Consider the following 57,671-nt stretch of genomic DNA (forward strand, 5'->3'; position numbering starts at 1 on the left):
TTGGACAGATCCAGTCTGTAACCATTAAGGAACGGGTATCCGTTAATACAGCTGTTGTTTCTTTAAAAGGGAAAGAGATGAGCATGGCGTTTGAAAATGGAGTGCCGGCACAGAACAAGGCTCAAGTTGAGATTACAGCAATTAACAATGACCAATTAACGGTTAAAACTCTTTCAACAAGTCAGCCCGCAGCAGAAGGCCAGGCTCCTACCAAGGTTGAAGAGATTCTGAAAGCGGCCGGTGTTGATGCATCTAATAAAGACTTCCGTCAGGCTGTGCAAATTTTGCAGGAAAAAGGTTATCCGCTTTCTAAAGATAGTTTACAGACGATTCAGCGCTTTATGAACACAGAGGCGGGGACAGTGGAGCAAAAATTAGCTACCATTACGGCTTTGGCGGAGCGTCAGTTAGAGGTACGCATGCCACATTTGAAAGCAATTCACTCTGCCTTACATGGTGAATCAATTGGGAAGATGGTCAGTGAAATTGGCAAAGAGCTTCCGGAGATTTCGAGGGTTTCTACACCACCTATTCATGTGCCGATAACTACAATCCGCGATTTAAAATCAGCCATCATACACCAGCAGGATTCTGCCAAAATCACTGAACAGGTGATGAAATTTATAAAGGATTCACCGGACCTTTCTCAAGCCGAAAAGAGTGCCATCTTAAAATCGCTGCTGGCTGGTAAAGAAGCTTTAATTCAAACTCTTTCCATCATTGATAAAAGCAAGGGAGCAGTCACTCCAGTGAATATGGAGGTTTCTGTTCATGGCAAGGAAGTAATGGATTTGATGAAAAGTGTTCAAAAGGATTCTTCCATGGCGGTGGTCTTAGCAAAAGCAACGGAATTTCTGAGTGGTGAATCTGCCAAACTATTCGAAGGTATTGAACGTCTGACAGGAGTGGTTGAAAAGGCAACAGAGCTTGTGTCCAAGGGTAGAGAATTGTCAGCGCGCAAAGAACTGATGACGGCATTATCAATCATGCAGGAGGAAAACCCAAAAGTAATGGATGTAAAACCGGCCAACTCATTAACCGAATCTGAGCAGAATGCAATCAATCAGATCATCCAGGGGCTAAATCTCTCATCAAAAGATGTGATCGTTACTGAAATTAGTAAAAAGCTATCCCAGCTTACGATCGATTTTATACATATAAAAAGAGAGATTACGAGAAATTTGGATCAGTCTATCAAAATGATGGAGCAAAAACAGCCCCAGGTTAAGCAGGTCTTGGAATCTACGATTAAGCAGCTGGACCAAGCTATTTTAAAGGGTGAATTCATGCTTTATACCGATATGTCGACGGAGAAGAAACTCCTGCAGGCTAGCAGCAGATTGCAGGAAGCAAAGAATTTGCTTATGAGTGGAAAGCTACCTGAGGCGAACCAAATCGTGAAGGAAGTTAAAGCATCCGTAGAAGGTCTTTTGTTTAAACCGTCTGATGTTAAAGTTAAGCATTTTGTGGCAGGCATGACGAGTAATGTCGGTGAAGATGTATTTACGCAAACTGCAAAGCCTGAGCAGTCTGGACGGAATGTGTTGGAGCTGATTCGAAAACTCGGGATGATGAATGAACACGAGGTGGCGAAATCCGTTTTGAATGGAAAACAGCCGGAAATGCCGCGAACTGTAAAATCCTCTCTGCTTTCGATCTTGCAATCTGACCAGCTTAATCCGAAACTGGCTCAGCAGGTGGAACAGGCTGTTCAAAATCTAACTGGTCAGCAGCTTCTAGCTAAGCCTGACTCATCCGGTATGCAGAATCTGGCCATGCAGCTTCCGCTTTTACTTCATAAGGAAGTTGAAAATGTGAAAGTATTTGTAAACTCTCAATCTGATAAGGATCAAATTGATTGGGAGAACTGCAGTCTTTACTTTGTGATGGAGATCAAGCGGCTTGGTGAGATTGGGATTTCACTGACGGCGACCAATCGACATTTGTTTCTAACCTTTAAAAGTGATAAGGATGATTTGCAGCAATCCATGACTCGAATATCGGATTCATCGCTTGATCGGTTCAAGGAAATTGGTTATTCGATTGGCTCGGTTCAATTTAAACCGATGACCGTGGAAACGAAGAACTCAGAACGAGAGGCAAGTCCAACAGCCCAAACAGCCTTTACGAAAAAGGGGTATGACATAACGATATGAGACAGCAATATTTCAATCAAATGAACCGTAAAAAGATGAATGGACCGACCGCAGCTGTCATCAGGTACGATGAACAAAATGGAGAGGCCCCGCAGCTAGTCGCTCAGGGAACTGGGGAAGTAGCTAGAAGGATTATTGAAACGGCTAAGAAAAATGATATTCACCTGCAGGAGGATGAGTCATTGGTCAGCCATCTTTTGGACATTGACCTTGGAGATTCGATTCCTCCGCAGCTATATGCAGTGATTGCTGAAATCCTCCTTTTATTAGAAGAGCTCGATAAACAATATAACTAGCCCGTCGATATATAAAATAAGAGGACATGGAGGTTTTTGTGAATGGAATTTTTAACAGAGGAACTTATTGTGCAAAAATCATCTCAGGAATTAACGGCATTGCTGTATGAAGGACTATTAACCAATTTATATGAAGCAATTGATCAAATAGACGAGCCTAATTTATTCCAGGCTAATAAAAGCCTGCAAAGGGCCAGTGATTTCGTTCATCGACTTGGTGTGGGACTTCGGTATGAAGCAGGCCCAATTACGGAGAATTTGGACACCCTCTATAATTTCCTGGCTGATGAGCTGATCCGGGTAAATCTAACTAAGAATACGGATAGCATTTCATTTCTGATCAAAATCGTTGAGACCCTATCCACTGCCTGGAATGATGCCATGCAACTGAAAAATAATGCAAAGGCTGATTCGTTAATTAAGATGGTATCGGCCTATGAAAATAACGTGATGAGGAAAAAATTCTAATAGAATGAGGGAGCATTTCCATGAAAATTAATCATAATATATCTGCCTTGAATGCCTATCGTAATCTATCAACTAATACAACCAATACAAATAAAAGCTTAGAAAAGCTATCATCTGGGCTTCGTATTAATAAAGCTTCGGATGATGCAGCGGGACTAGCTATTTCAGAGAAAATGCGTTCACAAATTCGCGGTCTAAATATGGCGGAACGAAATGCCCTTGATGGAGTTTCTCTCATTCAAACAGCAGAAGGCTCCTTGTCATCTGTCCATGAAATGCTGCAGCGTATGAGAGAGTTAACGGTTCAAAGCGCGAATGGGACGTATACGAATGAAGATCGTGAAGCCATCCAGGAAGAGTATAATCAGCTTACAGCAGAAATTGATCGTGTTAGTGAAACGACTGAGTTTAATAGTGCGAAGCTATTAGATGGAAGCCAATCTGAATTTAGTTTTCAAATAGGCGCTAATGCAGGCCAAACGATTGAGTTAACGATAAATAAAATGAATGCTGAAGAACTCGGATTAGGAACCGCAGCTGCACCATTAAATGTGAAAACAGCGGTGGCTGCCAATGCTGCTCTTTCAAAAATTGATGCAGCGATCGCGGCCGTTTCTGCAGAGCGCTCCAACTTAGGTGCGATGCAGAATCGTCTGGAGCATACGATTACGAATTTACAAACAATGAGTGAAAACGTAACCTCTGCAGAATCACGGATTCGTGATGTAGATATGGCTCTTGAGATGACCGAGTTCACAAAGAATACTATTTTAAATCAGGCAGCACAGGCCATGTTAGCACAAGCCAACCAACTACCACAGGGTGTGCTACAATTATTGAAGTAACAAAGTTGAGGTGATCTCATGGAGGTACAACGAGTAGGCAGGACTGGTTTGCAAAAGGTCAGTTCTAAGGAAGAGATAGCAAAGGATTCTGTTGCCTTTAAAGAGGTTATGGGAACACGGCGCAATGATCTGACTCTTGATCGATTGACACGGAAAATGCAGGAGATTGAGGAGCAGGGCAAGAGGCTCGGTGGAACTCAGTCGGTTGATCATTTGCGAAAATATAAGAAGCTTGTGAAAGAATTTTTAGATGATGCCGTAAAAAATGGGCTGCAATTAGAGGAGCATCGCGGTTTTAATCATCGTGGATCAGCAAAGGTGTATAAGCTTGTAAAAGAAGTGGATAAAAAGCTGGTTGACCTCACAAATGCTGTCCTTGATAAGGAAGATAAACGTATACATTTATTAGGCATGATTGGCGAAATCCAAGGAATGCTCATTAATATTTATACGTAATGGGGGTTTGGCCTTGGCTTTTACAGAAGTCAGGGCTTTTTTAAATGAGAGACAGAGGAGCTCGGTTTATGATGAGTGCACTGCGGGAATATTTTCAGGTAACAAGGGAAGCGATAGAGGTATTAAGTGATTTGAGCTGGGAAAAAAACCGCGAGATCGCTATTTCTAGGCTGGATGAAATCATTCGTATTCGGGAAAGTCTACAAAAAGACATACAGCCTCCTTTTACTGACGAGGAAAAAAAGCTTGGCGAGTTATGTGTGAAGTTGAATGAAGAACTGGCGAAAGCAATGGCCAAACGGAGAATGGAAGTGGCTCGGAACCTTAAAATGGTACGGGAGCAAAAGCAGCATAATCAAAAATATGCCAACCCCTATGAGGCGATTTTGACAGATGGAGTTTATTACGATAAGAGGAAATGATTACCTCAAATGAATTATCATGAGAAGTAGTGCTTTTTTGTTGTTGAATAGGGTATACTATATATGAATTCCTTGAAAATCCTGAATATTTAAACTTAAACAAATTGTCGATATAGGCAGGATTTTTAAAAGGGATTAGAGAATATTATAGTTATAGAGTAGAAAAGGAGGACTCACTTATGAATTATAACATTCGTGGTGAAAACATTGAGGTAACTCCAGCAATCAGAGAATATGTAGAGAAAAAAATCGGAAAATTGGAAAGATACTTTACAGAAACACCTGATGCAAACGTACATGTCAATCTGAAGGTGTACAATGATAAAACAACAAAAGTTGAAATCACTATTCCGCTACCTAACCTAGTGCTACGTGCAGAGGAAACAAATACAGATATGTATGCAGGTATCGATTTAATTAACGATAAATTGGAAAGACAAATTCGTAAATATAAAACAAAAGTTAACCGTCGTTCTCGTGAAAGCGGTAAAGAGTTATTCACTTTTCCAGCTGGAGAAGTCGGTGTTGAGCAAGAAGAGGATGATAAATTAGAAGTAGTGCGTGTGAAACGCTTTGATCTTAAACCAATGGACAGCGAAGAAGCAATTCTTCAAATGGACATGCTAGGACACAATTTCTTCATCTATACTGATGCAGAAACTGACGGCACTCACATCGTTTACAAACGTAAAGATGGCAAATACGGCTTAATTGAAGCACAAAGCTAATTTTATACTTGATAATGGGCAGCTCCTGTAAGGGGGCTGCTTTTTCATTGAATGATCGTGATCAGAAAATGGGCATAAATCCATCTCGTTCAATCAAAACTTGAACTTATTGAAACCTCATCTATGGAGGCACTTAGTCTACTATGTTTGTGTATCAATTCTATTATAATTAGAAATCAGCCTAACCATTTATGAGGAAACCTCTCTTCAATATTTAAGCCCTTCATGCAATTTCTCTATCAAAATTTCAAAGCTCAGTTATGAACTTAAGTATATTTTGAGGTAAAATAACCCAAAAATATCATGTGTGTACACACTCCTTCTGTTGTTTTGTCCATTTGTAAGTGTTACTATTAATGTGAAATTTAAAAATATGAACGATTATTAATCTATATCATTCTAGGGCTAATGAACCCTGTACAGATAAGAGGAGAGACTGCTTAATGGGGATTTTGAATAAATTGTTTGACCCTAATAAATCTGAGCTTAAACGCCTGAATAAGGCTGCAAATAAAATAGAAGCTTTGGCATCTGCCATGGAAGCTTTGTCTGATGAAGAACTGTCTGCTAAAACAACAGAATTTCAAGAACGTTACGCGGGTGGAGAGAAACTCGATGATATACTGCCTGAGGCATTTGCAGTAGTCAGAGAAGCATCACGCCGTGTCCTTGGCATGTATCCTTTCCAGGTTCAATTAATGGGGGGTATCGCCCTTCATGAAGGTAATATTTCTGAGATGAAAACAGGGGAAGGTAAAACATTGACCTCCACTATGCCTGTTTACTTAAATGCGATTACTGGTAAAGGTGTTCATGTCATTACAGTCAATGAATACTTAGCAAGCCGTGACGCCACTGAAATGGGGCAATTATTTAACTTCCTTGGGCTTTCAGTCGGCTTGAATCTTACTGGAATGAGCCGTGAAGAGAAACAGGAAGCGTATAATGCCGATATTACCTATGGTACAAATAACGAGTTTGGGTTTGATTATTTACGTGACAATATGGTGCTGTATAAGGAACAGATGGTACAGCGTCCGCTTCATTATGCTGTAATAGATGAGGTTGACTCCATCCTGATTGATGAAGCACGTACGCCATTGATTATCTCTGGTTCCGCTCAAAAATCAACTCAGCTTTATATACAGGCAAATGCTTTTGTCCGTACTTTATCAAAAGAAAGAGATTACACATACGACGAAAAGACAAAAGGTGTTCAGCTAACTGAAGAAGGAATGAGCCGTGCTGAAAAAGCATTTGGCATTGATAATTTATTCGATATTAGCCATGTTGCCTTGAACCATCATATTAACCAGGCGTTAAAAGCGCATGTTTCCATGCATTTGGATGTGGATTATGTGGTTCAGGATGGCGAGATTGTCATCGTTGACCAATTTACCGGCCGTCTAATGAAAGGACGCCGTTATAGTGATGGCTTGCATCAGGCGATCGAAGCGAAAGAAAACCTCGATATCCAGAATGAAAGCATGACGCTTGCGACGATTACGTTCCAAAACTACTTCCGTATGTATGAAAAGCTTGCCGGTATGACTGGTACAGCGAAAACAGAGGAAGAGGAATTCCGTAATATTTATAATATGAATGTTATTGCGATTCCAACGAACCGCGACATCGTGCGTGATGACCGTGCAGATTTGATTTTTGCCTCTATGGAAGGGAAATTCAAAGCGGTCGTTGAGGATATCGCTGAACGCCATGCGAAGGGTCAGCCAGTATTGGTTGGTACAGTAGCGATTGAAACGAGTGAATATGTATCTGAATTATTGAAGAAAAAAGGAATTCCGCATAGTGTCCTGAATGCGAAGCAGCATGAACGCGAAGGAAATATCATCCTTGATGCCGGTCAGCCAGGTGCCGTAACAATTGCTACGAATATGGCGGGCCGTGGTACAGATATCAAGCTTGGTGAAGGTGTGAAGGAAGTGGGCGGTCTTGCGGTTATCGGTACGGAGCGTCATGAAAGCCGCCGTATTGATAATCAGCTGCGTGGACGTTCCGGTCGTCAGGGAGATCCTGGTGTTACACAATTCTATCTTTCATTAGAGGATGAATTGATGCGCCGTTTTGGATCTGACAATATTAAGAGCATGATGTCCCGTCTCGGTATGGAGGATGACCAACCGATTCAAAGTAAAATGGTATCTAAAGCCGTTGAATCTGCGCAAAAACGAGTTGAAGGTAATAACTATGATGCCCGTAAACAATTGCTTGAATATGATGATGTACTTCGTCAACAACGTGAGATTATTTATAAGCAGCGTTTTGATGTACTATCAAGTGAGAATCTGCGTGAAATCGTAGAGACTATGATTCGTTCCTCTCTGCAGCGCAATGTCTATGCCTTTGCGCCTGATGTGGAAAGCGAAGAGTGGAATATTGAAGGATTGCTTGATTATGTCTATGCCAACCTTCTGCCTGAAGGTACTTTTAATGCTGAGGAATTAAAAGAGCTTGATGGGGAAGAATTAATTGAATTAATTTATGGCAAAATCATTGAAAAATACAATGAGAAGGAAGAAGAGCTCTCTTCTGAGCAAATGCGTGAGTTTGAAAAGGTAATTGTATTGCGTGCGGTTGATAGCAAGTGGATGGATCACATTGATACAATGGAACAATTGAGACAAGGTATTCATTTACGTGCCTATGCTCAAATCAATCCGCTCAATGAATATCAGCAAGAAGGCTTTGCGATGTTCGAGGCCATGGTTTCTGCGATTGAGGATGATGTGGCTAAATACATCATGAAAGCTGAGATCCGCAATAATCTAGAGCGTGAAGAGGTTGTGAAAGGACAGGCTGTTAATCCGAAGAGTGATGAAGGAGAGACAGTTAAGAAAAAACCGAAACGCAATGAAGAATCCGTTGGGCGAAATGCTCCATGTCCATGCGGTAGCGGTAAGAAATATAAGAATTGCCATGGAAGATAAATAAGACATGTCAGTATCTTTAGATGACGTTGACGCGTATAATAAGATATGTTAAATAAAGAGGGACGGCTTCAGATAGGCCGGCTCTCTTTTTCCTGAAAAGGAGATTTCAATTGTGAGTAACAAGCTTTGTAAAAATAGATGAGGTGAACGTAAATGGAAATAGCAGAAATTCGTAACGAGTTAGAAAAAACAGCCACACGTTTGGCGGACTTTAGGGGGTCTCTTTGACTTAGAAGAAAAAGAAGCCCGTATTATGGAATTGGACGAGATCATGTCCGAACCATCATTTTGGAATGACCAAGCGAAAGCGCAGGGAATTATTAACGAAGCAAATGGCTTGAAGGATCAAGTGGGCGAATTTAATGCATTAAATGAGTCATACGAGAATTTGGATTTGACCTTTGAATTAATTAAGGAAGAGCCAGATGTAGATCTCCAGGAAGAACTGGAGAGCGAGCTTATGGAACTATCCGAGAGATTGAATGCGTTTGAGCTTCAATTGTTATTGAGTGAAGAATATGACAAGAATAATGCCATTTTAGAGCTTCATCCAGGTGCAGGCGGAACGGAATCTCAGGATTGGGCATCCTTACTGCTGCGTATGTATACAAGATGGGCTGAAAAGAAAGGCTTCAAGGTAGAAACACTTGATTATCTTCCTGGTGATGAAGCTGGAGTTAAAAGCGTAACGCTTGGCATTCGAGGTCACAATGCGTATGGCTATTTGAAAGCAGAAAAAGGCGTACACCGCCTAGTACGTATCTCGCCGTTTGACTCTTCAGGACGTCGCCATACCTCTTTCGTTTCCTGTGAGGTTATGCCTGAATTCAATGATGAGATTAACATCGAAATTCGTACAGAGGATTTGAAAATTGATACGTATCGTGCGAGCGGTGCCGGTGGTCAGCATATCAATACAACAGATTCCGCTGTTCGGATCACTCACTTACCAACCAATACAGTGGTCAGCTGCCAAACGGAGCGCTCCCAAATCAAGAACCGTGAAACAGCTATGAAAATGCTGAAATCCAAACTTTACCAGTTGGAAATCGAGCAACAGGAAGCTGAATTGGCAGAAATTCGCGGAGAACAAAAGGAAATTGGCTGGGGAAGTCAAATCCGTTCCTATGTATTTCATCCATATTCCATGGTTAAGGACCATCGTACAAATGCCGAAACTGGGAATATTCAGGCTGTCATGGATGGAGATTTAGATATGTTCATTGATGCTTATTTACGTTCAAAATTATCCTAATTCATATAGAACTTTTAAAGGATCAGCTAAAATTTAGCTGGTCTTTTTTATTAATTTTTTAATTATTTTGTAATTTCTGTAACTTTTATCCGTTTTATACGGTATTATTAATAGGTGTAATTTTTGAAAGGAAGTGATGGCATGAATGATACGGCTCTTGAAGTAAAGTCATTAACGAAAAAGATTGGCAGCACTGTTATTGTCAATGATGTTAGTTTCAGTGTTAAAAAGGGTGAAATTTTTGGACTGCTTGGTCCGAATGGTGCTGGTAAGACAACGATTATCAGAATGATTGCCAGTCTGATCAATCGTACGAACGGCCAGGTTTTTATTAATGGCCATGATCTGGATAGGGATTTTGAAGGGGCAATGCATGATTTAGGGGCAATTGTAGAGAACCCGGAGTTTTACAAATATATGACCGGCCGGAAGAATATGATCCATTATGCCCGAATGGCCAAAGAAAAGATTAAAAAAGAGCGGATTGATGAAGTTGCTCGCTTGGTAAAGCTTGACCATGCGATGGACAAGAAGGTAAAGACCTATTCGCTGGGAATGCGACAGCGTCTTGGGGTTGCGCAGGCTGTGCTGCATCGTCCTCAGTTATTAATCCTCGATGAACCAACAAACGGATTGGACCCACAAGGAATACGAGAATTCCGTGATTATTTACATCAATTAGCCAATGAGGGAATAGGTGTGCTAATTTCCTCTCATTTATTATCCGAGATGCAATTAATGTGTGATCGTTTTGCCGTTATTGAGAAAGGAAAGCTCATACATATAGAAAACAATATTATAGAAGAAAAAGAGGAAGATTTAAGAGAAGTGGTTTTCTCCATCAATAATGTATTGGCAGCAGCCAATGTAATTAAAGAGCAATTTTCAAGTCTGAATATTGTAAAGCAGGATAAAAAGATGATTACCCTCCAGGCAACACGCGAAGATATTGCCAAAGTAAATCGACAGTTAAATGAAGCAGAAGTAGATGTTTATGAAATTAATGTTGTGAAGAAAACGCTTGAAGATCGATTCTTCGAGATTACAGAGCAAGAGGAGGTGCGAGTATGATTTCATTGATTAAAAATGAATGGATGAAAATTTTCTCTAAAATGTCTTCGTATATATTTATCGGCTTTTTGCTAGTTGCTCTAGTAGGGAGTGCTATTCTAGTAAAGACCATGAATAATGCAGATGATTGGAAAGCGAAGGAAGAGAATAACATACAGTCCCAGCAAGCTATTTTGGATGATCCGAAGACGTCTGAGGAAGAAAAAGAGTGGATTCAAGAAGATATTGCCCGAAGTCAGAAATTATTGGATACGGGTATCAATCCTAACCAAGAAACAAGTTGGACCTTTATGGTCAATTGGGTTACGTCAATCGCATCTTTTGTGACCTTATTTGCTGTTATTATCTGCAGCGCCTCAGTGTCCGCGGAGTTCTCTGATGGAACAATTAAGCAATTATTAATTCGTCCGCATCGGCGCTGGAAAGTTCTTCTCTCGAAGTATATAACAACTTTATTATATGCAGCTACAATGGTGGTTGTATTAAGTGTTGCAGGATACCTTGTCGGGTTAATTTTCTTTGGTTCAGCATCATTCACAGATAAGATGATCGACCCTACAAGTTTTGACGAAGTGATAACATTAGAAGCAGGCCCATACTTTTTTGAGCTTATGCAATATTGGGTTCCAGGCTTCCTCATCATTATTACGATGGCTTTTATGTTGAGCACTTTGTTTAAAAGCCAGGCAATCGCAGTCGGTATTTCTGTTTTCATCTTGTTTGCTTCTTCAACCTTAAATATGTTAATCACCTCCCTTGTTGAACGATATGAATGGTTAAAATTTGTTTTGTTCCCTCACATAGATTTGAGAAGATATATTATGGAAAGTGCGCCTATGTTTGAGGGAGCGACGGTAGGTCTCTCACTCGGTGTGTTGGCTGCTTACTATGTACTGTTTATCGCGATAACCTTTATTGTTTTCAATAAGAAAGATATTTCGATTTAATCTACAATAGGTGCCCTTTATAGGGTGCCTTTTTCTTTGCCATTTGGCGCGGTTATTGTCTGACTTTTTCATCTTTTATTGCCTTTCATTGTTTCATGTCGGAATTTCGTATAGAATGAATATACTTTATTAAATGTTTAGACGGAGGCTTTTGCAATTGTGAAGAAAAAAAGAAACGCACAGAAGGAATCGCATCCTTACTTCAATCTAATTAAGGATTATTTATATGTTCTGATCGGCTCTGCCATTGTGGCCATCTCCTTTAATATGTTTTTATTACCGACAAAAGTTGCATCCGGTGGGGTCAGCGGAATCAGTACGATTACGTATAATGTATTCGGATGGGAGCCGGCCTTTGTACAATGGGCCTTTAATATTCCGCTATTTATAGCTGGGGTTATTCTGCTTGGTACGCATTTTGGAATTAAAACAGCTGTAGGAACGATCTTTTTCCCATTCGTTGTTTTCCTGACGAGTAACTGGTCTCCATGGACTCAGGATCCCTTATTGGGAGCTTTATTTGGTGGGATTGGTGTTGGATTGGGACTTGGGATAGTATTCCTTGGAAAAGCTTCAACTGGCGGTACCGATTTAGCAGCGCAAATTGTTAATAAATACACCGGGCTTTCTTTAGGAACCTGTGTTGCCGCCATTGATGGTTTAATCGTACTGGCTGCTTGTCTCGTATTTGATATTGAGCAAGGTCTATATGCATTGATTGGGCTATATGTAACGAGCAAAACTATTGATTTAGTCCAAGTCGGCATTAATCGCTCTAAAACGGTTATGATCATTACCAATCATGAAACAGAAGTAAGACGAGCTATTTTGGAAGAAGTGGATCGCGGGGTTACAAGAATATCTGCCCATGGCGGATATACAGAGAGTGAACGTCCGGTATTAATGTGTGTAATCGATCAAACTGATTTCACAAAACTTAAACAAGTGGTTCAACGTATTGATGACCAGGCATTTGTCGTCGTGATGGATGCTGCCGAGGTACTTGGAGAGGGTTTTAAAAAAGCCTAGATACAGCTAAAATAAGGGCATACAAATGTTTTCCTAATATTGGGAGGGGACTTCCTTGAAGAACTATTTGCATTTTGGCATAGCAGTTGTTATCATTGCCCTTGTTGGTTGTGCAACTCATTCGGGTACTGAGAAAAATGAAACAGCCTCATCCACTCCGATTTCGATTGCTAATGATGGAAGTGAAGCGGCAAAGATTTATGAACAAAAATGTTCAAATTGCCATGGAGACACACTTGAAGGCCGAATTGGTCCTGGGTTGGTTTCTGTAGGTGAAAAATTATCCGTGCAAGAAATTGAAGCAATCATTAATGATGGGGCACCTGCCATGCCAGGCGATTTGATTGCAGAGGATGATGCTAAAAAAGTGGCTGAATGGCTTAGCAATAAGCAGTGAAGTATTTTAATAGAATTTACCAAACCGGAGGAGATTATCTTACCGGTTTCTGTTTGTCCTTTAATTAATTGAATAGGTTAAATGACCTCTTCTTTAAGATTGCAACTTGAGTACAATGAACCACAGGCATAGTTAATACTATATTTACGGTATCTGACAAAAAAGGTAATAGAGTTGAAATATAAATGTAATATAAACGTGGTTTTTCTGACATTTTATGATGTTATAATAAAATCGTGACAAAAGATGGATTTTTCCATCATAAAACAAGAAATAACGACACCTGTCGATAAAGCATAGAGGTACTATACACAACATGAAGGTAGAAAAAGGTGAAAACGACATGATAGAAATGATTAATGTTCAAAAGACATATCCTAATGGCGTTTCAGCAGTCAAGGGCCTAAATGTAAAAATCAAATCAGGAGAATTTGTTTACGTTGTTGGGCCAAGTGGCGCAGGGAAGTCTACATTTATTAAGATGATGTACCGCGAAGAAAAACCGACAAGTGGTACGATCATGATCAATGGCAGGAATATTGCCAATATCAAAAACTCGAAGGTGCCTCTTTTAAGAAGAGATATCGGGGTAATTTTCCAGGATTATAAACTGTTGAATAATCTTACAGTCTATGAAAATGTAGCCTTTGCTCTGGAAGTAACAGAGGAAAGACCACAGGTCATTAAGCAAAAGGTTATGGACGTGCTTGATTTAGTTGGTTTAAAGCATAAGGTTCGTATGATTCCAACTGAATTGTCCGGTGGAGAACAACAAAGGGTAGCGATTGCCCGATCCATCGTTCGCTCGCCTAAGCTGGTAATTGCAGATGAGCCGACTGGTAACCTGGATCCAGAAACATCATGGGAAATCATGAAGATTTTCGAAGAAATCAATAGTCTCGGTACAACAGTTGTGATGGCAACGCATAATAAAGAGATTGTTAATACACTACAACATAGAGTTATTGCGATAGAGAATGGATACATCGTGCGTGATGAACAGAAGGGGGAATATGGCTATGAACTTTAGAACCTTCCTCCGACATATAAAAGAAAGCTTCAAAAATATTGGCAGAAACGGCTGGATGACATTTGCTTCTGTCAGCGCCGTAACAGTTACACTATCTTTAGTTGGTGTATTTGTTGTTATTATGATGAACTTAAATAACTTTGCCAGCAGCATTGAGAGTGATGTTGAAGTACGTGTCCATGTGGATCGCACTGCTACTGAAGAACAAAGGATTCAACTTGAGAGTAATCTAGAAAAATTAGGGGAAGTAGATTCTATTACTTTTTCCCCGAAAGAAGATGAATTAAACAACCTGATTGAAAATATGGGTGATCAGGGAAGTGCCTTTGAACTCTTTGAGCAGGACAATCCTCTGAACGATGTATATATCATCAAAACATATCGCCCTGACGATGTCGCAAAGGTTGCGGAAGAAGCAGGAAAAATGGATTATGTTGAAACTGTCAAATACGGACAAGGCTTCGTTGAAAAAATGTTTAAAATAGTCGATACATCACGGAATGTAGGGATTGTTTTAATCGCAGCCTTGTTATTTACGGCGATGTTCTTGATATCCAATACGATTAAAATTACCATCTTCGCAAGAAGACGTGAAATTGAAATTATGAGATTAGTAGGTGCCACAAATGGATTTATCCGTTGGCCGTTTTTCCTTGAAGGATTATGGCTTGGCATCATGGGATCTATTATTCCAATAGCGATTATTGCTGTAGGGTATAAGTTCCTTTACGATAATTTTGCATTAGGTTTAACCATTGATTACATGAGCCTACTTCCATACAATCCATTTATCATTCAGGTCTCCCTATTGATTGTCCTGTTTGGAGCTTTGATTGGTATTTGGGGAAGTTTAATGTCGGTTCGTAAGTTTTTGAAAATATAACCATCTAAATTTCAAACATTATCAATTGTGCCCCTTGTAACAAAGGGGCCTACATAGAATAGACAGATTGTGTTACCTAGTATGAAAGGGGAAAGTCACGTGAAGAAGACCATTGTTGCATTAAACACAGCGCTAGTGCTGGGTTTTGCTGGCCTCTTTGGAGGCAGTGTTCAAGCAGCATCCATTGATTCTTTACAACAAAAGAAGAATAACATCCAAGAAAAGAAATCAGCTGTTGAAACAGATATCTCAGAAGCAAACGGTAAAATCAATCAGATTGAATCTCAAAAAGCTGAAGTAAAAGCAGAACTTAATAAATTACAAAAATCAATAACTGAAACACAAGAGAAAATTAAAGAGAAAAATAGCCAAATTACTTCAACACAAGAGAAAGTTACAAGTTTAAAAGAAAGCATTAAAGAAATTGAGGCCAGAATTGAAACTCGCAATGAGATTTTAAAAGAACGGGCTCGCTCCTACCAGCAAAATGGTGGAGGAGTGAATTATTTAGAGGTTGTTTTTGGAGCCAGCAGTTTTGGTGAATTTGTTGAACGTGTAGGTGCTGTATCCACTATTATGCAAGCGGATAAGGATATCTTAACGGAACAAGAAAATGATAAAGCTGACTTGGTTGCAAAAAAAGAAGAAGTTGAAGATAAGCTCAATAAATTAAATGCAATGAAACAAGAGCTGGTAACTATAAATGAAAAGCTTGATGGCCAGAAGGTCGAAAAAAATAAATTAATGGCTATTCTAAAATCCGAACAGGCTGAACTTGAAGAAGAAAAACTAAGCCTGGAGGAGGAAAAGCAATTATTGGCGAGTCAAGCAGAAGCTGTGAAAAAAGCCATTCAACAAGAAAAGAACCGTCAGGCAGAAGAAGCTAAAAAGGTTTCTGCAAGCACAGGCGGGGGAAATGGTAATACAGTATCTGCGCCGGCCATTACGTCCGGTAAATTTATGCGCCCTGCAGCAGGATATGTATCCTCAGGATTTGGCGGAAGATGGGGAAGAAACCATAATGGGATTGATATTGCCAAGTCAGGTACAGTTCCAGTCGTAGCTTCGGCAGCCGGTGTCGTAACAAGGTCAAATTTTTCAAGTTCCTATGGGAATGTTATCTACCTGTCGCACTATATAGATGGACAAGTTTATACAACAGTCTATGCCCATTTGAGATCAAGAAATGTTTCTGAGGGTCAAACAGTAAGTAAGGGCCAACAAATCGGAATCATGGGAAATACGGGTCGCTCATTTGGACAGCATTTACATTTTGAATTATACGTAGGTGAATGGACTGCTTCTAAAAAGAATGCTGTAGATCCATTGAAATATTTAAGTGGTATGTAAGTTGAAAGATGCACGTAACGCAGTTCTATATTGAACTGCGTTTTTTTATTCATGGGGTAAATGTGAATATGCTAGCAAAGAAACCCGAAATATGTCGGTTTACCTACTATTTTGGTGGATAAATAAAGTGTACTATTTAGACAATGCCTGCTAAAATTTGTATTATGGTATAAAATTTTACAAATAGTGAGGTGTGGCATGGAGGGTGTTATTTTGAAGGATTATCTGATCAAGGACGATCAACAGTTTACTGATTTTATCAGTAAACAAAAAGAACTCTATGATCCTACACAAATCGATTTACATAGTATTATATTTTCACTGAATGATTTATTTCCTAATAACTATGAAAAACAGAAATATTTTCTGAAGGAATATTATATCAATTGCAGAGATGCTATAAAACCTCACATTTTAATGGAATACTTTACGATGCAGGGGGATACGAAAGAAGTAGAATCCCTCCTTCAAACTGAGAGAGAATTCGACAGTCCGGAGATGAGGACATGGCTCTCAATCTATTCCATCCTAAGTAAGCGAAGAGATGGTCTTTTAACTGGTACGGATTTAATTGATGCCATTTTTAAGGTGAAGAATACGAGTAATGAAACGCTTATTCTTTCATTAATTATTCATCTATATGGAATCAGTGAAACAGGCCTATATGAACCTTTTCATAAGGTCAGGCGTGTTATCGTACCAATGGTTGAATTAATGGATAATGATTTCCTGCGTGAATCATATTCAATCCGTTTGGCTGAGATGGAAGTTCTCACCTACCTGTATATGAATAAAATTGATCTCTGCAGAGAAAAATGCATGAAAGTGATTGAAAGACGCGAATTGGAAGTATATTTTCCTGTTATCTATTCCGTTTTCTATCACACATTGGGTCAATCCTTTATGTTTGAAAATTATCAGGTGGCAAAATACTGGCTAAATAAATCAATGGCTACTTTAAGTTCCCTGCCAGCCGATATACAATCCAAAAGGATGAGTTTTTTAATAAATACTATAGAGTTTTTGAACTCTTTTTGGGGAGTCGATACTGACTCAATACCAAAGGATGAAGCAGAAAAAGCCCATCGCTATCTTGTAACAGGACGAACAGAAGAGGCTTTGCATATATTAGATAATCTGAAAAAAGAGAATGGGTATTTAACTTCGTATCAGCTGTTTTTTTATAGCATCGCAACTGATAATGAAAAATTAATGCAAGTTGCCAGAGATGTTTTTACATCAAACTCAAACTTTTTTTATCTTCAACTATTGAACTCCGAGAATGTACATAGATACAAAGCAAGATTGGGAGGTGAATAGGTTTATGAAGCAAATAGCTGGGTTTGTCATCACGTTATGTATACTGACTTGCGCTTTTGGAAGTGCTGCAGTATTTGCTAAAGATCCAGGACCGATTGCTCCGGGTGCCAGTCAAAAATTAGATAAATAATCATACTATGTACAAGCCTTTCATACTGTATATAGTAGGACTAAGCATTGCACATTTATACGTGCAGTGCTTTTTTAATTGATAGAACTATGAAAGGAGCGATCTATGAAAAATAAATGGTACTGGTTATTTTCTGTAGCCATCTTTCTATTAGTTGTTACAATCGCTGGCTTGTGGTGGAAGTATGTGACATTGGAGAATACGCTTGAATCGAAGAATCAAAAAGAGAATCAGGCTGATTCCTGGCCCCAGTTTGATAAAGTACGACAGGCATATGATATTATTACGTCTAATTACGTAGAGCGTATAGATGGAGGGCAGCTGACTGAGGGAGCTATTAAAGGGATGCTTGGGGAGCTCAAAGATCCATATTCGGTATATATGGATGAAGAGACTTCGTCACAGTTTCAACAAACATTGGATTCCAGGTTTCAGGGAATTGGAGCTGAGATAAGTTTTATGGACGGGAAGTTTATCATTGTGTCACCATTTAAAAATTCCCCGGCCGAACGATCCGGTATAAAACCTGGTGATGAAATTATCCGTATTGATAGTAAGGATGTTAAGGGATTGGAACTATATGATGTTGTTTCCCTGATACGTGGGAAGATTGGAACTAAAGTGACGATAGACATTAAAAGAAACGGCAATGATCAGCCAATCACGTTTTTAGTGGAGCGTGATGAGATTCCGATTGAAACAATCCACACGGCTATAAAGAAAGTAAGGGATAAAAAAATTGGTTATATCCAAATCACCTCATTCAGTGAAGAAACTGCAGAGGATTTTCTGGAAGATCTAAAAGGTCTGGAAGAGGATAAGGTGGATGGACTTTTGATTGATGTAAGGGGAAATCCTGGAGGACTGTTAACAAGTGTTCAGGAAATCCTGGAGGTATTTGTAACGAATGAACATCCTTATATTCAAATTCAAGAGCGAAATGGCAAAAAGAATAAATTTTTCTCTACTTTAAAAAGTGAGAAGGAGTACCCGATTGCTGTGCTTATTAATAAGGGAAGCGCATCAGCTTCAGAAATATTTGCCGGTGCCATGCAGGAAGCGGAAGGTTATCCATTGATTGGCGAGAAAACATTTGGAAAAGGGACTGTTCAGCAGCCTGTTTCAATGGGGGATGGTAGTACCATTAAGTTAACCTTCTATAAATGGCTGACACCAAATGGTACGTGGATTCATAAAAAGGGTATTGCTCCGACGATGTCCGTTCATCAGGATAGCTACTATACCTTACAGCCCCTTGTTGTTACGGGAGACCTGCGGAAGGATATGAATAATAAACAGGTGAAGACACTGCAGCAGATGTTAGAGGGATTGGGATATGCACCAGGGCGTACAGATGGTTATTTTAGCAGTAAGACAGAGAAGGCTGTCCTAGCCTTTCAGCGGATGCATAAATTGCCGGTTACAGGGAGTGTTGATCAGGATGTCGCAGCTAAGCTCCAGCAGGCCGTAGTGGATAAGATTAAGGATGAAAAAAATGACCGTCAGCTGCAAACTGGTTTAAGTTGGTTGGCCCAGCAATAGCATTCGGGTCATGGTATGAGAATATAAAGTGCCTTGTTTTCTTAAAGGTGAATATCAAAAAAGTGAAGGCTATGAGCCTTCATTTTTTTGTATGCTGATTCATCCATTATTATTGTAATTCGTTACCGATCCTTTTGTTTCTTTGCAGGGAGGACATCTTAGAAGTTCTTGGTGAGTTTTGTAGTATAGTGACTATCTGAAAAGAATTGATAGGAAAGGAGGGGGGGATTTGATAGAATATTAAGTAAGTGTATGCGAGGTTGGTGATTAATTTGTGGGAAACGTGGATAATTGAAATTGCAAAAGGAATAGGCGAATTGTTTTTACACCCGCTTTTCTATGTGGGATTTATACTTACATATATACTTGGCTCCATGAGGGTCAAACAGGAAAGAAAACTGTTTCATGTCCGTGTAGAGGATTCTATGATTGAAATGAAAGAATATATTGTTCCTAGTTTAGTATGGGGACTCATTCTATCGGTCATCACTGGGCTACTCGGCTTAGCTGTACCATTTGATTTCATTGTAATCGTAGGAATCTTCATGTTACTGATTAGTGTAAGCATGCAAATCAGATTTCTTTCCCCGGCCTATACAGTTGGATTGGCCTTTCTTGTTATCTATATTTTATATGTAACAGGGTTTGAGGGCATCCTGAATAACAGCTATTTTCTATTTGAGCAGGCGATTTATCCTTCAATAGCTGTTTTAATAGGTTTATTGATTATTACAGAGGGAGTATTAATTCGGAAAAGAGGAGCTATTCAAGTTTCTCCTTCAGTTGAAAAAGGAAAGCGCGGTCTCTATATTGGAACGCAAACAACAAAAAGAGTTTGGCTGGTGCCGGTCTTATTATTTATTCCTAATGGAATGTTGAATGTTAGCGGAGATTTTTGGCCTGTCTTTTCATTTGGAGGAACGGATTGGAGTCCTATTCTGGTGCCATTTTTTATTGGGTTCTCCCTTAAAGTGAAAAGTAATTTGATGGGCAATGTGGCTGGAAGGCTTGGAAACCATGTAGCTATCCTAGGCATCATTGTATTAGCTCTGGCTGTAGCTGGAAAGTGGTATCCGATTGTCAGTTTAGCAGCTGCCATTGTTGCAATCCTTGGCAGGGAAGTCATACAGTTTGTGTATAAAAATAATGAAAATCAATCGAATGCTTTCTTCACTTCAGGAAAAAAAGGCTTGATGATCCTAGGTGTACTTCCGGAATCGCCGGCAGAGCGAATGGGTTTAAAAGCAGGGGAGCGTTTGACCCGTGTGAATGGACAACAGGTTTACAACTCTGAGCAACTTTATGAAGCCTTACAAATCAATCGTGCTCATTGTAAGCTGGAAGTCTATGATACGAATGAGCAAATCAGGCTTGTCCAAAATGCCTTATATGAGGGAGACCATCACGAATTAGGTATTTTGACAGTTGATAGTGAACTGAAGAGGTAGAAGCTTTAGTAATAGTATGAATGAAATAAAACAGTGGTCACAGGCTTACATCTGTGACCACTGTTTTGTTTAGTTTTCGGATCATACTATTCAAATATTCCTGGACTTATTCAAAATAATATTCCCTACTCTAATCAACTGGTCCTGATCAAATATTTCATCAAATTCCAATCTACGCTTACCATATTGGATTTTTAATCCTCTTTCTAATAGTCCATCCTTGAACCAGTTGACGTTTCTAACGGTCTGATACCTGAATCTTTGTATTACACTGAACCTCTTATTAACAAAAATTATTCTTTTATTGGTAGGAATTAAGTATCCGAAAATTTCCTTCTTACTGTTTTTATCATATTCACAGTAAATGAAAGCCAAAGCCTTCTCATTAGGTTCAAAAACACGTTGAATAAGGGTTCTAAAGAATACTTTATTCCTTTTAATTTCGTTATATTCATAAGGGGAGTAATTTTGGCCGTTATGTTCCAGTAAATTAGCGATGATGGCTTCTATTTCTCTTCTTTCCTGTTCTTCCCGTTCCCTTTTTAACCGCTCTTTTTCCTGTTGCTTTAGAAGGCGAGCGTGTTCCTTTTCAGCTCTCTTTTGTTCAATGCCGGCTTTAACATCGGCGTATTTTTCTTTTTTTGTAAACAATTTAATAAGCATATCTTCTACTTTATAAAGTATGGTTTGATAAATGTTCATTTTAGCCCTCTTAACTATTCTTTTTTTTGCGCTATCAATCCTCTTGCTATTGTACTAATTGTCTCTTCCCATGCTTCATTATAATCTTCTCATTAATGATTTCAAAAGGACTCTGATCAGTTTTCAGCCTTAATTTCATTTGTGTAGTCGTAAATTCTTTTGTAATAATAGTATTGGTTTTTGTAATATTTGTAATACATAACGAGCGGATGTTATAATATGGAAAAACAGTAGGGGTCATTTAATGAATTTAAACAAGGTTCGTAAGAGTTATTTTGATCTGGACTTATTGTTGATTATCTTTGTTTTTATGGGCATCAGCTGTTTCTATATTTATAGTGCACAGAAGTATTTACCTTATGGAAATCCATTTGCAATAAAGCAGGCCATTTATTTTTGTATAGGACTAATCCTGACATCGGTTGTTTATTATTTTGATTTGAGCCAGATTAAGAGAATGTCTATCTATCTATATCTTTTCGGAATCGGTGTATTATCTTTCCTTCTAGTCGCTCCTGAAAGTATTGCGGAGGAAACGAAGGGGGCAAAATCCTGGTTTCAACTACCTGGTTTTTCTGTGCAGCCTTCAGAGTTTATGAAGGTATTTCTCATTCTTTTTTTGGCAAAAATCATAGTCTCCCATAATGATAAATTTATGAGAAATAAATCTCTTAAATCTGATTTCATCTTATTGCTGAAATTAGGATTGGCTGCAATTCCGCCTCTTGGATTGATTCTCTTGCAGCCCGATGCAGGTACGGCTATGGTAATCGCAGCTATTTTAATAGGCATGATTTTTGTGTCCGGAGTGAATTGGAGAATCATTTTCACCTTGATTTTAACAGGGATTTCTGCCGTGGTTACGCTGGCTTACATCTATCTTTATCATACAAAACTATTACTAAGCTTTTTAGGAGAATATCAAATAAATCGGATACACGCCTGGGTTGATCCATTTAATTTTAGTGAAGGCTATCAGCTTAAAAATTCCATACTTGCCATTGGATCAGGAATGGATTCAGGCAGAGGCTTTAACAATGGTGTTATGTATGTTCCGGAAGCTCACTCGGATTTTATTTTTACCGTAATTGGAGAAGAGGGAGGATTTATCGTTGCCAGTATGGTCATTGCTCTTTACTTCATTATGATTTATAAAATAATTGCAATTGCCACATTAAATAAGGGACAGTATGAACGGTATATCTGCATAGGCATCGTTTCCATGCTCTCCTTTCATATCTTTGAGAATATAGGAATGGTCTTGGGACTTGTTCCGATTACTGGCATCCCTTTACCATTGCTGAGCTATGGAGGGAGCTCAGTATTGGGAACTCTTCTCGCTTTAAGTATTGTGTTAAATATATCTGCAAAGACAAAGACCTATATGTTTTCTAAATAATAATTGTCAATCCTCTCTGTTGTGAGAGGATTTTTTTGTAATCAGACATCTGGATGCGCCATATAGATTGATACATAAGAGATTTATTTAAAGGAATAAATAGTATAAGAGTTTGTTCTGGAATTATTTGACTGTTAAATAAATAGGTAGTAAAATGTTCTTAAAAAAGAACGTTTCTATACTTAATAAAGGATATTAAGGATTTAGACCATTAGTCCTTATTCAGGACTTAATCACCATCATTATATGCTATTTTTTTGATATTGTTGTTCTTTAAAACGAACATTTAAGGAGGATATTATATATCGTAAAAATTGTTATATCTGCCATCGAGCTTCTTATAGCAGTTGTGAAATGGGTGAATGGCTATGTCCTTCCTGTGGGAATGATTTAACCAAACAACAGGTGTTAAGGGGCGTAGAGTATTCGCAAAATAAACAAATCTATTATGAAAAATATCAGATGGAAAAGGACAAATTTCATTTGTTTTCGACATAAGTCTGGTTTAGAAACGGCATATATCATCCTTTTTACCTATATTTGTAGAAAAATGAAGGAAAATATACCCAAAAAATGTTTGAAAATTACAAACAGTGGCAATAAAATAGTTAGTAAGCAATTATACTAATGAAGAGCTGACAGTAAAGGGCAAACTTATTGAAAAATAAGGACGCAAAGTCACAGATCTAAGGTTTAATTACTATGATGGCTGGACTACCTGAAATACAGGAGAGTATTTTAGGGAGGAGATATAATTGATGTGTACCGTTAAAGCTGAATTGGATCAAGAGTGGGTAAATCTTATATTGATCGCCCGACAAATAGGATTTACCAAAGAAGAGATTAGGAGCTTTATAGAGAGAGAAGGAAACGCACAGGAATGAGGGTGAATATATGAAATGCCTCGGTTTCAGTTGAAGTTCGGGGTATTTATTTTGCTTTCTTAAACAAGAAAAAACACTTACAGCTATATAAGTGTTTTGGGAATTCTAGTATTTATTTTAAGGCCTTTCTATTCAATCTTTCTTAATACGCCATTTATTAAATTCAATAAACTCTCTGAACTGATCTTTGGATACTCCCGAATTCATTGCTTCTTTTATTAACTCTGCCCAGTCCTCATCAAGATTGGTCATGTCTGGTTCATCGTGTAAGAGAGCATCTAGCGGGATATTTAGTACAGCTGCTATCTTTTCAAGAAATTGAACGGAGGGATTCACCTGTATATTTCTTTCGAGTGAACTTAAATAGGACTTTGCTACTCCCGCCTTCTCCGCTAGCTCCGTCATAGACATCTTTTTCTCTTTTCTAATTCTTTTAACACGATCACCGATCATATTTGATTCCCTTTCTAGATAAAAGATTGCAAATTATGTAAACATTACCTTAGCTGATAGAATTATTATAATAGTTAGAACCTTCACATTCAATTGCTTTTTCTAAATGATTCGAAAACAGACCGCCAACTACTTTTTTAGATGCTAGATTTTCGTTGCAGAATAAATTAATTACATGTATCATGCGGATTCTTTTCTAGAATGTTTTGTCCTTCGATTTGAAATGTACAATGTTCAATCTGATGATTGTTCTTTAACCAATTCTGTAATTGAATAAGAATTTCATCACGGTCCACTTTTTTCTCAACGACAACATGGCAGCTAAGTGCAGGGAAACCGGATGTGATCGTCCAGATATGTAAATCATGCACATCCAGAACACCCTCTATACTCATTAGACTTTTTCTTACCTGCTCGATTTGGATGCCTGTCGGAGTACCCTCCATTAGAATATGATAAGAGTCCTTTAATACACGCCATCCGCTAACTAAGACAAGAGTTGCTACGATCATGCTGGCAATCGGATCTGCCAACTTCCAGCCGAACAGAATGATTAAGATTCCGGCAATGATTGCGCCGACTGATCCAAGTAAATCCCATAATACATGAAGGAAGGCTCCTCGCATATTCAGATTTTCCTCTGTATCACCTCTCATCAAGATCCATGCAACCGCTAAATTGACAATCAATCCAATTAGAGCAATCCAAAGCATATTGTAGCTAACCTCTGGCGGCACTCTAAAACGTTCAATTGCCTCCCAATAGATAAAAAAGGAAATAATGATTAAAGTCATGCCGTTTATAAATGCAGCTAATATTTCGAAGCGCTTATAGCCATAGGTTTTGGAGTAGTCAGCAGCCTTTTCTGAAAGTTTAAAGGCAAATAAGCTTAATCCCAAAGCAGCTGCGTCGCTGAGCATATGGCCAGCATCGGAAAGAAGAGCAAGACTGTTGGTCCAAATCCCGCCAATCACTTCTATAATCATGAAGGCAAATATTAAACTAAAGCTAATCGCAAGGGCTTTTTTATTTGCATTATGATGATGATGATGATGATGATGGCCTCCGCTTTCGTGACTATGATGATGACCATGGTGATGATGCCCACTCATTGTAAACTCCTCCAATCTCAGGATTTATAGGTATGTTTATAAGCCTGTGTTCTGTTGACTATTTAATCGTATTATATATGTTATGCCCCCTCTTTATTGAATATCTATCATGAAATAAATACCTGATTTAGTTTCAGCAAATGGTTCAATTTTATTTTCGGTTTATTTGAAGTATTTTTTAGACGAACGAAATTATTTAAATATTGTTATTTTATAATACTACCTAAGTATAAATCATAATGATTGCAATGTTCATTAGCTTTTTTTTCCTTGATGGCAGATTTAGAGGGGTCTCAGCTAATCCCGGGAATCTATAATCATCCAAATGAATAAAGGGGTTATGAATGTTTCGGAAGGTATGCAGTTGATTATAGTTCTTTTCATATGTGTTCTGAAAAGTTCGGAAGCTGCCTCTGAAATAGCCGGAACGTGTAATTGACAGTATTAAGAAATCAATAATCAGATATATATTAACTCAAACAAATATCGAGAATAACCATAGATTAAGTGATGATACTCAGGGTATTGCTGAAAAGGTTGCTTGTCTATAGTATATCCATCCAGTCAGAGATGATGGCTTAAGTTGTTTCAGAAGATCAGAAAGTATATCCATATAAAATGAAAGGATCTTCTGGCCAATATAGACCTGAAGATCCTTTTTGCATAGTTTATCCACAGGGGGAAATTTACTTTGCTTATTAAATGTTATGAATAAACTGTGATTACCGTGTATAAGTGTGTGGACAACTTGGCTTATCCACAGGCGGTTAAAGTTCTATTCCATTCTCTTTCATTTCTAAAACAGTCAAAATGAACATAGCGTGTGACCAAGTAAGCGGTAATACCCAGGCAGGTCTGCCTGTAATTTTGTCAATTTGCTCTGCTAAAAGATCCAAATCAGTGGCATGATCGACGACCCATTTAAATAATTTCTTTGCTTCAAGCTGTTTATTAATGCGAATATAATAAATCGCGAGCCAGAGCGTCGATATGATCCAAGGGTCACCACTAATATAGATATCCCCCGGGAAGCGTTCGATACCGCCAATAATCTTGGAGCGGCACAGTCGGTCAATGGTGGCAGCTGTTTGTTTCATTTTTGGATCATTGGCATCAATCATATTGAAGGGTACCTGAAGGCCAAGTAAACAGATATCGATGACATCATCCCTGACCTGACGATAGATTGGATATCCCTTGGCATCATATTCCTTTGAGACATCCTTGCCCTGGGCTTTCTTATTTAAGTAGGCCGGTTCATCGAGTCTTAAATGGAAAGCTCGGAAAAACGCTTCATTCGTCTCATTGTAGCCAATCTGCATGATAGTCTTTTTAATAGCTGCTGCAGTATTCCTATAAAGAATAGCTTTTTCGGGATGACCTAATTTCTCGGCCCATTCAGAAGATCCTAACAGCCCTCCATATACTGCGGCGGCTGAATAAAAGTGTTCAGCTTCTCTTTTTTCCCATATATCCATGCTAGGAAGAGGAAGATGGGTGATGGGATCGATAAACTTAGTAAGGAAGTCCGCCCCTTTTTCCATGACTGGCCACATTTCAACTACAAAGTCCTCATCACCGGTAATTTCATAAAATTGATGGAGTCCCCACAGAATGGAGCCTGTTTCATCAATTTGCAAGCCCCAGGCAGGAGCTAAATGTCCGTCTAAATAGTGGCGCTGATCCCATTTTCCTTCCTCATCCTGAAGAGTTCTGGCAAATCGGTAAAACTCTTTAACCTGTCTGTGATAGCCTGCACGAGCATATGCAGTGGCGGTGTAGGCTGCATCACGACCCCAGCAATAGGAATATCCACCTGAAAAGGCATATTCCTCATCTACCTCAGGGGCAGCAATGAAACCGCCATTTTTATTATTCATTAAATGAAACATAAGTAAAGAACGCTCATAAATTTTCTTTGTTCGTTCATCTTTAATTTCAACTGGCTTCGCTTGATCCAAATATTCATACCAATAGTGCAAGGTCTCCTTGAAATGTTCGTCAAAGGGAATCTCTTTTACATCCTTTAAGATGTCAATCGCTCCTTGAGAGCCGTTGCCTGCTGCAATATAAAGCGTAATGGATTTTTCCTCGTTGGGATCGAGAGAAAGCGGATCATATTCAATTCCACATGATGATTTATTGGCAATTCTTTTACCCCTAAGAATACCGTCATTTAGCTCCTTAAATGTAGCTCCACATTGAAATTTCTTAACGTTATGAGTGGAGCCAACTGCAAATCCATATTCTCTGTGGTAATGGGTAAAGCTATCTGTATCTTCCTCGAACATAACAGTTTGATAGCGTCTTTTTTCATCAATCATAAAATCGCTGTAAACTACGAAGCTTATATTTTGTGGACGATCTGATAGATTTTTAAAGGTAAAGTGCCGAACATAGACATCTTTTTTGGGTAACACAAAATCGAGCTGTCTGATAGACAAGCCAGAACCGCCGAGTGTGGATATGGTTTCTAAAATGTTCGTGCGGTTCATATATGCTTGTTTATGATTCCAAACATTCTCATGAAGGAAGAAGGTCTTTACCGAGCCTTCAATGCCGCGAATACCTGTATAAAATAGATTTAGATGCTGGGGAAAATCGATATTTGGCCATGTGATCCTTTGCGCCTGCCCATCTTTTGTTAAAGATACCAGCATGCTTGAATTACCAATGATTGCTTCTGTAATATACGGTTTTTTTTCCAACAAAATCCCCCTCAACGTTGAAACAGTACATTCGTTTTATCCCTTCACTGATCCTGATGTCAAACCGGATACTATTTTTCTTTGGAAAATCAACACCAATATAACAATTGGAATGGTGACGATGACAGTTGCTGCCGTTATATCACCCCAAGGAATGGTGTAATCACTTTGGTAAAGGGATATACCTACTGGTACAGTTCGTGCTGCTTCTTTTGAATTAATAGTTAAAGCAAATAAATATTCATTCCAAGCTGCGATAAATACAAGGATGGCTGTCGTAAATACGCCGGGTGCAGCCAATGGGAAAATGATTCTTCTAAAGGTTTGAAATGGTGTAGCACCATCCATCTTCGCTGATTCCTCAAGATCCTTTGGTATTTTCTGAAAGAACGTGGATAATAGCCAAATAGCCAAAGGTAAGCTGAATGTAATATAGGGAATCACCAACCCTGTATACGTATTACGTAAATTGAAGTCGGTTACAAAGTTATAGATTGGTGAAATAATAGCGATATGCGGAAACATAGATGATGCGAGTATTACAGCAAATATAATACCCTTTCCTTTAATCGGTAAACGTGTTAACGCATAAGCTGCAAATGATGCAAACGTTATGGCGATTACGGTCGTAACGGTAGAAACGATTAAACTATTTTTCATGTAACCGAGCAGGGGCCTTGAAGTTAAAGCAGATTTATATGAATCTAGAGATGGATTCTTGGACCACCATTTATACGAGGCAAAAATTTCACCCGGTTCTTTTAAGGATGTAAGAAAGACCCAGAGAAATGGGAACATGATAACAAAGATAAAAAGAGCAATCGACACATAGAAAAGTATGGTTTTTACAGGCTTCTTCATTTAATTTTCCCCCTTTCCGTTTATGCGGTCTCCAAATAGGTCAGAACCTATGAATTTAATGTAAATCAGGCTGATAATCGCCACTGAAACAAACACAATCATCGAGAGGACGGAGCCTTCGCCGAAATTTTGTTGAGCGAATAAGGTTTTATATGCATATATGGTAATCACTTCTGTTGAATTTGCAGGTCCGCCGCCTGTTAAGACGAAAATGAGGTCAAATACTCTGAACGCATCAAGTGTACGGAAGAGCAGGGCAACAAGAATGCTGGATTTTAATAAAGGTAGTGTTATTCTGCGGAATTGGTACCACTTGCTTGCTCCATCGACTGAAGCAGCTTCATAAACATCCTTGGGGATGGTCTGCAAGCCCGCTAACAATAACAAAGCCATATAGGGTGTTGTTTTCCATATATCCGTTAGAATAACAGACGCCATCGCTCCGACACCTGTGCTTAATAAATCCCCGGCGTTTGAAATAATATGAAGCTCTTCGAACAAGTGGGCGATAATGCCTGATTGCCCATCATAGAGGAACATCCACATCATCGCTGATACAGCGGTAGGGATCGCCCAGGGAATTAATACAACTGCTCTGACCGCACCTCTGCCAAAGAACGCTCGATTAATTAATAAGGCAATGGCTAATCCAATCACCAATTCAAAAAAGACTGTAATAACTGTGAAAATCATCGTATTGGATAACGATTTCCACATGCGTGCATCAGATAGGTATTTACTGTAGTTACCTAACCCAACAAAGTTTTCCTTCAAAATAGAATCAGAGACAGAAGCAGATAAAGCAGCTGTATCCTTTGCAAGTTCTGACTGCTCTCCCTCGATCGCTTTCAATTCACCACTGATGGATTTTAAATCAGCTTTATAGGCTTCTGCTGTATCCTCATTAATGGAGGCATATTTTTCATCTTTCTCCTTAATAGGTTCAAAGTTGGCAACCTTTTTCTCTACATATTCATATTGCTTTTCGATATCGGATTCATTTAAAAGTTTTTGATGATTTTTTTCAATGAGTTCTGCCCATTGGATGGATTTATCGCTATTCAATTCTTCTAGATTTTTTTGTAGATAATAATAATCAGTGGCATACCGTTCAAGGTCAACTTGAGAAGATAGCATTCGTACGGATTTCTCTGGAGTATTCAATCGATAATCAAACATACTGTTCCAAAAAGACATGGCAATTGGATAGAGAACAACAATTCCAATTAGTATAAGAGAAGGGATAATCATGGCATATCCTAATTGTCGTTCGGATAGCGAAAATTTCTTTTTCATATCATTACTCCTTTCAGGATGGACTTCAAAAGCTAAAAAATAGGAGACAAGCTTTTGTGCCCATCTCCCTCCCATTGCCGTTCCTATTAGGCTAAGTTATCTATTCCTTCAATGCAGCCTTCATTTTCGATTCCATATTTTCAATGGCTTCATCAACTGTAATATCCTTTGTTAATGCTTTAGAAATTTCGATTTGCAAAATATCCGATATTTCCTGGTAATTTGGAGTAACCGGCCTAGGTACAGCGTTTTCTAGTGTTTCAACAAAAGACTTTTCTTTGAAAACAGGAGCCGCATCCTGTACTTCCTTATCCTCATATAAAGCTTTTATGGTTGGAGCACGTCCGCCTTCGGTCGCAGAGATTTTTTGTCCTTCTTCCCCAGTCATGAATTTCACAAATTCCCATGATTCTTTTGGATGATCAGTATAGCGGTTAATCATGGCCATATAGCCTCCGAGTGTCGAAGCTGAGCCTGAATCACCAGCAGGCAAGGAGGTAAAGGCAAAGTTTCCAGCTACCTTTGAGGTACTTTTATCAGCAGCTGTTTTTTCCATATAGGGCCAATTGCGTGCGAATACAGTTTGGCCTTCTTTAAAGGCAGATTCAGTTTCCGTTTCGGTAAAAGTTAAAATGTTATTTGGCATGAAATCTGCGTTTGCAATTTCAACCATTTTACTAAGTCCTTTTTTGGCTTCTGGACTGTTAATGACGACTTCATTGTTTTCATCGATGATTTTGCCGCCGTAGGAGGCAATGAATTCCATGGCGTTCACAACAATACCTTCATATTGCTTTGCTTGGAAGACAAAGCCTGAGCTTGTGCCTTCTTTCCCGTTTCCTTCTTTAGCCATTTCTATTAACTCATCCCATGTTTTTGGGGGTTCGCTAACCAAATCTGTTCGATAATAAAGAATACCGGCATCTGAGTATTTTGGCAGAGCCCATTGCTTGCCTTCAAATTTCCCGGCTTCAACTGGACCGGGGAAGTAGTCTTCGAGATTAATTTTATCCTGATCGATGAAGCGGTCTAATTCCATCGCGTAGTTAGCCTGGGCGAACTCTGCCGGCCAAACAACATCTGCATCAAATACATCAATTTCAGCACTTTTACTACTGAATGCGGTTACATATTGATCGTGCTGTTGAGTAGAACTATTCGGCATTTCCTGATAGTTTACTTTAATATTGGGATGTTCTTTCTCGAATGCCTCTATCAGTTTTTCTGTACTGCCTGTCGTATCGACTCCTCTGGCATATGTAATTTCGACTGTTTTTGAATCGTTCTCATCGGTAGAGGTTTCTTCGGTATCGGAACATGCTGTTAACGCAATCCCTAATAGAGCAGCAGAAGAGATGGATAACCATTTTTTAAGTTTCATATTTCCCCTCCTATTTAATAGATACTTACTTTCCTTATAAATTCCTTTAGATCTGGTTAATGAAACCTAATTTTGGATAAATTTTCATACATGATCCTAAAGGCCTATGAACACATTTGAAGTCAGAGGGGTGCCAAATGGAGGGCCAGTCAGCGATTAACTTAGTATCCTGCTGGATTAATCACATGAAATGTAATATATTTGTAGCTGAATAGAATTGCTGGAAAATAGCTGCGTGATTCCAGAGGAAGCAGGTGAGACCTCAGATGAAGATTTTAATAGCTCTTTTAGCTCCAGGTTTATTAGTTGTGCTCTTTTCAAGAGTGACATATAGCTGCATAGTCGGTTTATGTTTAACTGTTGCCCTAATCGCCGCATCAGCGTATAAAGGCTATACATCATCCTGGCCTCTGATTATAATTGACGCATTTTCATTAACGGCGGGGTATTGGTATTCTCAGCGGATGATCAAAAGAACACCTAAAAGTGCATAAACAACAGACTGAGTCTTCCGCAATATTGAGGAAGACTCTTTTATTTTTTTGCAGGATGGGCATAAATGATATTATTAAAGTTAAAAAAAGGGAATGTTTGTTCGCTTTTTATTGGTTTGTTTATAGATGATTGTGGTAAAATATTGTTATCAAATAAAACGAGACTTGAGATGAAAATGATGAAAGGGGCTTTTGTGTGAGTAAACAATTTGAATTGGTTTCCAAGTATACTCCTCAAGGAGACCAGCCAACTGCAATTAAAGAGCTAGTGAATGGAATTAATAATGGCGTTAAGCATCAAACGCTGCTTGGCGCTACTGGAACCGGAAAAACATTCACGATTTCAAACGTGATAAAAGAGATTAATAAGCCCACCCTTATCATTGCTCATAATAAGACGCTTGCTGGACAGCTGTACAGTGAATTTAAAGAGTTCTTTCCGAATAATGCAGTCGAGTATTTTGTCAGTTACTATGACTACTATCAGCCTGAAGCGTATGTACCTCAGACTGATACCTTTATAGAAAAGGACGCCAGTATTAATGATGAGATAGATAAACTGCGCCACTCTGCAACATCTGCATTATTTGAGCGGAAGGATGTCATTATTATTGCCAGTGTGTCCTGTATTTATGGCTTGGGTTCTCCAGAAGAATACGGGGAAATGGTTTTATCCATACGAGTTGGCATGGAAATGGAGCGGAACCAGCTATTACGTAAATTGGTCGACATTCAATATGAACGAAATGATATTAACTTTCAACGCGGAGCATTTCGAGTAAGAGGAGATGTAGTAGAGATTTTTCCGGTCTCAAAGGATGAACACTGTGTACGTGTTGAATTTTTCGGCGATGAAGTGGAACGGATCAGAGAGGTGGATGCGCTGACTGGAGAAATTATCGGCGAAAGAGATCATGTAGCTATCTTCCCTGCATCCCACTTCGTTACAAGAGAAGAAAAGATGAGGATTGCTATTCAAAATATTGAGACGGAATTGGAAGAGCAGCTCACCTTTTTAAGAGGTGAAGGAAAGCTTCTCGAAGCACAGCGGTTGGAGCAAAGAACCCGTTACGATCTTGAAATGATGAGAGAAATGGGCTTTTGTTCAGGAATCGAGAACTATTCCCGACATCTGACCTTAAGGCCGCCGGGCTCTACCCCCTATACCCTTATTGATTATTTCCCTAAAGACTTTTTAATGGTTATAGATGAATCCCATGTTACAGTCCCGCAGGTTCGCGGAATGTATAATGGAGACCGCGCCCGGAAAGAGGTACTTGTCAATCATGGTTTCCGTTTGCCGTCCGCAATGGATAATAGGCCTTTGCAATTTCAGGAGTTTGAAGAACATGTCAACCAGATTGTTTATGTGTCTGCTACACCGGGGCCTTATGAACAGGAGCATTCACCGGAAATGGTTGAACAGATTATCCGTCCAACAGGACTGCTGGATCCAACTATTGATGTTCGCCCGATTGAAGGTCAAATTGATGACTTGTTAGGGGAAATAAACGAGAGAATCACAAGGGATGAGCGTGTCCTAATCACTACATTGACTAAGAAAATGTCTGAGGATTTAACGGATTATTTAAAAGAGCTTGGCATCAAGGTTCAATATTTGCACTCTGAGATTAAAACACTTGAACGAATCGAAATCATCAGAGATCTGCGTCTTGGAAAATATGATGTGTTGATTGGAATAAATCTACTGCGTGAAGGGATTGATATTCCGGAGGTCTCACTCGTAGCTATTCTTGATGCGGATAAAGAAGGATTCCTGCGTTCAGAACGGTCTCTTATTCAAACGGTCGGCCGTGCTGCCCGTAATTCGAATGGTCATGTTATTATGTATGCAGATAAAATAACGAATTCCATGGAAATAGCGATTTCAGAGACTAAACGGCGCCGTGCGATCCAGGAAGAGTATAACAGGAAACATGGCATCGTTCCTAAGACGATCCAGAAGGATATTCGCGATGTCATTCGGGCCACTCATATAACGGAAGATGAAGAAGAAAAAGCTGCAAATAAATACGAGAAACTTACCAAGAAAGAGCGCCAAAAAGTAATTGCAAATATGGAAAAAGAAATGAAGGAAGCAGCCAAAGCGCTTGATTTTGAACGTGCTGCCGAACTTAGAGATTTAATTTTAGAGTTAAAAGTGGAAGGATGAACATAGGATGGCACTTGATAAAATTGTAATTAAAGGGGCCAGGACCAATAATCTTAAGGATATTGATGTGACAATCCCCCGGGATAAGCTGGTTGTACTGACGGGTTTATCCGGTTCCGGAAAGTCCTCTCTGGCTTTTGACACAATCTATGCGGAGGGACAGCGCCGCTATGTGGAATCTCTTTCCGCATATGCCCGGCAGTTCCTCGGCCAAATGGATAAACCGGATGTTGATTTGATTGAAGGGCTGTCTCCGGCGATATCAATTGACCAAAAGACGACAAGCCGCAATCCTCGTTCAACCGTTGCGACAGTGACAGAGATTTATGATTATATGCGTTTATTGTATGCCAGAGTCGGCAAACCAGTCTGTCCTGTGCATGGGATTGAAATTACATCTCAAACGATTGAGCAAATGGTAGACAGAATCTTGTCCTATCCAGAACGCACGAAAATGCAGATTCTGTCTCCGGTTGTAACAGGCAGAAAAGGTACCCATGTCAAAATGCTTGAAGATATTAAAAAGCAAGGGTATGTCCGTGTCCGTGTAAACGGAGAAATGTATGATTTGGATGATGATATTCGTCTGGATAAAAATAAAAAGCATACGATTGAAGTGGTCATCGACCGGGTTGTCGTGAAAGAGGGAATCAATGCCCGCTTAGCTGATTCACTTGAATCTGCACTCCGTCTGGGTGATGGTAAAGTTATCATTGATGTAATAGGCGAGGAAGAGTTGCTTTTCAGTGAGCATCATGCCTGTCCGTATTGTGGATTTTCAATTGGGGAATTGGAGCCTCGGATGTTCTCGTTCAACAGTCCATTTGGCGCCTGCCCAACATGTGATGGATTGGGCTTTAAAGTAAAAGTTGACCGGGCTGCCGTAATTCCTGACCCGGAATTAACATTAAGGGAGCATGCAATCGCTCCATGGGAACCTACCAGTTCTCAGTATTATCCTAAATTGCTTGAATGTGTATGCAATCACTATGGTATAGATATGGATGTTCCAGTCTCTCAACTACCGGAAAGCCAGCTTGATAAAATTCTTTATGGCTCGGATGGGGAGAAAATCTATTTCCGTTACGAGAATGATTTCGGGCAAATACGGGAAAACAGAGTGGAATTTGAAGGCGTATTGGCTAATGTAGAGCGCCGGTTTAAAGAAACGAGTTCAGATTATACACGCGATCAGATGGAAAAATATATGGCCGAGCAGGCATGTCCAACCTGTAAAGGCTATCGCCTGAAGAAGGAAACAATGGCGGTATTGATAGCAGGACAGCATATTGGCGAGATTACGGCCCTCTCTATTAAAGATGCTAACGATTTCTTTGAAAATTTGAATCTATCCGAGAAAGATATGAGTATCGGCCGTTTGATATTTAGGGAAATCAAAGAAAGACTGGGCTTTTTGAATAATGTTGGCTTGGAATATCTGACATTAAACCGAGCAGCCGGTACACTTTCAGGAGGAGAAGCACAGCGAATTAGATTGGCTACTCAAATCGGCTCGCGCTTAACAGGTGTTTTATACATTTTGGATGAACCTTCAATTGGTCTTCATCAACGTGATAATGACCGATTGATTGCGACGCTGAAAAGTATGCGTGACATCGGGAATACGCTTATTGTGGTGGAGCATGATGAGGACACGATGCTGGCAGCGGATTATTTGATTGATGTCGGTCCTGGAGCAGGAGCGCACGGCGGTGAGATTGTCTCAGCAGGTACGCCTGAAGAAGTGATGGCAGATTCTAATTCCTTAACGGGCCAATATTTATCAGGGGAAAAATTCATTCCTTTGCCACAGGAACGCAGAAAGGGCGATGGACGATTAATCCAGATTAAAGGTGCTAAAGAGAATAATCTAAAAAATGTAAATGTATCTTTTCCGCTTGGGACATTTGTAGCTGTTACAGGAGTATCCGGATCAGGTAAAAGTACATTAGTGAATGAAATTCTCCATAAATCATTAGCTCAAAAGCTGCACAGGGCGAAAGCGAGACCAGGAAACCACCGCGAGATAAAAGGTGTGGAGGAACTGGAGAAAGTGATTGATATTGACCAATCACCAATCGGTCGTACGCCGCGATCCAATCCGGCAACCTATACAGGTGTGTTTGATGATATCAGGGATGTGTTTGCTTCCACAAATGAAGCGAAGGTCCGTGGATATAAGAAAGGCCGTTTCAGTTTCAATATTAAAGGCGGACGCTGTGAAGCATGCCGTGGAGATGGAATCATCCGAATAGAAATGCATTTCCTTCCGGATGTCTATGTTCCTTGTGAGGTTTGTCATGGAAAACGGTATAATCGTGAAACATTGGAAGTAACCTATAAAGGGAAGAATATTTCTGATATTTTAGATATGACAGTAGAAGAAGCACTTCAGTTCTTTGAAAATCATCCGAAAATCAAACGGAAGATCCAAACCATTTATGATGTTGGTCTGGGATATATTAAGATGGGTCAGCCTGCCACAACACTATCCGGCGGAGAAGCGCAAAGGGTTAAGCTGGCGAGTGAATTACACCGTCGCTCCAATGGCCGCTCACTCTATATTTTGGATGAGCCGACAACAGGACTTCATGTTGATGATATCTCGCGTCTCTTGGAAGTATTGCAGCGCTTGGTTGATAATGGCGATACAGTGCTTGTCATTGAGCATAATTTAGATGTCATTAAAGCAGCTGATTATTTAATTGATTTAGGTCCTGAAGGTGGAGAAAAAGGCGGAACCATTTTGGCTACCGGAACACCGGAGGTCATAGCGGAGACACCTGAATCTTATACAGGAAAATATTTGAAGCCCGTTCTAGAACGTGATCGGGACCGTATGAATAATAAAATCAAGGAAAAGCAAGCCGCCAGATAAAACGGCTTGCTTTTTATCCATATCCGGCGTATTTGCTTCAGAGAACTTACTCATACGTTTGCCCGTGCACCTTTAGAAAACTCATAGATTAACGATTTCTGGCCAGGGTATAATCGAAAAGTTACCATTTTCCAATTGTTGTAAGGTATTGTTGATATATAAGAAACTTTCTTTCAATTTATACGTACAATTAGGAGAGGTGTCTGTATCTATGACAACAACTAATCGATTTCTGGCTGCTCTATGTTATTTCAGTTTCTTCTTTTTAGGCTTCATCTTTCCTACGGTTATTTATTTAGTAGCTGTAGATGATTTTGAGCTAAAAGGGCATGCTAAACGAGCTTTAATCTCACATCTATTTCCATTCGTCATGGGCATTATCGTGTTCTTTGTATTTCTAACTCAGCTTGCCTCGAGTTCGGAAATAACGGCCTTGCCCTATACTGCTATACTGGCTATGTTTCTTTTCGGTTTGATTAGCTTTATTGTGATGATTTGGAATGTCATTCAGGGTATTAAACTAGTAAAGGATTGATAGGTACATACCATGGAAAAGGGAGCTGGTAAGAATGAATCAAGAGAAAAAAAGAATTTTGGAAATGGTGAAGGAAGGCTTACTTAACGCCGATGAAGCATTATTATTACTTGAGCAAATTGAAAAGAAAGACAAACTGATTAAAGAAGATGAGCAAAGGACAGAAACCAGTGAATTATCAACGGTTGTAAACCAAAGTGAATCAGAATATAAGGGGTCACCATCCAAAAAGTCTGCATCCACAATGGATAAACTATTAGGAATCGTAGACGATGTTGTTAAAAAGATAAAAGATGTAGATTTTGACCTTAATTTTGGCTCAGCGGTTGATATCGAGCATATTTATCATCATGATCATGTATCTTTGCGTAAAATAGATGTCGATCTGGCAAACGGCAGTGTCCAGTTCCTCCCATGGGATAAGGACGAGATTAGGATTGAATGCCAGGCGAAGGTGTATAGGGCAGAAAATACGACTGAAGCGAGAGAAAAACTGCTTAAAGAAGTAACTTATTCGCTTGAAGAAGGAAGACTTCGATTTGCTGCACATGATAAATCGATTAAATTACAAGCAATCATTCGAGTACCAGACAATCGCTATGAGGAATTGAAAATTCGACTATTTAACGGAACAATTACCGGTGAAAATGTTAAAGTCGATACGGTCATGACCAAAACGGGTAATGGGCAAATTCAATTTACGGATTTGAATGCAAGAGAAGCAGAATTTGAGACAGTCAATGGTATTGTCAATCTTAAAGGATTTGATGTAGGCGAATTGGAAGTCGAAACGATGAATGGTGCAATCCAAATCCAGGGAGGCTTCCGAAAAGGAGATTTCCAGACGATTAATGGAAGCATTCAATGTGAACAAACTGGCCGTTATGGAGAAACGATCCGAGCTAAGGCGTCGGCAGGAAGTATTAATCTGCAAATCCCAGTAAATACTGGTTGTGATGGGGAGTTAAAATCCAATCTCGGCAGTTTTAATATTGACCTGAAGGGTATTCACATCATTGAGGAAAAAAGTGATGTGGTCCAAAAAATGCTCCGATTCAAGTCAGAGGGTAATTATGAGGAATCCATTCATATTTTGGCCGAATCAAGAGCCGGTAATATTAAAATCAAACATTAATCAATACGTTAATGGATTAAAAGGAGCTGCGATGTGTTTTGAAGGAAAAAAAGCGTTTTGTCCGTTCAAGGTCAGATAAGATTGTTTCGGGTGTCCTTGGAGGAATCTCACAATATTTTGGTATGAGTTCAAAGCTTTTGCGTATCCTATTTATAATCGCGCTCATTCCAACTAGCTTTATGCTGATTATTCCCTATACGATTCTTAGCTGTTTTATGCCGAGAGAAGAAGTGAAGGAGATGGACATATGAAATGGATAGCCAAAATACTTGTTAATGCAGTCGTTTTCGTATTGCTGACACAGATATTTGAAGGTGTTCATGTAACCGGGTTTGGTGCAGCCATTATTGCAGCCATTGTATTATCCATCTTTAACGTAATTGTCAAACCAATTGTGACCATCCTAACGATACCTATAACGATCATTACGCTAGGAATATTTCTGCTCTTCATTAATACCATTGTGTTAATGATTACGGATGCAGCAATGGGAAGTGCCTTTGATATCAATGGCTTCTGGCTGACATTCCTGGTATCGATTATTCTTTCATTGGTTAATACGATTATGGAAAGTGTAATGGATGATAAATAAAGAACCTGAAGCCTGTTTACTAGGCTTCAGGTTTTTTAGCATTCTTGCTTGTCCGTTATGATGGTTGTTTCAAAACCAAGACGTTTTAGCTGTGTTGCTAAGTTGGCTGCATTCTGCTTGTCTGAAAAGGCACCTAACTGAATCTTGTACAGTATTTTTTCCGGATCTGATTTTTTGGAAGGATTGCTTAATTTCTTTTTCAATGAATAATGAGAGATGATAGATTCGGCAATTGCTTGTGCACATTTTTTTCGGTAGTGATTGCTTTTAAGCAGCTTTATTTCATTTTCATTTGTCATAAACCCGCATTCAACCAGTACAGCTGTCATTTTTGTGGCGCTCAGCACATGAAAATCAGCCGTTTTAACTCCCCGATTTTGTAAACCGGTGGTGGCAATCAATTTATTCTGGATTTTTGTGGCGAGAGAGAGGGCTTCTTTGGGCCCTGATGTATGAATATACGTTTCAATACCTTCTGCTTTATGCCAACCCCGATTTACAGCGGCATTGGCATGAATTGATACATATAAATCTACATGGAGAGAATTTGCACGATTCGTTCTTTCTTGTAAAGGAACATCTACTATGTCCGAATGGGCAAAGAAAGTATTAACTTGATAGTTGGTTAATAAATCCTTTAAATATTCAGCAACACTTCGATTAAATTCATATTCCTTCATTCCATCCGGTGATGACTTTCCAGGTGTTTTATAGCCATGGCCTGCATCAATCATAATCTTCAACTTTAAAAGCCCCCTGTCCTTTTACTACCATAATATGAGGCAAGCCATCTAAATGGCCCATCTATGGTCATCGTTTTAAATTAAAAGGACAGGATCTCTTGATTAAAATGGATATTTTATCTCAGTCAGCTTCATGGCTGTCAGAATGTATGTAATGGCTTCATCTAATATGCGTTATAGCACTCCATAGAATGTGGAAAGCCAATGATTAATCGAGCATAGAAGCTGCTTCTTTATCTACGATTACGGTTACAGCCGGATGCTGCTTTAGAATACTTGCTGGTAGTTGTTCTGTTAGATCACCGTGAATCAGTTTGTAGGTTGCTTCTGCCTTTGCTTCACCAGAAGAGAGCAGTATAATCTCTTTGCTTTTCATAATTGTAGAAATGCCCATTGTGATCGCTTGTTTTGGAACCTCATCCAGATGATTAAAGAAGCGGGCATTAGCTTGTCGAGTGCTTTCTTTTAATTCAATGATATGTGTCTTACTGGAAAATGGAGTTCCAGGTTCATTGAAGCCAATGTGACCATTCTTTCCGATTCCTAATACCTGAAGCTCTACATTACCAAGATTATTTATCACCGTTTCATATCGCTCACATTCCTGCAAAAGGTCCTCTGCATCCCCATGTGGAAGATGAATATGATTTTGTGGGATGTCCAAGTATTTGAATAGATTATTCATCATATAGGAGTGATAGCTGTTTGGATTATCTTTTGAAAGCCCTATATATTCATCCAGGTTTACGGTATGGATTTGCTGATAGCTTGTCCCATTTTTCTGGTGATCCTCTATAAGATTTTTATAGAGACCGAGTGGGGTGCTTCCGGTAGCGAGTCCAAGGACTGCATCCGGTTTTTGCTTGATTTTGCTGATAAAAATTTCTGCAGCAATTTGGCTCATTTCATCATAATTGTCTGCTTTAATAATCCTCATAGTTGTTTGATTCATTGCTCTTCACCTCTGTAAGCTATTTTACCACGGCAGATTGTCATGGATACATTAAAGTTTGTATCCATAATCACAAGATCTGCGTCTTTCCCAACAGCAATGCTTCCTTTTTGATCATAAATATTAAGCTGTTTAGCTGGATTAACAGAAGCCATTTGGACAACTTCTTGCAATGAATATCCGGTAAAATGACATACATTTTTTATGGCATCGTTCATTTTGAGAATACTGCCTGCCAAAGTACCATCTGCAAGACGCGCTTCATCACCTGTAACGGTTACTTCCTGTCCGCCAAGATCATATTGTCCATCCGCCATTCCTTTTGCCCGCATGGCATCCGTAATAAGAATGGCCTTTTCTGTGCCTTTAACCTTGAGAGCAAGCTTTATCATTTTAGGTGATATGTGAATTCCATCCGCAATCATCTCCACGAATACCTGATCATGCAGCAAAGCTGCTCCAGCGGCACCTATGTCACGATGGTGTAAGCCGGTCATTTGATTAAATAAATGTGTAGCATTCGATATTCCGTGTTCAATCGCCTCTGATGCCTGTTCGTATGTGGCATTAGTATGACCCATGGAGCAGATGATATTTGAATTGCGGAGATGTTTAATTAATTCCTTTGCACCAGGCTGTTCCGGAGCAAGAGTGACCAGTTTGATTGCATTACCTGATGATTCATTCCACTCCTTAAATATATCAACGTCGGCATTCTTGATATGATGCAATGGTTGTGCTCCTGCTTTTGATGGACTGATGAATGGACCTTCTAAATGTACGCCCAGCATTTCAGTTTCTCCGGCAGGATTTCCGTTAATCCTAAAGCTATAGATAGCTTTTAACGCTTTATTTATATTGGCAGGATCCTGTGTCATTGTTGTTGCAAGAAAAGATGTGGTTCCCTCTTTAGGCAGCTCTTTTGCCATGACTCTAAGTGCTTCTTCTGTAGAATCCATGGCATCAGCCCCGGCCGCGCCATGAATGTGGATATCAATGAAACCCGGCAGAACTAGCTGTCCCTCTTTAAGAGTGATAATTTCATCAGCGTGCTGTGGTGAGTTTTCCATAAGACCCACTTCTTTAATTTGATTATCTTTAATTAAAATATATCCGTTTTGCAGGATGGTGTTCTCTTGATATATCGTTGCGTTTTGTATCAGTAGTGTCATTTCTCTTAAACCCCCAGGTAAGTTGTCCTATCCTTATGGTACTTTTAACTTTTTAGAAAAACCAGAATTATATTATTGTAATTGTATGGTTATGTAGGAAATAATGATAAAATGAAAGCACAAATTTAATAATCACTAGATCAGGGAGTGAATTTTTTGGCAAAAGTTAAAACAATCGACCTCATTGATGAATTCCAGCTTGAACTGGTTTGTGGTGAAGAAGGTGTAAATAGACCTATCACTACGAGCGATCTTTCAAGACCTGGTTTAGAAATTGCAGGTTATTTCGATTATTACCCTGCTGACCGTATTCAAATCCTTGGGATGACAGAATTATCGTTTTTCTCTAAGTTAAATGATGAAGAAAGAATTTCAAGAATGCAAATGCTATGCAGTGATATTACACCTTGTATCGTTATCACGCGTGATTTAGAGGTGCCGAAGGAATTATTGATGGCTTCTGAAAGCGTTTCTGTACCGGTTTTACGAACATCGATGAAAACGACCCGGTTTTCCAGCCGACTGACTAATTTCCTTGAAAGCAAGCTTGCTCCAACGACTGCTGTTCACGGCGTTTTGGTAGATATATATGGCGTAGGTGTCATGATTACAGGAAAGAGCGGAGTCGGAAAAAGTGAGACTGCGCTTGAACTTGTAAAAAGAGGACATCGTTTAGTTGCCGATGATTGTGTGGAAATTCGCCAGGAAGATGACGACACACTGGTCGGAAATTCACCTGAATTGATCGAGCACCTTTTGGAAATTAGAGGCGTAGGCATCATTAATGTGATGACTTTGTTTGGTGCGGGAGCAGTCAGAAGCCATAAAAGAATCTCCCTTGTCATCAATCTGGAGCTATGGGATCAGCAGAAGAATTACGATAGACTTGGTTTGGAAGAAGAAAAGGTACGAATTATTGATACGGATATCACCCGAATGAATATACCAGTTCGGCCGGGCCGAAATATTGCGGTTATTATTGAAGTGGCGGCTATGAATTTCCGTCTGAAACGAATGGGCGTTAATACAGCTCAGCAATTTACCGAAAAATTGAATGAAGCAATTGAAAAAGAAAAATAATTAGAGTAGGTGTTAGGGTAGATGAATACGATAGACCGTGTTGCCATACATATCGGTTCCATCCAGATTTACTGGTATGGAATTATTATTGGAATGGGTGTCTTTATTGGGCTTTGGCTTGCCATGCGTGAGTCAAAACGCCGTGGGTTGGACAAAGATTTGTTTGTTGACCTGTTGATCTATGCAGTTCCAATCTCTATTATCAGTGCACGTATTTACTATGTTATTTTTGAGTGGTCCTATTATAAAGATCACCTCGGCGATATTTATAAAATATGGAATGGCGGAATTGCCATTCATGGAGCCTTGATTGGGGCCGTCATTACAACCATTTTCTTTGCTCGCTCCAGAAATATATCCTTCTGGAAAATTGCTGATATTGCAGCGCCATCTCTTATTCTCGCGCAGGGTATTGGCAGATGGGGTAACTTCATTAACCAGGAAGCATATGGTGATGTGGTTAGCCGCCAATTTCTTGAGAATTTAATGTTGCCCGACTTCATCATTGATCAAATGTTTATCAATGGTGCTTACCACCACCCGACTTTCTTGTACGAATCCCTTTGGAATTTCCTTGGATTTGGTTTATTGCTTCTGTTAAGAAGAGTTAATCTGCGTCAGGGTGAAATGTTCCTGACATACGTAATTTGGTATTCCATCGGCCGCTACTTTATAGAGGGGATGCGAACAGATAGTCTCATGCTGTTTGGTGAATTCCGAATGGCGCAGGTCTTATCGCTTTCATTGATTATTGGTGGAATAATCCTGCTTGTTGTAAGACGGAAAATGGGATATTCAGAGAAAAAATATTTAGACATATGATGTCCATTGCTCATAACCACATCTTTAGAATTTCAGATTGCAGGTTGTACATCGTGAACAGCTAAAGGGGTGGAATTTATGAAAAAAGATACCATATCAAAAGGGATAATGGCTGGGTTAAGAACTACGTGGATGCTCGGGAAGATTATTTTTCCCGTTACATTTTTAATATCCATCTTGCAATATACACCGGTATTACCTTGGATCATTGATTTGATAAGTCCTGCCATGGGACTGATTGGACTTCCGGGAGACGCAGCAATTCCGTTGGTACTCGGGAACTTTTTGAATCTCTATGCCGGGATTGGGGGCATATTGGCACTCGATTCTTTAACTGTTAAAGAAGTATTTATTATTGCCGTAATGCTTTCCTTTTCCCATAATCTCTTTATTGAAACCGGTGTTGCGCTAAAGGTAGGAGTTAAACTATGGGTTGTCCTGCTCACACGTATTGGACTCGCGCTATTATCAGCCATTGTCATTCATTTAGTATGGCAGGGCGGATCAGAGAGAATATATTATGGAATCAGCGGCGGCAATGAGGAAGTGGTATCAGGCCTCATACCTGTGTTATTGCTGGCATTGGAAAAAGCAGCCTATGGAACATTAAAGCTGGCATTGATCGTTATTCCATTGATGCTAGTTATCCAAATTATGAAGGATCTTAATTGGCTAAATAAATTTTCGGACTGGATGAAGCCTATCACTAGGATGCTGGGGATGAAAGAAAACACATCCATGACTTTGGTTGCGGGCTTGGTCATTGGTCTGGCTTATGGAGCGGGAGTTATGCTTGATGCCGTTCGTGAAGATGGGGTTAGTAAAAAGGATATTACGATCGCCTTTATCTTTCTAATCGCCTGCCATGCAGTGGTGGAGGATACGGTCATTTTTATCCCTCTTGGCGTGCCAGTTCTGCCCCTGCTGCTCATCCGTTTGGTGACAGCCATTCTTTTAGCCGTAACAATTGCATTTATATGGAAAAAGGTAGAATTAAGAAAGAGGAAGGACGAACAGCGTGAAGCAGAAAATCACAACATTACTATTTGATTTAGATGGAACATTAATTGATACGAATGAACTAATTATTGCTTCATTTTTACATACATTTAATCACTACTATCCAGGCCAATATTCACGTGAGGACGTCTACCAATTTATTGGTCCCTCCCTGGCTGAAACCTTTGGAGGATTGGATCCTGAGCGTAAGGATGAGATGATTGCATTTTACCGTGAACACAATTTTGCCAATCATGACTTACTTGTTCGTGAATATGAAGGTGTATATGAGACGATTGAAATACTTAAAAAAAGTGGATATAAAGTCGGTATTGTGACAACTAAAATGCGCAATGCTGTTAAGATGGGCTTGATTAAAGGCCGCCTTGAATCCTTTTTTGATGTTGTTGTCACACTTGATGATGTTCAAATGCCAAAGCCAGATCCGGAGCCAATCCAGTTAGCGTTGAAATTAATCGGATCTGAGCCTTCTGAAACGATTATGGTTGGAGACAATAGCCATGATGTTTTGGCTGGGAAAAACGCTGGAACGAAGACAGCGGGCGTTGCCTGGACAATCAAGGGAAGAGAGTATCTTGAGCAATTCAAGCCAGATTATATGCTTGAAAATATGCGCGATCTCTTAACGATTGTAAAGCAATGAGAAGAACTAAGCGTTATCCGGTAAAAGGTGATGGCAATTCCCTTTGGTATGTTTATAAAACCGTTCCCTTTTGGAAGGTTGTTCGGAATTTTATCGTTATACAGCTTGCGAGATATACACCTTTTTTAAGCATGAAAAATTGGCTTTATCGGACTTTTTTAGGAATGAAGGTTGGGCAGAAGACCTCCTTCGCCTTAATGGTTATGCTTGACGTTATGTTTCCAGAAAAAATATCCGTTGGACGTAACTCGGTGATTGGCTATAATACAACGATTCTCGCGCACGAATACTTAATAAACGAATACCGTTTAGGGAGTGTAATTATTGGTGATGAGGTGTTGATTGGTGCCAACTCTACTCTGTTGCCCGGAATTGAAATAGGTGATGGTGCGATTGTTTCGGCAGGGACCCTCGTTCATAAGGATGTTCCGGCAGGGGCCTTTGTAGGAGGTAATCCGATGAAAATCATCTATAGTGCGGAAGAAATGAAAATTAGAATAAAGGAAGATGATTTCTTTCGGTAAAAGAGGAACCCCGTTCATTAGAGCGGGGTTTTTAATTGTGTAATTTGCAGGCCTAATGATAGATTGGTGGAAAGGAATATCCATATCACTTGACGTTATTTGGAAGGAACGATACACTTTAACTTAACTTCATCATATTAGCATATTAGCGAACTAAAGTATTCTAAAAACTTATAATAAAGGACTGTTAATTATGCCGGATTTATTTATGTTTGAAAAGCCCTTGGGCATGCGTGACACATTGCCGGATTTATATAAGATAAAACAATCCATGAAACAAAGGATGATGGATCAAACGGTTCAATACGGATATGGTTTTTTGGAAACTTCATCACTCGAATATTATGAGACGGTCGGTAAGGTATCTGCTATCCGTGATGTTCATTTATTCAAGTTATTAGATAAAGATGGTCATAGTTTAGTGTTGCGACCGGATATGACCTCGCCTATTGCCAGGGTTGCTTCTTCCCATCTATTGAAGGAAGGGAATCCCGAGCGGCTCGCCTATAGTGCAAATGTGTTCAGAGCACAGGAAAAAGAGGGAGGACGTCCAGCAGAATTTGAGCAATTTGGGATTGAATTGATAGGGGATCGTACCCTTTCGGCTGATGCTGAAGTGCTTTGTCTTCTGTCTGATGTTTTAAAATGTGCTGGTTTGGAAAGATTCCATATTACGCTTGGTCATATTGGCTTTGTACAGGATTTACTCCTTCATTTTGGCGGTTGCGCAGAAACTGCAGGGATTATGAGGAAATTTCTGTTTGAAAAAAACTATGTTGGTTTTAAACAGTATGTGAATCAATTGCCAATCTCATTAAAGGATAAAGAGACTCTGTTTCAGCTTCTTTATTTAAAAGGGGGCCGCGAGATTCTGGAAATGGCTGAAAAACTGACAAATGGGCAGCTTGGTCAGCATGCGGTTAAAGAGTTGAAAAAATTGGCCGATATCCTTCTTTTAACAGATCATACAGAAATGATTACGTATGATTTATCACTTGTCAGCCATATGGATTATTATACAGGTATTTTGTTTGAAGTATCTGGGGAAAATGTAGGCTTTCCACTTGGAAATGGAGGAAGATACAACGAGCTATATAAACAGTTCGGGACAGATGCTCCTGCCACAGGATTTGGTTTACGTTTAGACCGTATACTGGAGGCGCTCGATTCAGGAGTTGAAGAAGAGCCGCCCCTTTGCATCATTTATCACCCTGTACAGCAACAGAAAGCGATAAGCCGGGCAACGGAGCTGCGACAATCCGGCATGCGCGTGGTTTTACAAAATGTGAATGGAATAAAGGATGTAAATACATTTACAAATCATTTTCCGAATATTGAATTTATGATTGACATGACAGATGGATCAGGGGGAGAGGGATAATGGAACAATTAACGATTGCCATGCCAAAGGGACGGATTTTGGATGAAGCAGTGGAATTATTAAGAAAAGCAGATTATCAGATTCCTCCTGATTTTGACGATACTAGAAAATTGATCATTCATGTAGAGAATGAAAATCTTCGTTTTATCCTGGCTAAACCAATGGATGTTCCCACTTATGTCGAGCATGGTGTGGCTGATGTAGGGATTGCCGGTAAAGACGTTCTGATGGAAGAAGCACGTGATGTGTATGAATTGTTGGATTTAGAAATAAGTGAATGCCATTTAGCAGTGGCAGGCATGCCGAATACAGAAATGAACAAGATTGCTCCGAAGATTGCCAGTAAATACCCAAATATCGCTTCCCAATATTTTCGTGAGCAGGGTGAACAGGTTGAAATTATTAAGTTAAACGGGTCCATTGAGCTGGCTCCCATGATAGGCCTTGCTGATCGAATCGTTGATATTGTATCGACCGGACAAACTTTACGTGAGAATGGACTGGTAGAGTATGCAGCAATCCAAAATGTGACATCACGATTTATTGCAAATCCGGTAAGTTATCGAATGAAGGAAAAAGAAATCGCTGAAATGGTAACTCGACTGGGGAAGGTTTTGCAGCCGAAGGAATAATTGGAGGGAGAAGGCATGGAAATTAAATCGTTAACGAGTGGATTATCGTTGAAACGTACGGTGGATGGCGGATCCGATGCTCAAAGGAAGGTTGTCCAACAAATCCTGCAGGATGTAAAGGAACGCGGAGATCAGGCTTTATTTTTTTATACAAAAAAGTTTGACCAAACAGAGATGGATTCTCTTAAAGTAACAAACGATGAAATGGAAAAAGCAATCGCCAACATGCCGCAAGAGATGATTTCAATCATGACTGAAGCTGCTTCAAATCTTCGAAGCTATCATGAAAAACAAGTGCAAAATTCATGGATAGATATGTCCGTGACAGGAACTATGCTTGGTTTAAGGCGTACTCCGCTTGATTCAGTCGGCATCTATGTTCCAGGCGGTACGGCCGCCTACCCATCCTCCGTATTAATGAATGCCATCCCGGCTAAAGTGGCCGGTGTAAAGCGGATTGTCATGGTTTCGCCGCCGGGAATAGACGGGAGATTACCTGACTCCGTGCTTGCTGCCGCGCATATTGCAGGCATCACTGAAATTTATAAGGTAGGCGGTGCCCAAGCAATCGGAGCTCTTGCCTATGGAACAGAATCAATCGGAAAAGTAGATAAAATTACAGGACCGGGTAATATTTACGTCGCGCTTGCCAAAAGGGAAGTATATGGGGATGTGGATATTGATATGATTGCCGGTCCTAGTGAGATTACGGTGCTTGCTGATGAAACGGCAGAGGCTCGGCATGTTGCGGCAGATTTGCTATCACAGGCTGAACATGATGAACGGGCATGCAGTGTGCTGATTACCACGAGCCGAAGATTGGCGAGCCAGGTCAAAGTGGAAGTGGAGAAACAATTGGCCGTGTTACCGCGTAAAGAGATTGCGCTCGCTGCCTGGAATAATTTTGGCGGTATATACGTAGCAAACACATTGGAAGAGGCGATTGAGGCTGTAAATGAGCTGGCCCCTGAACATTTGGAAATTCAAACAGCGGATGCGATGAATGTGGCGGGCGCAATTCGGCATGCAGGTGCTATTTTTATCGGTAAATATAGTTCTGAGCCGGTTGGCGATTATTTTGCAGGTCCCAATCATGTGCTGCCTACAAATGGTACAGCCCGTTTTTCAAGCCCATTGAATGTAGATGATTTTCAAAAGAAAACGAGCTTAATTATGTACAGTCAACAGGATTTTGAGGCTAATGCATCTAAAATCGCTGCTTTTGCTAGATTAGAAGGATTAGAGGCTCATGCGCGGGCCGTGGAATCGCGATTTATTTCGAAGGAGGAAGGTCAATGAAACGTACAGCCGAAATAGATAGAAGAACGAACGAAACGAAAATTAAGCTTGCTTTAGGCCTTGACGGTGAAGGTAAGACGGAGCTTTCAACAGGTGTGCCTTTTCTCTCGCATATGCTGGATCTATTTGCGAAGCACGGCCATTTTGATTTACGAGTAGATGCGGATGGGGATATAGAAGTGGATGGGCATCACACAACAGAGGATATTGGTATTTGTTTAGGGCAGGCGTTGAGTCAGGCGCTTGGAGATAAAAGAGGGATTAAGCGATATGGAAATGCCTTTGTTCCGATGGATGAAGCACTGGCACAGGTCGTTGTTGATTTGAGTAATCGGCCGCATCTTGAATTTAGAGCAGACATTCCGGCACCGATGATTGGATCCTTTGATACAGAGCTTGTACATGAATTCCTGTGGAAGCTTGCGATTGAGGCGAAGATGAATCTTCATGTCGTCGTCCATTATGGCCGCAATTCCCATCATATTGTTGAAGCCATTTTTAAAGCGCTTGGACGTGCGCTTGATGAAGCGACATCACACGATCCAAGGGTGAAAGGAATTCCATCTACAAAAGGGATGCTGTAAGTGGAGAGGGGTGGCAGTCTTGATTGGAATCGTTGATTACGGGATGGGAAACTTATTCAGCGTTTATAACGCATTAGACAGGCTGGGAGCGGATCCTGTGATAAGCGGTGATCCGACTGTATTGGCCGGCTGTGATGGGTTAATCTTACCCGGCGTGGGTGCTTTTCGGGATGCAATAACTGCATTAAAAGAGCAGAAATTGGACGTATTTTTAAAGGAGTATGTCGAAAGTGGTAAGCCCCTGCTCGGCATTTGCCTTGGAATGCAGCTATTGTTCGAGAGCAGTGATGAACACGGGTTTTCCGAGGGGCTATGTTTCTTGGAAGGACATATTGCGAAATTTACGGGGATTGATCAAACCGGTAAAACCTATAAAGTTCCTCATATGGGATGGAATAAACTGCAATTTAAGAATGTGAATCCTTTAATTGAAGGATTGGAAGAGGATTATGTCTACTTTGTCCATTCCTATTATGCACAAATAAAGGACTCAGCGGAATTAATCGCAACAGCAATGTATGATGTCGAGGTACCCGGAATTATAGGAAAAGGGAATGTGATGGGAATGCAATTTCACCCTGAAAAAAGTGGACAGATGGGAAAAGGTTTGCTCGGGAACTTCGTGAATCTGGTAATAGAGAAGGCGGGGGATAAGTGATGGGGACTAATTTTACAATCTATCCGGCAATTGATATGAGAGGCGGTAAATGTGTCCGTCTTCTGCAGGGAGATTATGGGCAGGAAACGGTTTATGGAGATTCTCCATTTGAAATGGCCAAGTCCTTTTCTGATTTAGGAGCCAAATGGATTCATATGGTCGATTTAGACGGTGCCAAAGAGGGAAATCCAGTTAATGAGGAACACGTACTAAAGGCAGCCCGGGAATTAAAGAGCGTATCCATTCAAGTCGGAGGCGGGATTCGCAATGAGGAGCAGGTAGCCCGTTACTTGGAGAATGGTATATCGCGTGTCATTCTTGGCAGTGTGGCTGTAAGAGAACCGGAATTTGCCACACGGATGATTCAGCAATATCCGGGGAAAGTTGCGATAGGACTGGATGGTAAAAGCGGTAAGGTGGCGACTGATGGCTGGCTGAAAACAAGTGAATGGACTGTCGTTGACTTAGGCAAGTATTTTGCCGATAAAGGGGCAGAATGGTTCATTTTTACGGATATCGCCAATGACGGGATGCTTAATGGTCCCAGTGTAGAGGCAACAGCTGAACTTGCGCGCGCAACCGGAAAGAATGTCATCGCATCAGGAGGAATGAGTCAGCTTGAGGATATCGCTGCTTTACAGGCCTATCAAGCGGATGGAATTGAAGGAGTCATCATCGGGAAGGCACTTTATGAAAATCGCTTTACATTGCCGCAGGCCCTAGCGAAGGCGGTTGAATCCTTATGATTACGAAACGAATTATTCCCTGTTTAGATGTAAAAGAGGGCCGTGTCGTGAAAGGGATTCAGTTCCTTGGGCTTCAGGATGCAGGTGATCCAGTTGAATTGGCAAAAATGTATGATGACCAAGGAGCAGATGAGCTAGTATTCCTTGATATTTCAGCGTCCCATGAAGGAAGAAAGACGATGGTGGAAGTGGTTCGGGAAGCGGCGACTGTCCTGAGTATCCCATTTACAGTTGGTGGAGGGATTAACTCAGTTGCTGATATGAGGACCATTCTGCGTGCCGGAGCGGATAAGGTATCTGTAAACACGGCGGCAGTGCTTCGGCCGGAGCTGATTGCAGAGGGAGCCAGCTATTTTGGGAATCAGTGTATCGTTCTTGCTATTGATGCAAAGTATGATGCGGAGATGAACGGCTTTCGAGTTTATACACATGGCGGCCGTAAAGCTACCGAATTAAATGCTATTGATTGGGCTAAGCAAGCCGTTGCGCTCGGTGCCGGTGAAATATTACTAACGAGTATGGACTGTGACGGGGAAAAAAGCGGATTCCATATTGAACTGACCAAGGCGATCAGTGAGGCTGTTACAGTCCCGGTGATTGCGTCCGGTGGAGCGGGAAGTAAGGAAGATTTTGCTGAGGTTTTTACAGAAGGAAAAGCAGACGCAGCACTGGCTGCTTCCATTTTTCATTACAAAGAGACAAGCGTACAGGAAGTTAAACGTAGACTGCGAGAACAAGGAGTGCTTGTGAGATGAATATAGAGAATATACGATTTGATACGAACGGATTAGTGCCGGCCATTGTTCAGGATGGAGAAACGAAGGAAGTCCTGACACTGGCTTATATGAATAAGGAATCATTGGAGAAAACGATTCAAACGGGAGAAACCTGGTTTTACAGTCGTTCCCGCCAGGAGCTTTGGCATAAAGGGGAAACAAGCAAAAACACTCAAGCCGTACGGGAAATCCGCTATGATTGCGATCAGGATGCATTAGTAGTATTGGTTCAACCAGCTGGCCCAGCCTGTCATAACGGCACGGTAAGCTGCTTTACGGAATCGCTCTATCAGGCTGATGATATTAATTTAATTCAGCCGGCAGATGAAGCAAAGGATTTTATGTATGATTTGGAGAAAATCATTGCTGAACGGGAAGCAGAGCGTCCCGAAGGCTCCTATACAACGTATTTATTTGAAGAAGGGGTAGACAAGATTCTTAAAAAGGTGGGAGAAGAAGCAGCCGAAGTCATCATCGCTGCCAAAAACCGCGACCTAGAAGAATTAAAATGGGAAGTATCCGATTTATTCTTTCATGTCCTTGTCCTCTTAAAAGAACAAAATCTCCCATTCTCTGAAATTCAAAAAAACCTCCGTGAACGCCATCTTACTAAACAGAATGATGAAGAAACTGACTCAAAAGGATGAATGATATCCTTTTGAGTTTTTTTGTTTGATGAAGGGGGCAGGGGGGAGTGTTGGTATGTAGTGGTTATGCCAGGGGGATGTCCCGGATAAAGGTGGGTGATAGTTGGGTGAAAGGCAGGTGGGAGGTGGAGAAGATCGCCTCTCCTTATGCTGTCGCAGCTGACCAGTCGCCTCCGCTTATCATCCGATCCAGCGTCAGGGCCTAGGAGCTCGGGACATAAGCATAGCCTCTGCGGGGGAAAACATCCCCCTCCGAGCCTCTGTCTTATGCTCCTCGCTCCTGGGCAAGGCCCTTCCGCTTTTCTTTCTATAATTCTCTTAATATGGTATAATTGTAGGGTTAAAGTATATGTGCTTGGAGGACTAGATGGGGAATAATTTTAATTTGACTAATAAGGCAAAAGTTGTTTCGTTTAACCCCACGGGAGAGTTCTATTTTACAAAGGGAATAAAAGCTTTCCAGCGAAGGGAATTATATAGAGCTAAGAAATATATGAACCGTGCGTTGCAGCTGGAACCGGGTGAGCCGATGATTGCTTGCCAGCTGGCTGTGATTTGTACGGAATTAGGTGAATATCAGTTTTCGAATCAGCTGCTTGAGAATATTCTTCAGGAGTTGGATCCGTTTATGACGGAGTGCCATTATTTCCTGGCTAATAATTTTGCTCATATGGGTTTATTTAAAGAGGCCTATAAGCATGCTAACGAATATTTAAATAAAGATCAGTTTGGTGAATTCAGTGAGGATGCAGAAGATTTGCTGGATTTAATCACATTTGAGACGGATGAAACAGAAGAGACCTTGGAAGTTCAGGATGATTTAATGATGCGCCAAGAGGCGGCACGTGAGTTGCTTGAAGCGGGTAATTTTGTGAAAGCCGTTGAAAAAATTGAAGAATTAATCGATTTATATCCTGAATTTTGGTCGGCTTATAATAATTTGGCACTGGCTTATTTCTATGTAGGTAAAACAGAGAAAGCTTTTGAGACGCTCGATCGAGTCCTTGAGAAGAACCCTGGCAATCTGCATGCTCTGTGCAATGGAATGGTCTTTTACCATTATCAGATGGAGCAGGATAAGCTTGATGAGGTTTTCGCTGTCCTAAAAAAAGTCAGACCTATTCTTGATGAACACCGGTTAAAATTAGGAGCGACCTTTGCGCTGACTGGTTATTATGAGGAAGCTTATATCTGGCTTCGCCAGCTGCAGAAAAAGGGTTATGAAGGGGACGGAACCTTCTATTATTGGCTCAGTAAATCTGCCCATCAAATCGGGCAAAAGAGAGTTGCTGAAAATGCCTGGGCTAAAGTGGTTGAATACAGTCCTGATAAAGAGGGACTTGAGCCTTGGGGCGAAATGACTGAAGATGAGGAATCTGGATTTGAAGAGCATGCGCCTTCCATCATTAAAAAGTTGGAAAGTGAGTATCTGGAGGAGAGATTGTTTGGTCTCTTTTTAGCGAGTCATTCGGGGGAATTTAATCAAATTAAAACTCATCCCTCTTACGAAACTAATAAACGTTTCACAGCGATGGAACGAGAATATAAAAATAGCATCGAGCTATCCGATAACCGTCAATTTTTTGCGGCAGAGGTAGCAGACACGTTATATAGGTTTTATCAGCCGGTAAAATTGATTGAGTCCGGCCTTTATTTTCTCTGGTTTTCTGTATATGCAGAAGGAAAAGAGAATGGTATACGGTTCTCAAATCCACTTGCATGGGCAGCTGCTATTGATTACGAATGGCACAAGCTGCGCGGTGAAAAAGAATCTCAAAAAACAGTGGCGGAACGATATGGAATATCTAACTCGACACTTTCTAAGTATGTAAAGCTTGTAGCCGAATTGTTGCAATGAGCAAATTTTTGGACCTAATATGTATAGTTTAATACGATTAGTTCGAGGATAAGACGAGAAATGAAATGAATGTGAGAGGCTTCGAGTTCTATCGTAAGAAGGAGTGATTCATAATGTCTGAGGAAAAAATTTATGATGTAATTATTATTGGAGCCGGACCGGCGGGTATGACAGCAGCTGTATATACGTCAAGAGCCAATCTTTCGACATTAATGCTTGAACGTGGCATTCCGGGCGGGCAAATGGCGAATACGGAAGAGGTTGAAAACTATCCAGGATATGAAACCATTCTTGGACCAGATTTATCAACTAAAATGTTCGAGCATGCGAAAAAATTTGGAGCAGAATATGCTTATGGTGAAGTAAAACAAATTATTGATGGAAAAGAATATAAAACCATTGATGCTGGTTCTAAGCAATATAAAACGCGTACTATTATTATTGCTACTGGTGCTGAATATAAGAAAATCGGCGTACCAGGTGAAAAAGAGCTAGGTGGTCGCGGTGTTTCCTATTGTGCAGTTTGTGACGGAGCTTTCTTTAAGAACAAAGAACTTTTCGTGATTGGCGGAGGAGATTCTGCTGTTGAAGAAGGTGTGTACTTAACTCGCTTTGCTTCTAAAGTAACGATTGTACACCGCAGGGATGAACTTCGTGCTCAAAAAATTCTGCAGCAGCGTGCCTTTGAGAATGAAAAGGTAGATTTTATTTGGAATACAACGTTAAAAAGCATTAATGAGAAAGATGGTAAGGTTGGCAGTGTAACATTGATATCCACTGTTGATGGTACTGAGCGCGAGTATCCGGCAGATGGCGTATTCATTTATATTGGAATGCTGCCGTTAACAAAACCATTCCAAACTATCGGAATTACGAATCAAGCTGGTTATATCGAAACCAATGATCGCATGGAAACAAAAATTCCTGGTATTTTTGCAGCCGGAGATGTTCGTGAAAAGAATTTACGACAAATTGTTACGGCAACAGGTGATGGCAGTATAGCCGCTCAATCCGCACAGCATTATGTTGAAGAGTTGATGGAGCAATTAAAAGCACAAGCAAAATAAAATAGCTTGAAGGATGAGTAAAAAATTTACATTAAAGTCATTATTAATTAATGTAGCTGTAATCAAAGTGCAATACATTTGGGGTAGAATAAAAATAAGAAATTGACCCCCTTTTATATATTTTTTTGGCATAGGTTATAAAACCTATGCCGCTTTTTTTTGTTGTTTGTCGAAAAATATAGGGATGACTTGAAAAAATTATGTTGATTAACGTACATTGTTCATGCACATCTAAAATAGTATAATAAAGAGAAGTCTATCTAATTTGTGCTGTAGCAACTGAGGTGAAATAGTTTGCAAAGAGTAACCAATTGTATGTTAATGGCAGATGGCAAGGCCCTTATGCTTCAGAAGCCCAGAAGAAATTGGTGGGTAGCGCCCGGCGGCAAAATGGAATCTGGAGAATCCATACATGACTCTGTCATGCGTGAATTCTATGAAGAAACCAATTTGAAAATCGAGCGTCCTGAGTTAAAAGGCATTTTCACCATGGTTAATATGAAAGATGACCAAATTGTTCATGAATGGATGCTTTTTTCTTTTCGTGCCTACGCATTTGAGGGAGAAGCATATCAGGAGAATGAGGAAGGGATTCTGAAATGGCATCCTTTAAACGATATTCTGGCATTGCCAATGGCAGAGGGAGATCGCAAAATATTGGATCATATGATGAATGGACAAGGAATACTAATAGGTACATTTAAATATACAGAAGATTTCATACTACTCGATTACAAGCTTGAAAGAAACGGGGAATAACTAATGGAAGAGAAAAAAATAGAAACTGCAGCATCAGAGAATCGGTTGGTCATTATTACGGGTATGTCAGGTGCCGGTAAGACAGTTGCAATACAGAGCTTTGAGGATCTGGGCTTCTACTGTGTGGATAACCTTCCCCCTACGCTTCTTCCTAAATTCATGGAGCTTATGAACAATTCAGGAAAGAAAATGAATAAGGTAGCATTAGTAATGGACTTACGAGGCAGGGAATTTTTTGAACACTTATTCAAAGCCTTGGATGATCTTAATGAATCCTCCAAGTTTGTTCCTGAAATTTTATTCCTGGATGCGGATGACTCCGTTTTAGTAAGAAGATATAAGGAAACAAGACGTACTCATCCATTGGCTCCATCAGGATCGCCGTTGGAAGGGATTAGACTTGAACGAGATTTGCTTGAGGAATTAAAAGGACGTGCTCAAACGATTTATAACACATCAAATTTTAAGCCAAAAGAGCTGCGTGAGAAAATTGCCAAACAATTCTCCGTTAATCAACGGGTGGAGTTCTCGATTAATATCATGTCATTCGGTTTCAAACATGGTATCCCTATCGATGCAGATTTAGTTTTTGATGTAAGATTCCTGCCTAATCCGTTTTATATAGAAAATATGCGTCCGCAAACTGGACTGGATGAAGAGGTTTCTTCTTACGTAATGAAATGGAGTGAAACCCAGAAATTTATTGAAAAATGGACGGATTTACTTGATTTTATGATTCCTCAATATAAACGTGAGGGGAAAGCCCAGTTAATTATCGCTGTGGGATGTACTGGAGGCCAGCATCGTTCCGTAACTTTAGCTGAATATCTGGGTAAACGGTATAACAATGAGTACCATACGAGTGTAACGCATCGTGATATTGATAAAAGGAAGGTACGCACAGATGACATCCATATCAGCACAACCTAAAGTGGTCATCATAGGTGGTGGATCTGGCCTTCCTGTCCTATTAAGAGGGCT

General features: G+C 40.0%; 57 protein-coding genes and 1 riboswitch (2 of these 58 only partly in view). Of the genes, 47 read left to right on the forward strand and 10 right to left on the reverse strand.

Features of this window, described 5'->3' with window-relative positions:
* The 20 genes from AC4BHA_RS10955 to AC4BHA_RS11050 all read left to right on the forward strand — a co-directional run.
* Positions 1-2,156 carry the 3' portion of a hypothetical protein gene (locus tag AC4BHA_RS10955; protein ID WP_490558609.1) on the forward strand. Its footprint begins 61 nt before the window's first position, so only the last 2,156 of its 2,217 coding nucleotides appear in the window; its start codon lies off the left edge, out of view; its stop codon occupies positions 2,154-2,156.
* Positions 2,153-2,452, forward strand: coding sequence for an EscU/YscU/HrcU family type III secretion system export apparatus switch protein (locus tag AC4BHA_RS10960; RefSeq protein WP_139892178.1), 300 nt, complete (start codon positions 2,153-2,155; stop codon positions 2,450-2,452). The genes AC4BHA_RS10955 and AC4BHA_RS10960 overlap by 4 nt, the downstream gene beginning before the upstream one ends.
* Before the next feature lie 42 nt (positions 2,453-2,494).
* Positions 2,495-2,920: a flagellar export chaperone FliS gene (locus AC4BHA_RS10965; RefSeq protein WP_490558610.1), complete on the forward strand. Its 426-nt coding sequence runs from the start codon at positions 2,495-2,497 to the stop codon at positions 2,918-2,920.
* Positions 2,921-2,940: 20 nt separating this feature from the next.
* Entirely contained in the window at positions 2,941-3,765 is an 825-nt protein-coding gene (locus AC4BHA_RS10970) for a flagellin N-terminal helical domain-containing protein (RefSeq protein ID WP_490558611.1), read from the forward strand.
* Between the two features lie 18 nt (positions 3,766-3,783).
* On the forward strand, positions 3,784-4,221 hold the full coding sequence (locus AC4BHA_RS10975) for a YaaR family protein (protein ID WP_490558612.1): 438 nt from the start codon (positions 3,784-3,786) through the stop codon (positions 4,219-4,221).
* A 68-nt stretch (positions 4,222-4,289) separates the two neighbouring features.
* Positions 4,290-4,643, forward strand: a complete 354-nt coding sequence (gene fliT, locus AC4BHA_RS10980; RefSeq protein WP_490558613.1) for a flagellar protein FliT — start codon at positions 4,290-4,292, stop codon at positions 4,641-4,643.
* A 179-nt stretch (positions 4,644-4,822) separates the two neighbouring features.
* Complete coding sequence (gene hpf / locus AC4BHA_RS10985) at positions 4,823-5,371, forward strand: ribosome hibernation-promoting factor, HPF/YfiA family (RefSeq protein ID WP_066106072.1); 549 nt, start codon at positions 4,823-4,825, stop codon at positions 5,369-5,371.
* A 443-nt stretch (positions 5,372-5,814) separates the two neighbouring features.
* Positions 5,815-8,319, forward strand: coding sequence for a preprotein translocase subunit SecA (secA, locus tag AC4BHA_RS10990; RefSeq protein WP_490558614.1), 2,505 nt, complete (start codon positions 5,815-5,817; stop codon positions 8,317-8,319).
* Positions 8,320-8,475: 156 nt separating this feature from the next.
* Positions 8,476-9,577, forward strand: a protein-coding gene (gene prfB, locus AC4BHA_RS10995) for a peptide chain release factor 2 (protein ID WP_139063848.1) whose coding sequence is annotated in 2 segments (ribosomal slippage) — positions 8,476-8,547 and positions 8,549-9,577 — 1,101 coding nt in all. Because the reading frame shifts where the segments join, the coding sequence is not laid out codon by codon here.
* Positions 9,578-9,718: 141 nt separating this feature from the next.
* Positions 9,719-10,648, forward strand: coding sequence for an ABC transporter ATP-binding protein (locus AC4BHA_RS11000; RefSeq protein WP_490558615.1), 930 nt, complete (start codon positions 9,719-9,721; stop codon positions 10,646-10,648).
* Positions 10,645-11,595: an ABC transporter permease gene (locus tag AC4BHA_RS11005; protein WP_490558616.1), complete on the forward strand. Its 951-nt coding sequence runs from the start codon at positions 10,645-10,647 to the stop codon at positions 11,593-11,595. The genes AC4BHA_RS11000 and AC4BHA_RS11005 overlap by 4 nt, the downstream gene beginning before the upstream one ends.
* Positions 11,596-11,754: 159 nt before the next feature.
* Complete coding sequence (locus AC4BHA_RS11010) at positions 11,755-12,624, forward strand: YitT family protein (protein WP_395940468.1); 870 nt, start codon at positions 11,755-11,757, stop codon at positions 12,622-12,624.
* 55 nt (positions 12,625-12,679) lie between these two features.
* A complete protein-coding gene (locus AC4BHA_RS11015) occupies positions 12,680-13,021 on the forward strand; it encodes a c-type cytochrome (RefSeq protein ID WP_077248104.1) in 342 nt (113 codons plus the stop codon).
* Positions 13,022-13,364: 343 nt separating this feature from the next.
* Entirely contained in the window at positions 13,365-14,051 is a 687-nt protein-coding gene (ftsE, locus tag AC4BHA_RS11020; protein WP_066106856.1) for a cell division ATP-binding protein FtsE, read from the forward strand.
* On the forward strand, positions 14,041-14,934 hold the full coding sequence (gene ftsX, locus AC4BHA_RS11025; RefSeq protein ID WP_066106086.1) for a permease-like cell division protein FtsX: 894 nt from the start codon (positions 14,041-14,043) through the stop codon (positions 14,932-14,934). Before ftsE ends, ftsX begins: the two co-directional genes overlap by 11 nt.
* Positions 14,935-15,033: 99 nt before the next feature.
* A complete protein-coding gene (locus AC4BHA_RS11030) occupies positions 15,034-16,284 on the forward strand; it encodes a murein hydrolase activator EnvC family protein (RefSeq protein ID WP_490558617.1) in 1,251 nt (416 codons plus the stop codon).
* Positions 16,285-16,497: 213 nt separating this feature from the next.
* Positions 16,498-17,604, forward strand: a complete 1,107-nt coding sequence (locus AC4BHA_RS11035; RefSeq protein ID WP_066106093.1) for an AimR family lysis-lysogeny pheromone receptor — start codon at positions 16,498-16,500, stop codon at positions 17,602-17,604.
* A gap of 4 nt (positions 17,605-17,608) precedes the next feature.
* Positions 17,609-17,734, forward strand: a complete 126-nt coding sequence (locus AC4BHA_RS11040; RefSeq protein WP_490558618.1) for a hypothetical protein — start codon at positions 17,609-17,611, stop codon at positions 17,732-17,734.
* A 105-nt stretch (positions 17,735-17,839) separates the two neighbouring features.
* Positions 17,840-19,276: a S41 family peptidase gene (locus AC4BHA_RS11045; protein WP_148630627.1), complete on the forward strand. Its 1,437-nt coding sequence runs from the start codon at positions 17,840-17,842 to the stop codon at positions 19,274-19,276.
* Positions 19,277-19,548: 272 nt separating this feature from the next.
* On the forward strand, positions 19,549-20,724 hold the full coding sequence (locus AC4BHA_RS11050) for a PDZ domain-containing protein (RefSeq protein ID WP_180349980.1): 1,176 nt from the start codon (positions 19,549-19,551) through the stop codon (positions 20,722-20,724).
* Positions 20,725-20,814: 90 nt separating this feature from the next.
* Here AC4BHA_RS11050 and AC4BHA_RS11055 read toward each other — a convergent pair whose 3' ends face one another.
* Positions 20,815-21,426 carry a PH domain-containing protein gene (locus AC4BHA_RS11055; RefSeq protein ID WP_490558619.1) on the reverse strand — a complete coding sequence of 204 codons (612 nt, stop codon included), beginning with the start codon at positions 21,424-21,426 and terminating at the stop codon, positions 20,815-20,817.
* A 244-nt stretch (positions 21,427-21,670) separates the two neighbouring features.
* On the opposite strand from AC4BHA_RS11055, the gene AC4BHA_RS11060 reads away from it, so the two are divergent.
* Together AC4BHA_RS11060 and AC4BHA_RS11065 are read left to right on the forward strand one after the other, a co-directional pair.
* A complete protein-coding gene (locus tag AC4BHA_RS11060; RefSeq protein WP_490558620.1) occupies positions 21,671-22,825 on the forward strand; it encodes an FtsW/RodA/SpoVE family cell cycle protein in 1,155 nt (384 codons plus the stop codon).
* A gap of 637 nt (positions 22,826-23,462) precedes the next feature.
* A riboswitch (cyclic di-GMP riboswitch) is annotated at positions 23,463-23,547 on the forward strand.
* 36 nt (positions 23,548-23,583) lie between these two features.
* Positions 23,584-23,709 (forward strand): anti-repressor SinI family protein, encoded by a 126-nt coding sequence (locus AC4BHA_RS11065; RefSeq protein WP_148630634.1) that lies wholly within the window; start codon positions 23,584-23,586, stop codon positions 23,707-23,709.
* 132 nt (positions 23,710-23,841) lie between these two features.
* Here the strand turns inward: AC4BHA_RS11065 and AC4BHA_RS11070 are convergent, their stop codons facing one another.
* The 6 genes from AC4BHA_RS11070 to AC4BHA_RS11095 form a co-directional block, all read right to left on the reverse strand.
* Positions 23,842-24,162 carry a helix-turn-helix domain-containing protein gene (locus AC4BHA_RS11070; RefSeq protein ID WP_139892193.1) on the reverse strand — a complete coding sequence of 107 codons (321 nt, stop codon included), beginning with the start codon at positions 24,160-24,162 and terminating at the stop codon, positions 23,842-23,844.
* Positions 24,163-24,329: 167 nt separating this feature from the next.
* Complete coding sequence (locus AC4BHA_RS11075; protein ID WP_490558621.1) at positions 24,330-25,274, reverse strand: cation diffusion facilitator family transporter; 945 nt, start codon at positions 25,272-25,274, stop codon at positions 24,330-24,332.
* Between the two features lie 767 nt (positions 25,275-26,041).
* A complete protein-coding gene (locus AC4BHA_RS11080; protein WP_139892194.1) occupies positions 26,042-27,982 on the reverse strand; it encodes a glycoside hydrolase family 15 protein in 1,941 nt (646 codons plus the stop codon).
* A 36-nt stretch (positions 27,983-28,018) separates the two neighbouring features.
* The gene (locus AC4BHA_RS11085; RefSeq protein ID WP_140461786.1) at positions 28,019-28,843 is read right to left on the reverse strand and encodes a carbohydrate ABC transporter permease; all 825 of its coding nucleotides are present in this window, start codon (positions 28,841-28,843) and stop codon (positions 28,019-28,021) included.
* Entirely contained in the window at positions 28,844-30,139 is a 1,296-nt protein-coding gene (locus AC4BHA_RS11090; RefSeq protein WP_490558622.1) for a carbohydrate ABC transporter permease, read from the reverse strand.
* Between the two features lie 100 nt (positions 30,140-30,239).
* Positions 30,240-31,520 carry an ABC transporter substrate-binding protein gene (locus AC4BHA_RS11095; RefSeq protein ID WP_490558623.1) on the reverse strand — a complete coding sequence of 427 codons (1,281 nt, stop codon included), beginning with the start codon at positions 31,518-31,520 and terminating at the stop codon, positions 30,240-30,242.
* A gap of 266 nt (positions 31,521-31,786) precedes the next feature.
* On the opposite strand from AC4BHA_RS11095, the gene AC4BHA_RS11100 reads away from it, so the two are divergent.
* From AC4BHA_RS11100 to AC4BHA_RS11130, 7 genes are all read left to right on the forward strand, one after another.
* Positions 31,787-32,014, forward strand: coding sequence for a CsbA family protein (locus AC4BHA_RS11100; RefSeq protein ID WP_066106119.1), 228 nt, complete (start codon positions 31,787-31,789; stop codon positions 32,012-32,014).
* 196 nt (positions 32,015-32,210) lie between these two features.
* A complete protein-coding gene (gene uvrB, locus AC4BHA_RS11105; protein WP_490558624.1) occupies positions 32,211-34,187 on the forward strand; it encodes an excinuclease ABC subunit UvrB in 1,977 nt (658 codons plus the stop codon).
* 7 nt (positions 34,188-34,194) lie between these two features.
* The gene (gene uvrA, locus AC4BHA_RS11110) at positions 34,195-37,065 is read left to right on the forward strand and encodes an excinuclease ABC subunit UvrA (RefSeq protein WP_490558625.1); all 2,871 of its coding nucleotides are present in this window, start codon (positions 34,195-34,197) and stop codon (positions 37,063-37,065) included.
* 211 nt (positions 37,066-37,276) lie between these two features.
* Positions 37,277-37,600 (forward strand): magnetosome magnetite crystal formation protein family, encoded by a 324-nt coding sequence (locus AC4BHA_RS11115; RefSeq protein ID WP_490558626.1) that lies wholly within the window; start codon positions 37,277-37,279, stop codon positions 37,598-37,600.
* 34 nt (positions 37,601-37,634) lie between these two features.
* Complete coding sequence (locus tag AC4BHA_RS11120) at positions 37,635-38,735, forward strand: DUF4097 family beta strand repeat-containing protein (protein WP_490558627.1); 1,101 nt, start codon at positions 37,635-37,637, stop codon at positions 38,733-38,735.
* A 38-nt stretch (positions 38,736-38,773) separates the two neighbouring features.
* Positions 38,774-38,986, forward strand: a complete 213-nt coding sequence (locus AC4BHA_RS11125; RefSeq protein WP_066106133.1) for a PspC domain-containing protein — start codon at positions 38,774-38,776, stop codon at positions 38,984-38,986.
* Positions 38,983-39,327: a phage holin family protein gene (locus tag AC4BHA_RS11130; RefSeq protein ID WP_066106135.1), complete on the forward strand. Its 345-nt coding sequence runs from the start codon at positions 38,983-38,985 to the stop codon at positions 39,325-39,327. Before AC4BHA_RS11125 ends, AC4BHA_RS11130 begins: the two co-directional genes overlap by 4 nt.
* Before the next feature lie 35 nt (positions 39,328-39,362).
* Here AC4BHA_RS11130 and AC4BHA_RS11135 read toward each other — a convergent pair whose 3' ends face one another.
* The 3 genes from AC4BHA_RS11135 to nagA form a co-directional block, all read right to left on the reverse strand.
* Positions 39,363-40,061 carry an N-acetylmuramoyl-L-alanine amidase gene (locus AC4BHA_RS11135; protein ID WP_257469122.1) on the reverse strand — a complete coding sequence of 233 codons (699 nt, stop codon included), beginning with the start codon at positions 40,059-40,061 and terminating at the stop codon, positions 39,363-39,365.
* A 217-nt stretch (positions 40,062-40,278) separates the two neighbouring features.
* Entirely contained in the window at positions 40,279-41,007 is a 729-nt protein-coding gene (nagB, locus tag AC4BHA_RS11140) for a glucosamine-6-phosphate deaminase (RefSeq protein WP_490558653.1), read from the reverse strand.
* Positions 41,008-41,018: 11 nt separating this feature from the next.
* Positions 41,019-42,194, reverse strand: a complete 1,176-nt coding sequence (gene nagA, locus AC4BHA_RS11145) for an N-acetylglucosamine-6-phosphate deacetylase (protein ID WP_490558628.1) — start codon at positions 42,192-42,194, stop codon at positions 41,019-41,021.
* A gap of 156 nt (positions 42,195-42,350) precedes the next feature.
* On the opposite strand from nagA, the gene hprK reads away from it, so the two are divergent.
* The 18 genes from hprK to AC4BHA_RS11235 all read left to right on the forward strand — a co-directional run.
* A complete protein-coding gene (hprK, locus tag AC4BHA_RS11150; RefSeq protein ID WP_066106142.1) occupies positions 42,351-43,274 on the forward strand; it encodes an HPr(Ser) kinase/phosphatase in 924 nt (307 codons plus the stop codon).
* A 21-nt stretch (positions 43,275-43,295) separates the two neighbouring features.
* Entirely contained in the window at positions 43,296-44,096 is an 801-nt protein-coding gene (gene lgt, locus AC4BHA_RS11155; RefSeq protein WP_139892202.1) for a prolipoprotein diacylglyceryl transferase, read from the forward strand.
* A 78-nt stretch (positions 44,097-44,174) separates the two neighbouring features.
* On the forward strand, positions 44,175-45,146 hold the full coding sequence (locus AC4BHA_RS11160; RefSeq protein WP_490558629.1) for a nucleoside recognition domain-containing protein: 972 nt from the start codon (positions 44,175-44,177) through the stop codon (positions 45,144-45,146).
* On the forward strand, positions 45,115-45,759 hold the full coding sequence (gene ppaX / locus AC4BHA_RS11165) for a pyrophosphatase PpaX (protein ID WP_139892204.1): 645 nt from the start codon (positions 45,115-45,117) through the stop codon (positions 45,757-45,759). Before AC4BHA_RS11160 ends, ppaX begins: the two co-directional genes overlap by 32 nt.
* A complete protein-coding gene (locus AC4BHA_RS11170) occupies positions 45,756-46,283 on the forward strand; it encodes an acyltransferase (RefSeq protein WP_066106154.1) in 528 nt (175 codons plus the stop codon). Before ppaX ends, AC4BHA_RS11170 begins: the two co-directional genes overlap by 4 nt.
* 193 nt (positions 46,284-46,476) lie before the next feature.
* Positions 46,477-47,664, forward strand: coding sequence for an ATP phosphoribosyltransferase regulatory subunit (locus tag AC4BHA_RS11175; RefSeq protein WP_490558630.1), 1,188 nt, complete (start codon positions 46,477-46,479; stop codon positions 47,662-47,664).
* The gene (gene hisG / locus AC4BHA_RS11180) at positions 47,661-48,296 is read left to right on the forward strand and encodes an ATP phosphoribosyltransferase (protein WP_139892206.1); all 636 of its coding nucleotides are present in this window, start codon (positions 47,661-47,663) and stop codon (positions 48,294-48,296) included. Before AC4BHA_RS11175 ends, hisG begins: the two co-directional genes overlap by 4 nt.
* Positions 48,297-48,311: 15 nt before the next feature.
* The gene (hisD, locus tag AC4BHA_RS11185) at positions 48,312-49,595 is read left to right on the forward strand and encodes a histidinol dehydrogenase (protein ID WP_139892207.1); all 1,284 of its coding nucleotides are present in this window, start codon (positions 48,312-48,314) and stop codon (positions 49,593-49,595) included.
* On the forward strand, positions 49,592-50,179 hold the full coding sequence (gene hisB / locus AC4BHA_RS11190; protein WP_066106166.1) for an imidazoleglycerol-phosphate dehydratase HisB: 588 nt from the start codon (positions 49,592-49,594) through the stop codon (positions 50,177-50,179). The genes hisD and hisB overlap by 4 nt, the downstream gene beginning before the upstream one ends.
* A 19-nt stretch (positions 50,180-50,198) precedes the next feature.
* Entirely contained in the window at positions 50,199-50,837 is a 639-nt protein-coding gene (gene hisH / locus AC4BHA_RS11195) for an imidazole glycerol phosphate synthase subunit HisH (RefSeq protein WP_490558631.1), read from the forward strand.
* Entirely contained in the window at positions 50,837-51,583 is a 747-nt protein-coding gene (hisA, locus tag AC4BHA_RS11200) for a 1-(5-phosphoribosyl)-5-[(5-phosphoribosylamino)methylideneamino]imidazole-4-carboxamide isomerase (RefSeq protein ID WP_066106172.1), read from the forward strand. Before hisH ends, hisA begins: the two co-directional genes overlap by 1 nt.
* Positions 51,580-52,338 (forward strand): imidazole glycerol phosphate synthase subunit HisF, encoded by a 759-nt coding sequence (gene hisF, locus AC4BHA_RS11205; protein WP_139892209.1) that lies wholly within the window; start codon positions 51,580-51,582, stop codon positions 52,336-52,338. Before hisA ends, hisF begins: the two co-directional genes overlap by 4 nt.
* Positions 52,335-53,006, forward strand: coding sequence for a bifunctional phosphoribosyl-AMP cyclohydrolase/phosphoribosyl-ATP diphosphatase HisIE (gene hisIE / locus AC4BHA_RS11210; RefSeq protein WP_066106181.1), 672 nt, complete (start codon positions 52,335-52,337; stop codon positions 53,004-53,006). Before hisF ends, hisIE begins: the two co-directional genes overlap by 4 nt.
* A gap of 367 nt (positions 53,007-53,373) precedes the next feature.
* Positions 53,374-54,864: a tetratricopeptide repeat protein gene (locus AC4BHA_RS11215; RefSeq protein ID WP_066106184.1), complete on the forward strand. Its 1,491-nt coding sequence runs from the start codon at positions 53,374-53,376 to the stop codon at positions 54,862-54,864.
* Positions 54,865-54,977: 113 nt separating this feature from the next.
* Positions 54,978-55,931 (forward strand): thioredoxin-disulfide reductase, encoded by a 954-nt coding sequence (gene trxB, locus AC4BHA_RS11220; protein ID WP_066106186.1) that lies wholly within the window; start codon positions 54,978-54,980, stop codon positions 55,929-55,931.
* Between the two features lie 294 nt (positions 55,932-56,225).
* Positions 56,226-56,690, forward strand: a complete 465-nt coding sequence (locus tag AC4BHA_RS11225) for an 8-oxo-dGTP diphosphatase (protein WP_140461775.1) — start codon at positions 56,226-56,228, stop codon at positions 56,688-56,690.
* 3 nt (positions 56,691-56,693) lie between these two features.
* Complete coding sequence (gene rapZ, locus AC4BHA_RS11230) at positions 56,694-57,620, forward strand: RNase adapter RapZ (RefSeq protein ID WP_373925482.1); 927 nt, start codon at positions 56,694-56,696, stop codon at positions 57,618-57,620.
* Positions 57,595-57,671, forward strand: the 5' portion of a protein-coding gene (locus AC4BHA_RS11235) for a gluconeogenesis factor YvcK family protein (protein WP_302621342.1). Its footprint extends 898 nt past the window's final position; 77 of the gene's 975 nt are visible here — the first part of the coding sequence; its start codon is at positions 57,595-57,597; its stop codon lies off the right edge, out of view. The genes rapZ and AC4BHA_RS11235 overlap by 26 nt, the downstream gene beginning before the upstream one ends.

This window comes from Pradoshia sp. Z3_51, from assembly GCF_058215915.1.

Excerpts from the sequence above, each read along its gene's own strand:
- AC4BHA_RS10975 (WP_490558612.1), top strand. The coding sequence starts at position 3,784 with ATGGAGGTACAACGAGTAGGCAGGACTGGTTTGCAAAAGGTCAGTTCT.
- fliT (WP_490558613.1), top strand. The coding sequence starts at position 4,290 with ATGATGAGTGCACTGCGGGAATATTTTCAGGTAACAAGGGAAGCGATA.
- nagB (WP_490558653.1), bottom strand. The coding sequence starts at position 41,007 with ATGAGGATTATTAAAGCAGACAATTATGATGAAATGAGCCAAATTGCT.
- AC4BHA_RS10965 (WP_490558610.1), top strand. The coding sequence starts at position 2,495 with ATGGAATTTTTAACAGAGGAACTTATTGTGCAAAAATCATCTCAGGAA.
- ftsX (WP_066106086.1), top strand. The coding sequence starts at position 14,041 with ATGAACTTTAGAACCTTCCTCCGACATATAAAAGAAAGCTTCAAAAAT.
- AC4BHA_RS11085 (WP_140461786.1), bottom strand. The coding sequence starts at position 28,843 with ATGAAGAAGCCTGTAAAAACCATACTTTTCTATGTGTCGATTGCTCTT.
- AC4BHA_RS11095 (WP_490558623.1), bottom strand. The coding sequence starts at position 31,520 with ATGAAACTTAAAAAATGGTTATCCATCTCTTCTGCTGCTCTATTAGGG.
- AC4BHA_RS11055 (WP_490558619.1), bottom strand. The coding sequence starts at position 21,426 with ATGAACATTTATCAAACCATACTTTATAAAGTAGAAGATATGCTTATT.
- hisD (WP_139892207.1), top strand. The coding sequence starts at position 48,312 with ATGGAAATTAAATCGTTAACGAGTGGATTATCGTTGAAACGTACGGTG.
- AC4BHA_RS11090 (WP_490558622.1), bottom strand. The coding sequence starts at position 30,139 with ATGAAAAAGAAATTTTCGCTATCCGAACGACAATTAGGATATGCCATG.
- hisF (WP_139892209.1), top strand. The coding sequence starts at position 51,580 with ATGATTACGAAACGAATTATTCCCTGTTTAGATGTAAAAGAGGGCCGT.
- lgt (WP_139892202.1), top strand. The coding sequence starts at position 43,296 with ATGAATACGATAGACCGTGTTGCCATACATATCGGTTCCATCCAGATT.
- AC4BHA_RS11160 (WP_490558629.1), top strand. The coding sequence starts at position 44,175 with ATGAAAAAAGATACCATATCAAAAGGGATAATGGCTGGGTTAAGAACT.
- AC4BHA_RS11005 (WP_490558616.1), top strand. The coding sequence starts at position 10,645 with ATGATTTCATTGATTAAAAATGAATGGATGAAAATTTTCTCTAAAATG.
- AC4BHA_RS11045 (WP_148630627.1), top strand. The coding sequence starts at position 17,840 with ATGAAAAATAAATGGTACTGGTTATTTTCTGTAGCCATCTTTCTATTA.
- AC4BHA_RS11060 (WP_490558620.1), top strand. The coding sequence starts at position 21,671 with ATGAATTTAAACAAGGTTCGTAAGAGTTATTTTGATCTGGACTTATTG.
- AC4BHA_RS11070 (WP_139892193.1), bottom strand. The coding sequence starts at position 24,162 with ATGATCGGTGATCGTGTTAAAAGAATTAGAAAAGAGAAAAAGATGTCT.
- AC4BHA_RS11135 (WP_257469122.1), bottom strand. The coding sequence starts at position 40,061 with ATGATTGATGCAGGCCATGGCTATAAAACACCTGGAAAGTCATCACCG.
- hisB (WP_066106166.1), top strand. The coding sequence starts at position 49,592 with ATGAAACGTACAGCCGAAATAGATAGAAGAACGAACGAAACGAAAATT.
- AC4BHA_RS11100 (WP_066106119.1), top strand. The coding sequence starts at position 31,787 with ATGAAGATTTTAATAGCTCTTTTAGCTCCAGGTTTATTAGTTGTGCTC.
- AC4BHA_RS11170 (WP_066106154.1), top strand. The coding sequence starts at position 45,756 with ATGAGAAGAACTAAGCGTTATCCGGTAAAAGGTGATGGCAATTCCCTT.
- AC4BHA_RS11065 (WP_148630634.1), top strand. The coding sequence starts at position 23,584 with ATGTGTACCGTTAAAGCTGAATTGGATCAAGAGTGGGTAAATCTTATA.
- hpf (WP_066106072.1), top strand. The coding sequence starts at position 4,823 with ATGAATTATAACATTCGTGGTGAAAACATTGAGGTAACTCCAGCAATC.
- AC4BHA_RS10960 (WP_139892178.1), top strand. The coding sequence starts at position 2,153 with ATGAGACAGCAATATTTCAATCAAATGAACCGTAAAAAGATGAATGGA.
- AC4BHA_RS11175 (WP_490558630.1), top strand. The coding sequence starts at position 46,477 with ATGCCGGATTTATTTATGTTTGAAAAGCCCTTGGGCATGCGTGACACA.
- hisIE (WP_066106181.1), top strand. The coding sequence starts at position 52,335 with ATGAATATAGAGAATATACGATTTGATACGAACGGATTAGTGCCGGCC.
- ftsE (WP_066106856.1), top strand. The coding sequence starts at position 13,365 with ATGATAGAAATGATTAATGTTCAAAAGACATATCCTAATGGCGTTTCA.
- AC4BHA_RS11000 (WP_490558615.1), top strand. The coding sequence starts at position 9,719 with ATGAATGATACGGCTCTTGAAGTAAAGTCATTAACGAAAAAGATTGGC.
- AC4BHA_RS11075 (WP_490558621.1), bottom strand. The coding sequence starts at position 25,274 with ATGAGTGGGCATCATCACCATGGTCATCATCATAGTCACGAAAGCGGA.
- AC4BHA_RS11120 (WP_490558627.1), top strand. The coding sequence starts at position 37,635 with ATGAATCAAGAGAAAAAAAGAATTTTGGAAATGGTGAAGGAAGGCTTA.
- uvrA (WP_490558625.1), top strand. The coding sequence starts at position 34,195 with ATGGCACTTGATAAAATTGTAATTAAAGGGGCCAGGACCAATAATCTT.
- AC4BHA_RS10970 (WP_490558611.1), top strand. The coding sequence starts at position 2,941 with ATGAAAATTAATCATAATATATCTGCCTTGAATGCCTATCGTAATCTA.
- trxB (WP_066106186.1), top strand. The coding sequence starts at position 54,978 with ATGTCTGAGGAAAAAATTTATGATGTAATTATTATTGGAGCCGGACCG.
- secA (WP_490558614.1), top strand. The coding sequence starts at position 5,815 with ATGGGGATTTTGAATAAATTGTTTGACCCTAATAAATCTGAGCTTAAA.
- hisA (WP_066106172.1), top strand. The coding sequence starts at position 50,837 with ATGGGGACTAATTTTACAATCTATCCGGCAATTGATATGAGAGGCGGT.
- rapZ (WP_373925482.1), top strand. The coding sequence starts at position 56,694 with ATGGAAGAGAAAAAAATAGAAACTGCAGCATCAGAGAATCGGTTGGTC.
- AC4BHA_RS11040 (WP_490558618.1), top strand. The coding sequence starts at position 17,609 with ATGAAGCAAATAGCTGGGTTTGTCATCACGTTATGTATACTGACTTGC.
- AC4BHA_RS11130 (WP_066106135.1), top strand. The coding sequence starts at position 38,983 with ATGAAATGGATAGCCAAAATACTTGTTAATGCAGTCGTTTTCGTATTG.
- nagA (WP_490558628.1), bottom strand. The coding sequence starts at position 42,194 with ATGACACTACTGATACAAAACGCAACGATATATCAAGAGAACACCATC.
- AC4BHA_RS11215 (WP_066106184.1), top strand. The coding sequence starts at position 53,374 with ATGGGGAATAATTTTAATTTGACTAATAAGGCAAAAGTTGTTTCGTTT.
- AC4BHA_RS11115 (WP_490558626.1), top strand. The coding sequence starts at position 37,277 with ATGACAACAACTAATCGATTTCTGGCTGCTCTATGTTATTTCAGTTTC.